We start from the raw sequence: 57671 nt of genomic DNA, 5'->3' as shown, positions 1-57671 counted from the left end.
TAAAAATGTTCACCATGACATAAAGCAAAAATAGCCAGTATGGGAAAATACTAGCTATTTTTTTTGGGTCTGCTAATATTGTCGCAAATCCACCTATCCAAACTGCTATGTCAACCACTTATCAACCTACTTGCACCCTACAAACCGCCCAAGCCCGTGCTGCGATGTACGCCACCATTCGCCAGTTTTTTGCCGAGCGACAGGTGCTAGAAGTGCAAACCCCAGTGATGTCACAGGCGGGCAATACCGATATATTTTTGCAATCCGTCTCTAGCAATGTCACTGTGGCCGACCATCCAACAACCTATTATCTGCACACCTCACCCGAATTTGCCATGAAGCGTCTATTGGCAGCTTGGCAAGTACCGATGTACCAAATTTGCCCCGTGTTTCGCGACAACGAAATTGGCAGCCGCCACAACATTGAATTTACCATGCTCGAATGGTACCGTCCCAATTTTAGTTTGGATGAACTGGCAAAAGAAACCAATGATTTGGTGTCCGCGGTACTCGGCTATCCGGTGATTTTTGACCATTATCGCTATGTGGATGCCTTTATGGATTTTGTCAAAATTCATCCCTTCAATGCCAGTTGCGATACCCTCAAAGCCATCGCCAAAGATAATGATCTTAACATTGATTTGGGGGAGGATCACCAAGGCTGGTTAGATTTATTATTTAGTCATTTGGTGGAACCTAATTTGGGAAAAGCGCTACCGACACTCATCTACGATTATCCTGTCGCCACTGCCGCCCTCGCCAAGACAGTCACAGACAAAGATGGCAATCGGGTGGCGAGACGCTTTGAGCTGTATATCAATGGTCTTGAAATCGCCAACGCGTATGATGAGCTGGCTGACGGACAGGCGCTGCGTCTGCGCTTTGATGAAGATAATGTGGCGCGTAAAAAACGCGGGCTACCTGTGATGCCAATTGATGAGAACCTGCTGGCAGCTTGTGATGCCCTGCCAGCTTGTAGTGGCATTGCGCTTGGCATCGATCGACTGCTGATGATTAAAACGGGCAAAACCCATATCCGCGATGTCATCGCTTTACCCACCCCTCACGCCTAACAGCAGTGAACTCAAAAAATAGGAATTGATATGAAACTTTGGCATTTATTTTTGGGGCTGGTGGCAGGCTTGGGCATCCCGATTCAAGCAGCGATTAATACTAGATTGGGCGCAATGTTTGGTGGTCAACCGCTAATGGCCGCATTCGTATCGTTTACGGTTGGCGCACTATTATTATTGGTGTCTTTGCTATTTGTCGATTGGCAAGCGGTGCAATCGGGTCTATCAGACATGCAAATCAGTGACTGGTGGAAATGGCTTGGCGGTGCGCTGGGCGCGTTTTTTGTCTTTGCGTCGATTTTTTTAGCGCCAAAAATCGGTGTTACCAATACGGTGTTTTTGTTTATTTTAGGTCAGCTGGTCATGGGCATGGTGGTGGATAGTTTGGGTTTATTTGGTATGCCTGTGAAAACCCTACATTGGAGTAAATTTTTGGGGATTGTATTGATGCTGGTGGGCGTATCGTTTTTTATGTTTGGACAAAAATGGTTTGTTAAGTCGTCATAAGGCTATTTTTAGGTCAATGTTCAAATCCAATCACTAATTGCTGGATGTAGTCATTGAATTTGTGTTCATCTTGCGAACCAATCATAAAGGCATTGGGAATAGACTCATCCATACCCAATAACATCACTACGCCAAAATCCTCAGCTTGAAAATAGCGCTCATGCGGCTGCCGCAGTTCGGTAATTTCATTGGCGATATGCTGTAATTTTTCATTCAAATCGGCTGGAATTGACCGTCCATCAAAATCATAAATTTGGGCATGGTGTTTTAATCCCCCATTGACGCCATTAATAATCGCTTGCGCCAGTAAGAACTCCGCTAACGGTAATTCATCAAACCAATGAATTTCGCTTTGTTCAATCGCATCAAAGTTGCGGCTCATTTGCACCATCGGGTTATGCTGCTTTTTTGGGCTTAGGGCATCTATATGAATGCCCCAAACGGCATCATCATCGCAGGTTTTGCCAATGACGAGATGGTCGCCCAAGCGTTCTAACGGCAATAAGCAAAGGTGATTAAAGCCACTATTGAGACTAGCAATATTGCCTAAAGCCAATAAATAATGATACAAACCTGCAGGTAATTGAACGCCCAAGGCCTGCTCATTTTGTTCAATCATCGCCTGACTGACACCCAGCGGTTCGGAGTGATTTTCCAGTTGATACAATAACTTAATAGCACTAATAGGGTTTAGCATAATCAACTAGCGAATCCAAGCGTTCAAAATATTGGCAAAGGCTTGTTTGTCTTTGTCGCTATAGGGGGCTTGTCCACCTTGCTGTGAAGGTTCTAACACGCCCGTACTGCGCATGGTATCCATAAAATCGCGCATATTAAGCTTTTGCTTGATGTTGTCTTTGTCATACACAAAACCGCGAGACGTGACTACTTTGGCGCCTTTTTCAATGCAGTCATTGGCGAGGGGGATATCGCTGGTGATGACCACATCACCCGCCACACACTGCGCTGCGATATAGTCATCCGCTTTGTCAAAACCGCCTTCGACCACTGTCATCTGCAAAACTGGCAACCGCGGCAAAGCAATGGCATGATTGGCGACAAAAATCGTGGTCGTCTGCGTGCGTTCCGCGGTTTTGATGATGATTTGCTTGGCAATATTGGGAATTGCGTCAGCGTCTATCCATAGGGTGATTTTTGATGTCATGGCTTTCACTAAAAAGGATTAGTCATCTAACAAATCAAGCTGTTTGGCAGACTGGAATAACACATTTGAGCGGTTGCCCGAACGGCAGAACATAAACACCGGTTTTTCTGCTTGATTAAAAATCTCGGCAAACTGCTCAACTTGCTCACGGGTTAATTGACCACCAACGACCGGTAGATAATGATAGGCGAGCCCTGCTTGCTGTGCTTCGGTAGCGATATCTGTTTGCAGTGGTTGGTTGGGCTCTTCGCCATCAGGGCGGTTGTTGATGATGGTTTTAAAGCCTTGCGCTTGAATTTGAGCAACTTGCTGTGGCTCAATTTGACCATAAAAAACAGTATTGTTTGGCATGTTGTGTTTCCTTATAAAGTTAGCGATAAAGTTAGCGTTGATTATTCATGTTTTTACTGACTGCGACAAGTATATTTATTGGGTTAATTGTTTAACCGCTTGTTGCGTACTTAAAAATACCTTGCCTGTTAATTTTTGAATCACATCGGTTTTTTCAATCACATCCATCACAGGCCCTTTGACTTCCGAAAAATGTAGGGCGATAGCTTGAGCCGCCAAATTTTGGTTTAAATTGATGAGCATATCTTGTGCCGTCAAATCGATATGATTGACTGCCGACAACATCAGTACCAGATTTTTTGTCTGTGAATGACTGGCAATCGCTTGCTCAATAAACTGTAGTACGGACTGGGCATTGCCATAAAACAGGCTTTCATCAATGCGAATGATTAACAAATCATCAAACTGGGTCACTGCATGGCGTGCAACATTACGAAAATGCCCGGTATCACCAATTTGACCCACAATCGCGATATGCGGGTGGCTGGTTTGCCAAATCAAGCCTGCAAAGGAGGCAAACAGCCCCAGCACCAAGCCAATATTTAGCCCAAACAATAACACACCGGTGAGTGCCACGCCAAATGCCAGCGCATCGAGTTTGTCATAGTGCAGCGCTTGCTTGAGTGTTTGCACATCAATCATACTGATAATCACTGACATGATAATAGCGCCCAATATGGCATAGGGGAGTGGCTCTAAAGTCTGGCTAAAAAACAGCAGCACCAATGCCATCACCAGTACCGATAACATACTGGCAAGGGGACTTTGCGCGCCTGCATCGACATTTACCGCGGTGCGTGAGAAGCCACCGACAATGGTAAACGACTGAAAAAACGCCCCTGCGATATTGGCAAAACCCAACCCTTTGAGTTCTAGATTAGCATCGTAAGCTTCATGGCGTTGTCGGGCAAATGAGCTGGCAACCGAGTTGCTAGAGACAAACGCAATCAGCGCCATCAATCCTGCTGCAGGTAATAAATTGATGAGTTCAACGGGCGAAATCTGATAAAACGGCAGCACAAAATGCGGCAAACCACTGGGTACATCCGCCACCGTGCGAATACCGATAGCGGCAAAGTTGCCAACTTGACTGGCGATAATACCGATTGCCAGCACCGCAAGGGGTAACATACGCGTGATGACCTCAATGACTTTGGCAGCCAATAAAGGCTTGAGCCAAGTTTTAAGATAATAGCGGTTGATAATTAGGACGGTGAATGCCGCAACACCGACCATCAAGGTGGGCACGTGCAACTCACGGCGATGAAACAAAAAGGTTTCAACATTCTCTAGCAGTGAATTGCCACTGATCGCGATACCTGTCACATATTTGATTTGCCCGACCAAAATCAAAATCGCCGCGCCACTAATAAACCCTGCCGTCACGCCACGGCTAATAAACTGGGTAATCCAGCCGAGCCGAAACACGCTTGCTAGCCACAATAGTGTCCCTGTTATCAGCGCCAAAAACGACGCCATAATGGCATAATGCATGGGCGGTAATTCGTTATAGGGCTGCAGCGCTTGTGCGGTCATAATCGCAGTAATCGCCACGGGACCGACGGCATTGACCGAGCTTGCGCCAATCCACGCATACACCAGTACCGGCACAATCGCTGAATATAACCCATATACAGGGGGCAACCCCGACAGCATGGCATAGCCCAAACTTTGCGGAATTACCAAAATACCCACGATAACACCCGCCAACAAATCTTGACTGAGATTTGCCTTGTTATAGTGCGTTACCCAGTGGGGTAATCGTCGCAAGTAGGCTAAATGTAATGGCAAGGTGGTTATTCCGATACAGTGGTTATTCCAATAAATTAGCGTCCGATAAATTGGCAGACTGGTTAGCTTTAGATTTAATTATTTTGTGTGACAAAAGCGATCATACAGTACATTGAGGATTGCTAAGGCATTGTCACTGGCGACTGAATAATAGATTTGTTTGCCTTCGCGGCGGGTGTTGACCAAACCATCTTTACGCAAAATTCCCAATTGCTGAGACAGACTTGGTTGACCCAGTCCCACTTTCTCTTCAAGCTGGCTCACACAATGCTCACCTTGCGTTAATTGACACAGCAGCATCAAGCGGTCAGGATGAGATAACGACTTTAACAACTGGCTGGCTTTTCCTGCAGCAGCGTGCATTTGATGGAGCATGGTTGCATCCATTGACACAGGCGCATCGGACTGCGGTTCGGCAATTTCAGACATGACTTTCCCCCAAAGTGTTTTGATGGCTGATACGCAATGGCTGATACTAAGTGCTGCTACCATCAAACTTATCACATAATTTTAAAATAAATAAACGTTTGCGCTAATACAATATATTGAAAAACATATTATAAAATAATATAATGAATTGAGCAACGCCTTGCAATGCGGCTATTATACAAAAGTATAAAGTGTTTTTTCAGTTGAAATTGCCATAAAGATATGCCAAAAGCGTTTTTAGATAACAGGAAAACTTATGAACATTCATTCTTTTTTAGACAACGACACTGAAACTTTTACCCACGTTCTAGTCGATACAGCTAGCAAACACTGTGCCATCATCGACCCCGTATTGGATTTTGACCCCGCAGCCGGCAAAATTAGCTATGACAATGCCAATAACGTCATTGGGTTTGTCAAATCACAAGGGTTGACCTTAGACTATATCATCGAAACCCACGCCCATGCCGATCATTTATCGTCCGCGCCTTATATCAAAGCGCAATTAGGCGGTAAAATAGTGATGGGTAAATATATTGATAAGGTGCAAAAAACCTTTAAAACCATTTTTAACTTTGACGACCTAGCCACCGATGCCAGTCAATTTGATATTTTGACTGAGGAAGGCACCGACCTAACACTGGGTAATTTGAGCATTACAGCCATGCATGTACCGGGTCATACCCCAGCCGATATGGCTTATAAAGTGACGGATAAAAGCGGTGACAAAGAAAAAATTGCGGTATTCGTCGGGGATACTATTTTTGCCCCTGATGTCGGCTCTGCACGCTGTGACTTTCCTCATGGTAGTGCCGAGGATTTGTATGACTCGATTCAGCGTTTATTAGCCTTGCCCGATGATACCCTGCTGTACCTTTGCCATGATTACCCACCCAAGGGCGGGCGTGAGCATATTGCAACGGTTTATGTAGGTGAGCAAAAATTACGCAATATTCATGTCAAACAAGGGACGCCTAAAGCAGAATTTGTACGAATGCGTAACCAACGTGACAAAACACTTGCAATGCCACGTTTGATTTTGCCATCAGTACAAGTTAACATCAATGCAGGTGAATTGCCAAAACCAGAAGACAATGGCGTTCGCTACCTTAAAATTCCCTTAAATCAATTATCATAAAATAAGGAAGAATCATAAATGAAAACTAATGTGGGCAACAAAGAGCGTATCGCGCGCGTGATTGCGGGTCTTGCAATCTTAAAATCGTCAAAATCAAAAAAAATGAAATTATTAGCCCTAGCGCCTTTAATATCAGGGGCGACAGGTCATTGTCCTTGTTACAGCAAGCTCGGCATCAATACCGCCAAATCAGCAGCAGATAGCAAAAAGCACGCTAAAGCGCAATCCAAAGACCATGCGAAAGATAGCGCTGATGACAAAAGCACCGTGATTGACAGTGTCATGCAAACAACTGAAACCTTAAAAGAAACAGTTCAAGAAAAAGCAGCCACGCTTAAAGAGACTGCTCAAGAAAAAATAGAAGAACTTGCAGAAGCCAAGAAAGCTGACGATGCAGACAAAGCGGAAAAGTCAGAACAATCAGAAAAAAAAGAGGCTTAATCTAGGCGGCTTTAGTTTAAGCGAATGTGACATTCGTTATAGCCTAATAAAAGACTGAGAAAAGGCATCCATTTGGGTGTCTTTTTTCGTTATACTAGCTTTTATCATTCTCAAGACAAACACAACTCAATGAAAAATACAGCGGTCAAATTTTGTGGCTTTACCCAACTTGAAGATATTACAAATGCGGTCAATCTTGGCGTCGATGCGGTGGGTTTTGTATTTTATGAGCCAAGTCCGCGCGCAGTGACCCCCGAACAAGCCTGTGAGCTTGCCAAAGCGGTGCCTGCGTTTACCACGGTGGTGGCATTGGTGGTCAATATGCCCGAGCAAGAATTGGTTTATCTATCGCATCACGTGCCGTTTGATATCGTGCAGTTTCACGGGGATGAATCGCCGCGAGAGTGCAAGCTGATGGCGGATAGAATCAATAAACGCTGGATAAAGGCATTACGCATCAGCCATGATGACACCACGGAGACGATTGTCACCCAAATCCAAGCGCTTAAAGACTTCGGCGCGTGTAGCGTGCTGCTTGATGCCTATCATCCCGATAAATTTGGCGGTACAGGTGATAGTTTTGATTGGGAAAAAATCCCCAACCACTCGCCGTTACCGATTATTCTGGCGGGGGGATTGACCGCAGACAATGTGGGTGACGCAATTACACAAACAGGCGTGTATGGCGTGGATGTCAGTGGCGGCATTGAGTCAGCAAAAGGGATTAAAAATTTGGCGAAAATGCAAAAATTTATTGAACAAACTCGCAAATAAATCGTGCAAGGATAAAGATTGCTTTTCAAATAAATTGGTATATACTAACGTACTAGTATAATAGAACGTAAGACTTTATGATGGACGAATTACTATGAATATCTTGGTCACAGGCGTAACCGCAGGGTTTGGCAAGGCGATTGCCGAATTACTCATCTCAAAAGGTCATACCGTCATCGGCACTGGTAGACGCCAAGAAAAACTGGACGAACTACAGACCCAATTAGGCGGTAACTTTATCCCGCTAAACTTTGACGTATCGGACTTGCCCGCCACCAAAACCGCGCTACAAACTTTGCCAAATGATTTGCTTACCAACATCGACGTACTGGTCAATAACGCAGGATTGGCACTCGGACTTGAACCCGCAGATAAAACAGACTTTGCTGATTGGCAACAAATGGTCAATACCAATATTCTTGGTTTGATTCATTTAACCCATGAAATTTTACCTCTCATGGTCGCCAACAACGACGGCTACATTATTAATTTAAGCTCAACCGCAGGCAGTTATCCGTATTTTGGTGGTAATGTGTATGGCGCGACCAAAGCCTTTGTGACCCAGTTTAGCCTAAACTTACGTGCCGATTTGGTCGGTAAAAATATCCGTGTCAGTAATATCGAGCCAGGACTATGTGGTGGCACAGAGTTTAGCAATATTCGTTTTCATGGCGATGACGCCAAAGCCGCCCAAGTTTATGACAGCGTGCAATATGTCACCCCACAAGATATCGCCAATATGGTGGCATGGCTGATTGAACAGCCCAAACACGTCAATATCAACCGTATCGAAGTCATGCCCACCGCACAGACCTTTGCAGGCTTAAAAGTCGTTAAAGATTTATAAAATTAGAGAGAAGATAATGAACATTCAAAACCCAACTGAAGTAAAAGACTTCAATCAATACCCAGATGCCAGCGGACATTTTGGCATTCATGGGGGACGCTTTGTCTCTGAAACCCTGATGGCAGCGCTGGAACAACTTGAGCATATCTATAACACTGCCAAAGCTGACCCCGAATTTTGGAAAGCCTTTCAAGACGACTTGGTCAATTATGTCGGCAGACCAACGCCACTTTATCATGCCAAGCGCCTAAGTGATGATATCGGTGGGGCGCAGATTTATCTTAAACGTGAAGACTTGAACCACACAGGCGCTCACAAAGTCAACAACACCATCGGTCAAGCCTTGCTTGCCAAAATGGTCGGCAAAAAACGCATCATTGCCGAGACAGGCGCAGGGCAACATGGCGTAGCAACTGCCACCATCGCGGCGCGTCTGGGCTTAGAGTGCGTGGTGTATATGGGCGCAGATGATGTCGAACGCCAAGCCATGAACGTGTATCGCATGCGTTTGCTTGGCGCAACCGTGGTACCTGTCACATCGGGTACTCGCACGCTCAAAGACGCCATGAACGAAGCCATGCGTGACTGGGTCACCAATGTCGATAGCACTTATTATGTGATTGGCACTGTCGCAGGTCCGCACCCATACCCCATGCTGGTGCGTGACTTTCAAGCCATTATCGGCAAAGAAGCCAAACTACAACACTACCAAAAAACAGGCAAACTCCCCGATGCGTTGGTCGCTTGTGTCGGTGGCGGTAGTAATGCCATCGGACTGTTTTATGACTTTTTAAATGATAAAGACGTCAAAATGTATGGTATCGAAGCCGGCGGCGATGGGGTCGAGACAGGCAACCATGCTGCACCGCTTACCGTCGGTCGAGTGGGGGTATTACATGGCAACCGCACGTATTTGATGGCAGATGATGATGGGCAGATTTTGGGGACCCATTCGATTTCGGCAGGGCTGGATTATCCTGGCGTGGGTCCTGAGCATAGTTTCTTAAAGGATATCGACCGTGTGCAGTATGTACCTTGTACTGATGAAGAAGCGATGGTGGGATTTCGTGAATGTACCCAAAAAGAAGGCATTATTCCTGCACTAGAAAGCTCGCATGCCATTGCGTATGCGTTGAAACTTGCCAAAACCATGAGCAAAGACCAGTCAATTATTGTCAATCTGTCGGGTCGTGGGGATAAAGATTTGCATACCGTCATGAAACGGGATGGGATTGAGATTTGATTTTATCAAAATAGCAAAAGGAGAAAGGATGCAAACGTTACAATTAGTAGCAACTGCTCAAGATGAAGTAATTGTAGAATTACAAGCGCTCATTAAAGCTTTTTTGCAAAATAAACCCAATGCCATTATCAAAAAAATGGAAACAGAAAGCGGTGTCGATAACGATAAACGTCAAGCAGGGATTTTAGCAGGTTACACGGCTGACCCCGCATTCTATGAGCCATTGGATGAAGCGGAATTGGCAAGATGGTAAACTGTTATTTGCTAGATACGCATGCGGCACTTTGGTGGTGGACAGAACCCGAAAATTTGAGCCGAACGGTGTTTGATATCTTAGCGGATAAAAATAATCAAATTTTTGTCAGTTCAACAAGTGTTTGGGAAATGGCAACGAAGCACCGCAAGGGCAAACTCGGTAAAGCCGAAAAAGTATTACAAGAATTTGCTCAAGTTATGCAAATTAGTGAATTTAATCATTTGCCTGTGACGTGGCAACACGCCAAACTGTCAGGGGAGTTTGAATTTACCCATGCTGACCCTTTTGATCGTATGATTGCGGCTCAAGCTTATTTGGAAGGTTTTGTGTTATTGACTAAAGATAGTGAGTTAGGCATTTTTCCTGCAAAAATTATTTGGTAAATCGGGGCATGGGCTTGGCAAAAGACGATGAAAAAATTGCCTATCCGCAAAATTGGAATGGCTTAAATTCACTCGGTTTTACATTTATAGTTATGAGAGATAAAGTTTAACGAATTAATGGGGATGATGACAAATAATACTGAAATGCAACTGCCAACTAATAGCTACAAAATAATTTATTATTTGTACATGGCTTTTGCTTTTTACTTTCTAATCGGTATTTATGCCAATTTTCACGAAGGTATTTGGGAGATTTTATACCAACTTAGTTTTAGTATGGTTTTTCTTTCAATAATGCCAGCTAGCTATTTTATATTTCAAAAAATGCGACAAGGGAATGATAGTGTTTTAGCCGATATTAGAAGTGGTATTCTGGTCATCATATTTTTGGCAATTATATTATTTCTTGGTTCATTTGAATTTAAACAGAGCTTTTATGCTGTTTTTGAGCCCACCAAAACAGCGATGGCTGATGAATACACAACCCAAATCAAAGACTATCGTGGGACGAAACAGTATTATTTGTTTTTTGATGATAAAGAAAATCCAAACTCTTGCGATAGTCATATACAAAAGTGCAAATATCAATATAAAGTGAGAATCAATAGTGGCACTTATCAAAAGATAAATAATAAACAGCAAATGGCAAAAGACAATCCTTTGAAAATATTCTATAAGCCGAAAGCTGAAATTTTAATGAAATGGGAAGCTATTTAAACTTCCCAATAAATTTACGCTAATATTAGGAAAACCTATGACCCGAATTGAAACCACCTTTAACACATTGCGAGAGCAAAACAAAAAAGCTTTAATTCCTTATGTGATGGCAGGCGACCCAAACCCAACTGTTACCGTCAGCTTACTGCATGAACTCGTTGACCACGGCGCAGACGTCATCGAAGTTGGCTTGCCATTTTCTGACCCCATGGCAGACGGTGAGACTATCGCCCTAGCAGGCGAGCGCGCATTGGCAGGTGGCACCAGTACCCGCCAAGCGATTGAGATGGTAAAAGCGTTTCGTAAAACCAACACCACCACGCCAGTGCTAGTTATGGGCTATCTGAATCCGATTGAAATCATCGGTTATGACAAGTTTATCAGCCTTTGTCAAGATGCTGGGATTGACGGTGTTTTGATGGTTGATTTACCACCACAAGAAGCGGGCGATTTTACCCAAAAACTCGCCAATTCAGCAATGAACGAAATCTTTTTACTTGCGCCAACCACCTTGCCAGAACGCCGTGAGCAAGTGCTAAAACATGGCGGTGGTTTTATCTATTATGTATCGGTCAAAGGTGTAACAGGCTCAAAAGCATTGGATGCCCAAGATGTGGGCGAGCACGTGCAAGCGATTAAAGCACAAACTGCTTTACCTGTGTGTGTTGGTTTTGGTATTCGTGATGGTGCATCGGCAAAAGCAGTCGGACAATATGCGGATGGCGTGATTGTCGGTAGTGAGCTGGTGAAAAACTTTGCGGATGTGGGCAACGATGAACAAAAAATCGCCCATGCCAAAAAAGCCATCTTGGATAAAATGGATGAGCTAAGAGAAGCGATTGACAGTCTTGAGTGATAGAATGGTTTGAGGTATTTGAGGTTAATCATTTCATTTATTGCTAAAATCAGTTAGCATACGCATTATAAAATGAGTTTGTACTTGTACACTCAAACAACTACTATTCAATAGCACTCTTAAATTGCACTGTTAATAGGGACTTATTATGAGCACTGATATGAAGCCTCAACCGATGGGACAGACATTGGAAGAAACTTGGTTAAAACGCCCATTACCCACCATCAAGCCGCGTGCCAAGCAAATACTGACGGCGGTTGAGACCGAACCATCGACTCAATGTCCCAACTGTAATTCAATCATCACCAATACAGTGCTGATTTTTAATAATTACGTATGCCCATCGTGTGACGAACATCTTAGCATGACCGCCCGCACGCGTCTGAACTGGTTTTTTGACCAAGTGGATGACGAGCTGGGTCAGCAGTACCAAGCAGGCAATCCCTTAGACTTTGTCGATAGCAAACCTTACCCAACACGGATGAGCGAAGCGCAAGCCAAGACGGGCGAAACCGAAGCACTTATCGTCATGAAAGGCAAACTCCAGCGGCTACCCGTAGTTGCCTGTGCGTTTGATTTTGCTTTTATGGGTGGCTCAATGGGCTCTGTGGTAGGCGATCGATTCGTGCTCGCTGCCGAGACGGCGCTCAAAGAACAAATCCCGCTGGTGTGTTTTGCCGCATCGGGTGGCGCCCGTATGCAAGAGGGCTTGTTATCACTCATGCAGATGGCGCGTACTGCCGCAGCGATTGAAAAACTCAAACACGCCAATATTCCTTATATTGTAGTACTGACCAATCCTGTGTATGGTGGTGTGACGGCATCGCTCGCGATGTTAGGCGATATCCATTTGGCGGAGCCCAAAGCCATGATTGGTTTTGCGGGCAAACGGGTGATTGAACAAACCGTTCGCGAAGTGCTGGGTGAGCCTTTCCAGCGCGCTGAGTTTTTGGTAGAGCATGGTGTGGTCGATCAAGTCGTCCATCGTCTGCAAATGAAAGAAACGATTCATCGCTTACTCAAAAAAATGACCTATTTTCGTCAGGCTCACTAATTCATTATTATCACGGTTTTATCCATGCAACAGTCAAGCTTACCACCCGCACTCTCATCATCCCCATTGCCGCCTAGCGTTTCAAGCTCGTTAACCGAGTGGCTAAACTACATGCAAGGCATCCATGTGTCTGCGATTGATATGGGGCTTGAGCGGGTGATACCCGTATTTCAAGCATTGGGTATAAAGCAAACCGATGCCTTTGTGTTTACCGTGGCAGGCACCAATGGCAAAGGTTCAACCACCGCCACTATTGCCGAGATTTGTCAACAAGCAGGCTATAAAACCGCTTTGTATCAATCGCCGCATTTACTGGTGTTTAACGAGCGTGTCAGAATCAATGGAAAAATGGTCGATGACCAAACTTTGATTGATGCGTTTACCAAAATCGAGCAGGCGAGGTTTGATTGTGGCTTGACGCTGTCATTTTTTGAAATGACGACGCTTGCCGCTTTTTTGATTTTTGCCCAAAACCACTGTGATGTCTGGGTATTGGAAGTGGGGTTAGGCGGTCGCCTCGATGTCGTCAATGTCATCGATCCAAACCTTGCGGTCATTACCAATGTGGGTATCGACCATGTCGAATGGCTCGGCGACACCCGTGAAAAAATAGCCGTAGAAAAAGCCGGTATTTTGCGTGATAACCTGACATTAGTGTACGGCGAAACTGATATGCCATCAACCATCGCGCCCTTGATTGCACAGCACCATGCCCATTTGCTACAGTATGGCAAAGATTACGGCTACCGCCATACTAAGGGTGGAGCGACATGGCAATATAGCAATAGCGCGGTGACTTTATCGTTGCCTATCCCCAATTTGTCTTTGCACAATACCGCAACGGCTATCACCGCCCTCCTAGCCAGCCCATTGACCATAACCCAAGACCACATTCAAGCTGCGTTACCGAAGGTAAAATTGGCAGGGCGTTTTGACAGCAGACGCATGTCAGCTCGCCAATGGGTATTTGATGTTGCCCACAATGACCATGGGATGCAGTTTTTGCTCAAGCAGTTCACGCCGTATGTACATGCTTACCAACGCCAGCATCCAACCGCCAAATTGCATTTGGTCATATCCATGCTCGCTGATAAAGACATCGAGCCTGTACTCGCCCGTCTACAGCAATTTTCCCAGACGGTTATGCCGATTGATAGTGTTCACAGCGGCGTTATATCTCACCCTAGAGCGAGTAGCCAAGAGCGCTTAACTGAGCTGTTACCGCGCTATTTTAATTCTGTATGTGTTTTTGAGGATTTGAGTTTAGCGACCCAATCGGTGATTGACCGAAGCCAAGATAATGACCTAATTTTGGTGTGTGGTTCTTTTTATACCATCAGCGGTGTACTGACCAGCCAATCACTGAGTGAATAACGAATTTGTGCGTCAAATGATTTTACTTTTCAAAATTTTCAGTTAATATCTCAACAATGGTAAAAACTGCTCACGCGAATTTTGCTATGATTAGTCAAAATTCATTGATTTTTATAGGTTGAAAAAATCATTTATCAAGACACATAAACTAGGGTAATTGGCATGAAATTTTCTAAGCAAGCATTATTGGGTACAACGGTATTGTTAGGCGGTAGCGTGTTGTTATATGCCACTATGCACCAAGTCTTAAACGCGCCTGCCAAACCTGCAGCCAATAGCCAACAAGTTATCGCTAAACCCACGACAGATAAACAATCGGCAATCAGCAACGAGCCACTCACTGCGGATGTCGCAACCGAAAAAAATTTGCTGGCACAAAAACAAAAAGAACGGGAGCAACGAGTCGCTGCGCAAGAACAACAAGCCCAGCAATACATGACCGAGCAACAGCGGATTGAAGCCAAAGCTTTAGCGCGTAGCCGTGCTGAAAATCAACTGTATGCCAACAAAAATGCCGCCAATACCAATTCGGTGGTTGCCAGCTCAGTGACCGCGATTACCCAACCTGTGGTAAAGCCCCGACCCGTTGACACGGTCGCCGCGCCACCACAAACGCAAGCTGCAGTACCCAATAGCGCACAAAATACTGCACAGAGCCAAAGCGCTGCGCAAACTAAAGTACAAGCAGCTACGCCAACGCCCACAGTGGCAGCACCCGTCGTCGCACAGCCACAGCCCGTGGCAAAAACCACCCCTAACAATACTGGTGCCTATCAAGTCAAGGCAGGCGAGGGGTTGATAGGGTTATCACGTCGCTACAATGTGCCAGTCGAGGTATTGGCAAGCGTCAATAATCTCAACACCACCAGCAACTTACGTGTCGGGCAAACTATCACCATCCCGACTGCGGCACAAGTTAACCGTATTACCCAACAAACTCAAGCGCGAGAGCAACAACGTCAAAATGAGATTGCTCGCAAAAAGCAAGAAGCTGAACAAAAAAAGCAACAGGCGCTACTGCAGCAGCAGCAAGAAGTCGCCCGTAAAAAACAAGAAGCCGCGCAAAAAGAGCAGCAAAAACAGCAAGAAATCGCTCGTAAAAAGCAAGAAGCCCAGTTAAGAGAGCAGTTAAAAGAGCAAAAACGTCAACAAGAAATCGCCCAAAAAAAATTAGAAGCTCAGCAACAAGCCCAGAAAAAACAAGCATTCCAAGCGGCACAAGACAATTTAAGGCAGGCGCGTCAGACGGTGAAACAAACGGATGTTAAAGGTACGTTTGGGGTACAAGTTGCATTGGCAACCGACCAAAAAAAAGCCAGTGAAATCACCCAAAAATTACAAGCGGCAGGCTACAAAGTCAAAACCACCCAAACGAGCAAAGGGGTACGTATTGTCGTAGGTCCAGAAAAAGGCAAAGTCGCTGCCTTGGCGCTCAAAGACAAGCTCAATAACGATAGCCGCGTGGATGTCAATAGTGGCTGGGTGCTTTACTGGTAAGCCTATTTAACCTTTTGAAGCCAAACTATGCAAACAAGGCCAAACAACCCAAACAATGCGACATTTTGTGTCGCATTGTTTGTCTATGTGCTTGTGAAAATCACCCAATAGAGGAATAATGCTCCCTTGTGGTAATTATCCTATAGATATGAGTGTGTGGTTAGTGTGACAATTTTTTTAGTGTTAGCGTTTGTGGTGTTTATCCTGTTAGTATTTGCATTTCGTAGTAGTGGTAGTAGCCGTGAAGAGGTTATTAAGCCAGTTCGGGGAGATGAATTAGCGGTATGGCCGTTTGAGCCGATGCCGATTATGACACCGACCGAAGTGATATTTTTTAATCGCTTGCAGCAAGCCGTGCCTGAGCTGATTATTTTTGGGCAAGTACAGCTATCACGTATTATCATGCCAAATGACGATGACGATACTGACCAAGGCTTTTGGTTTAATCGTATTTGCCGTATGAGTGTTGACTATGTGCTGGTCGATCAAGACAAGCAAACCGTACTATTGGCAATTGAATTAGACGACTGGACGCACAATACTCGCCGCCGTCAGCAGCAAGATGAAAAAAAAGACAAAGCGCTGTTGAGCGCAGGCATTTCGATATTACGAATCGATGGGGAAGCCATGCCGGATGCTGCACATTTACGCCGCAAAATCTTAGCGATACTAGGTTAAGATTAAAATCGCAAAAAACTGTAGAAAGTGTTGCATTCAAAAAAAAACTCGCTATAATACTCAAACTCAACATAGGCGATTAGTTCAATTGGTAGAGCGTCGGTCTCCAAAACCGAATGTTGGGGGTTCGAGTCCCTCATCGCCTGCCACATTTTAGTTAGGTTAGCGTGTACGCTGTATTCTAATAATAAAATACGTTTTAATGATAGACAGGGCAGCCTTATGAAACAAATGCTAGAGAACAAACTAGCAGAGCTCAATGGCAAAAGGATGTCTGGTGAAAAAGTGGTTGTCCACGAACCTGCTGCTATTGAGATTGCCAAACGACACTCCCCTAAAGATTTTGCCCTGTGGATTTTTGCTTTTGTCGCATTAATCAGCGCAACTTTAGTCAATCAATATTTACCCGCATATTGGCAACCCGCTAGCAGTTTATGGACGCGCGTGGCTGTTATTGCTGGACTAATCATTGCTGCATTATTGGCACTGGCATTGACCAACCAAGGCAGTGCTTTTAAGACACTTTTGCAAGATTCCCGCGTTGAATTACGCCGTGTGACTTGGCCGACCAAACAAGAAACCCTTGAATATACTTGGCAAGTTGCGGTAGTGGCTGGGATATTAGCCTTTATCGTGTGGTTATTAGATACCGTATTTAGCCAGTTGATTCAATACGTCATTGGTCAATAGCAAAAATTTAGCCAAACCCTTTTATTTGACCCACATCTGTGGGTTTTTATCTATCTAGCAATATCAATATTTTACCTGCATTGCTCATATTTGGTATAGTAGGCGATGTGTTTAGCAATGAATTAGAGGAAGATTATCCATGCGTTGGTATATCGTACAAGCATTTTCAGGCTTTGAAAAACAAGTGCAGCGTTCATTGATTGAACGTATCAATCGCAGCGAATACAAAGAATCGTTTGGTCAAGTACTCGTCCCAACCGAAGAAGTTATCGAAATGCGGGATGGCAAAAAACGCAAATCTGAGCGTAAATTCTTCCCAGGTTACGTATTGATTGAAATGGATATGAACGACAACACATGGCACTTAGTTAAAGACTGTCCACGTGTGATGGGTTTTATTGGCGGTACGCCAGAAAATCCTGCGCCGATTACCCCAAAAGAAGCCGATACCATTTTGAATCGTTTAAATACCAACGAAAATAAACCGCGTCCAAAAACCTTATTTGAGCCAGGTGAAGAAGTATTGGTTATCGATGGTCCGTTTACCGAGTTTAGAGGCTTGGTGGAAAAAGTGGATTACGAAAAATCACGCTTACAGTTGACTGTCAATGTCTTTAACCGTCCAACACCGGTTGAGTTAGAATTTAAGCAAGTAGAAAAAATTAACTAATTTTTAATTTGAATCTACTAATAAAATTGTAACTAAGTGCCAAATTTAGCAATTTTTGCTTTACCTAAGTAAAAATTCGCTTATAATATGGCACTTTATTTTTTCTGTTGTCTGCAAGATTGACAATATCACCCGGGGAGCCAGATAGCCATTCGATGAGTGGGAGTCTAGCGCTATTACCCATAACAGGAGTCTATCATGGCTAAAAAGATTGATGGTTACATCAAACTACAAGTGCCAGCTGGTAAAGCTAATCCATCACCACCTATCGGTCCAGCATTGGGTCAAAAAGGTGTGAACATCATGGCATTCTGTAAAGAGTTCAACGCAGCTACTTCTAGCATGGAACCAGGTCTACCTGTTCCCGTTGAAATCACGGTTTACAACGACAAATCGTTCACCTTCATCATGAAGTCACCACCAGCGGCGTTCTTAATTCGCAAAGCTGCAGGTGCTGCTAAAGGTTCAGGCGTACCGAACAAAACTAAAGTAGGTAAAGTTGACCGTGCACAGTTAGAAGAAATTGCTAACACTAAAAATGCTGACTTAACTGCTGCTGACTTAGAAGCTGCGGTTCGCACATTGGCGGGTACTGCTCGCTCAATGGGTATTGACGTGGAGGGCGTGTAAATGGCTAAATTAACTAAACGTCAAAAAGCAATCGCTGAAAGCTATGATGCGAACAAACAATACACATTGGCTGAAGCGGTGGAAATCCTAAATAAATTACCACCTGCAAAATTCAAAGAGTCAATCGATATTGCTATCAATCTAGGCGTTGACCCACGTAAATCTGACCAAGTGGTTCGTGGTGCTACTAACCTACCTGCAGGTACCGGTAAAACCAAACGTGTTGCCGTGTTTGCACAAGGTGCAGCAGCTGATGCAGCAAAAGAAGCGGGTGCTGATATCGTAGGTTTTGAAGACCTAGCAGAAAGCATCAAAGCAGGTAACATGGACTTTGATGTTGTGATTGCGTCGCCTGATGCAATGCGCGTTGTTGGTCAATTAGGTACAATTTTAGGTCCACGTGGTTTAATGCCAAACCCTAAAGTAGGTACAGTTACCCCTAACGTTGCTGAAGCGGTTAAAAACACCAAAGCGGGTCAGGCAACTTACCGTGTTGATAAAGCGGGTATTATCCATACTACAATTGGTCAAGTAGGCTTTAGCGCTGAACAAATCGAGCAAAATGCGTCTGCATTAATCGCTGATTTGAAAAAAGCAAAACCTGCGACCTCAAAAGGTATTTATATCAAAAAAATCACCCTATCAAGCACGATGGGTCCTGGCATCAACTTAGATGCAGTTCCTTATCGTAATGCCTAAGCTTTAAAGCTTAATGGTGAATTTTTAACATATTATAAATTTAGTTCAGCACAAACGGGTTGTGCTGTCTAAGACCGTAGGTTCTATTGGTTTAATCATAATTCTATTGGTTTAATCGTAAATAGTTTAATTGTGAAAGTTTTTCACAGCCTACGCAGACGGGATGGCAGTTTAATTTATCATTGACTGCCACCGTATCGGAGTGATAATAAGTTGTAATTTAACTTATTATATTAACTAAGTTTATTGGTGCCCTAAGTTAATCATAACTAGGAAACTGATAATATGGAGACAACCCATGGCATTAAATCTTCAAGACAAACAAGCGATTGTTGCTGAAGTAAGTGAATCTGCCAAAGGTGCCCTTTCTGCTGTTGTTGCCGATGCTCGTGGCGTGACAGTAGGTAAAATGACCCAGCTACGTAAAGAAGCTCGTGCAGCGGGTGTTGATATGCGTATCGTGCGTAATACTTTATTACGTCGTGCCTTAGAAGACACTAACTACACTGTGTTAAATGACGTATTTGTAGGTCCAACACTTATCGCATTCTCAACTGAACATCCAGGTGCTGCGGCACGTTTGTTCAAAGAATTTGCTAAAACAAACGATAAGTTTGAAATTAAAGGCGCAGCTTTTGAAGGCGAGTTTATCGCTGCTAAAGATATCGATCGTTTAGCAAGCTTACCAACTTACGACGAAGCGATTGCGCGCTTAATGGGTACGATGAAAGAAGCCGCTGCAGGCAAATTTGTTCGTACTTTGGCAGCATTACGCGACAAAATGCAAGGTGAAGGCGAAGCAGCTTAATTTATTTAAGCAAACTCACCTACGCTTAGCATTTTTTAAACCAAATTCACTTATTTAGGAATACACATCATGGCATTAACTAACCAAGAAATTCTTGATGCAATCGCTGAAAAATCAGTAATGGAAATTGTAGATCTTATCTCTGCAATGGAAGAAAAATTTGGCGTATCAGCCGCTGCACTAGCAGCAGCACCTGCAGCAGCCGGTGACGCACCTGCAGCAGAAGAAAAAGACGACTTCAACGTCGTATTAACTGGCGCTGGCGACAAGAAAGTAGCTGTTATTAAAGCAGTTCGCGAAATCACTGGCTTGGGCTTAAAAGAAGCTAAAGACCTAGTTGAAGGCGCACCACAAACTGTTAAAGAAGGCGTAGCGAAAGCTGAAGCTGAAGAATTGAAGAAAAAATTAGAAGAAGCAGGCGCATCAGTAGAATTGAAATAATTCTCGCACCTAAGTTTTCTAAACTTCAAAAAGCCATTATTGCACTTGCAATAATGGCTTTTTTTTATTATAATCATTCTCTTGACCTTTCGTGTCTGATTGAATATAAGATGGCACACGCACCAAGGACAGAATTGTTCCATGCAAGTTAGAAAGTCTGGTAATGCGTAAAAAAACTTGAGCTAAATACCCCAAAGGTGTTTGGCTTTTTGTCGTCTCTACAGTTTTTGTTTGTATCGATTTTATATTATATCGCTGATTGGGTTATGCATCCTGTGATGATTAACTTATCCGCTGATTGAGCAAGGTTTTAAGATTTCCGTTAGGAAATTGGATTTAAGTTGGTGACCTAAGACTGTAGGGATTGGGTCATCAAATCTTTTAAAAATAGATTCCATCGTTAATAAATGCGCAAAAAACTTAATTTCCTAACAGGAAATGTGGTGATTTGTGGCTTTATCAGTGCACAGCAGTATCAGTGCACTGAAGTATTGATAGATGGGTAGGCATTAACGCTTTGAATGTTTAAGGACTTTTAATGGCATACTCGTATACTGAAAAAAAACGCATTCGTAAAAGTTTTGCAAAGTTGCCCACCGTCATGGACGTGCCATACTTATTGGCCATCCAAGTTGACTCGTATGAGCAATTTTTGCAAGAAAATAAAAAGCCAAAAGGTCGGGAAAACATTGGTTTACAAGCCGCTTTTAATTCTATTTTCCCTATTGAAAGCCATACTGGCAATGCCGAGCTACAATTTGTTGAATACTATCTAGGTGCACCAGAGTTTGATGTGCGCGAATGTATTTTACGTGGTTCAACCTATGCAGCGCCATTACGTGTCAAAATCCGTTTGGTCATCAAAGACAAAGATGTCAAAGACAAAGATGCCAAAGCGGCAATTAAAGATATCCGTGAACAAAGCGTCTATATGGGTGAAATCCCATTGATGACCGAAAACGGTACTTTTGTGATTAATGGTACTGAGCGTGTCATCGTATCGCAGTTACACCGTTCACCAGGGGTATTCTTTGACCATGACAAAGGCAAATCACATTCAAGTGGTAAAGTGTTGTATAACGCCCGTATTATTCCTTACCGTGGTTCATGGTTAGACTTTGAATTTGATGCCAAAGACTTGGTGTTTGCTCGTATTGACCGTCGTCGTAAATTATTGGCAACAGTGATTTTGCATGCCATTGGGATGAATACACAGCAAATTTTAGATGCGTTTTATGAAAAAACCCACGTCTATAAAGGTGATGAGCAATTTGAAATCGATCTTGTCACTGACCGTTTACGCGGTGAAATGGCGCAGTTTGAAATCGTTTCACCTGATGGCGAAGTGATTGTCGAACAGGGCAAACGTATCAACGCGCGCGCGATTCGTAAAATCGAACAAGCCGGTATGACTAAATTGCCTGTGCCTGATGAATACCTGTATGAACGTATTTTGGCACAAGATATCGTTGTGGATGATGAAGTCATTGCACGCGCTAACCAATTGCTTGACCACGAGACTTTGGTCAAAATCAGCAATAACGGTATTAAAGAATTTGATATCTTATTCACTAACGATATCGATCATGGTTCATACATCGCCGATACACTGCGCGCGGATACTGCGATGAGCCGTGAAGAAGCGTTGATTGAAATATACAAAGTGATGCGTCCAGGTGAACCACCAACACTCGATACGGCTGAAAAACTGTTTGAATCGATGTTTTTTAACGCAGACCGCTATGATTTATCAAATGTCGGTCGCATGAAGTTCAACCGTCGTTTGGGCCGTGCCTATGAGCCAACCAATGACCCTGATGTGCAGCGTGAACGCAGTGTGTTGACCAACGAAGATATTATTGACGTATTAAAAATGTTGATTGAAATTCGTGATGGTCGTGGGGTAGTGGACGATATTGACCATTTAGGTAACCGCCGTGTCCGTTCAGTCGGTGAGATGACAGAAAATCAATTTCGCGTGGGTCTAGTCCGTGTTGAGCGTGCTGTTAAAGAGCGTTTAAGCTCAGCTGAAACAGATAACTTATCACCACAAGATTTGATCAACTCAAAACCTGTGGCAGCCGCCATTAAAGAGTTCTTTGGTTCATCACAATTGTCACAATTCATGGACCAAAACAACCCGTTGTCAGAAATCACCCATAAGCGTCGTGTTTCTGCATTAGGTCCAGGTGGTTTAACACGTGAACGTGCAGGCTTTGAAGTCCGTGACGTACACCAAACCCATTATGGTCGTGTGTGTCCGATTGAAACCCCTGAGGGTCCAAACATCGGTCTAATCAACTCACTAGCTGTTTATGCTAAAACCAATGAATTTGGTTTCTTAGAAACTCCGTATCGTAAAGTAGTCGACGGTAAAGTAACGGATGAAATCGAGTATTTATCAGCGATTGAAGAAGTGGGTACTGTGATTGCACAAGCGGATTCGCCGATTGATGAAAGCGGTCAATTGACAGAAGATTATGTCTCTGTGCGTAACTATGGTGAATTTGTACGTATGGCACCAGAGAAAGTGACCCATATGGACGTATCACCGCGTCAGGTTGTGTCTGTGGCAGCAAGTTTGATTCCATTCTTGGAACATGATGATGCCAACCGTGCCTTGATGGGTTCAAACATGCAGCGCCAAGCGGTACCCACTTTACGGTCGGATAAACCACTGGTTGGAACGGGTATGGAACGTCACGTTGCCCGTGACTCCGGTGTGTGTGTGACTGCCAAACGTGGCGGCGTCATTATGGACGTGGATGCGAGCCGTGTCGTTGTAAAAGTGAATGAAGATGAAATGCAAGCGGGCGAAGCGGGTATTGATATCTACAACTTAATCAAATACACCCGTTCAAACCAAAATACCTGTATTAACCAACGCATTATCGTCAACCAAGGTGATGTCATTGCGCGCGGGGATATCTTGGCAGATGGTCCATCAACCGATTTGGGTGAGTTGGCATTGGGTCAAAACATGCGTGTGGCGTTTATGCCTTGGAACGGTTATAACTTCGAAGACTCGATTTTGTTATCGGAGCGTGTGGTTAAAGAAGATCGTTTTACCACCATCCATATCCAAGAATTAACCTGTGTGGCGCGTGATACCAAATTGGGTACGGAAGAAATCACTGGCGATATTCCAAACGTGGGTGAAGCAGCCCTAGCTAATTTGGATGAAGCAGGTATCGTCTATATTGGTGCGGAAGTACAAGGTGGCGATATCTTGGTGGGTAAAGTGACACCAAAAGGTGAAACGCAGCTCACCCCTGAAGAAAAACTACTTCGTGCAATTTTTGGTGAAAAAGCCGCGGACGTTAAAGATACGTCGTTGCGAGTGCCTTCTTCTACCAAAGGTACGGTGATTGACGTCCAAGTCTTTACCCGTGATGGTGTAGAAAAAGACAGCCGTGCGCAAGCTATCGAAAAAGCCCAGCTTGATAGCTATCGTAAAGACTTAAAAGAAGAATTGCGTATCTTTGAAAACGCCGCACGCGGTCGCATTATTTCATTGCTTGACGGTCAGACTGTCAGTGGTGGCGCGGGCTTAAAATCAGGTACGGTATTGAGTGAAGACTCAATGCAAGACATGTCACTTGAAACATTGCTGGATATTCAGCCAACCCAAGAAGATACCGCAGAGCGTTTATCACAAATTGGTGACTTTTTAACCGATAAACAAAAAGAAATCGATGAAAAATTCACTGAGAAAAAACGCAAATTAACGGCAGGTGATGACTTAACGCATGGTGTGCAAAAAATCGTCAAAGTGTATTTGGCAGTAAAACGTCGTATTCAGCCAGGTGACAAAATGGCGGGTCGTCATGGTAACAAAGGGGTGGTATCACGTATCATGCCGATTGAAGACATGCCATATGATGAAAACGGCAACCCAGTGGATGTGGTACTAAACCCACTCGGTGTACCATCGCGGATGAACGTCGGTCAGATTCTAGAAACTCACTTAGGCGGTGCAGCACGTGGTTTGGGCATCAAGATTGATGAGATGATCAAACAACAAGCGGCAGTTGCTGAGTTACGTGATTTCTTAGACAAAATCTACAACCAAATTGGCGGCGAGCAAGTGGACTTAGGCAGCATCAGTGATGAAGAAATCATTGCGATGTCAAAAAATCTACGTGCGGGCGTACCAATGGGTACCGCAGTATTTGATGGCGCTAAAGAACAGCAAATCAAAGGCTTGCTAGAATTAGCGGGTATGCCAACCTCAGGTCAACAAGTATTGTTTGATGGTCGTACCGGTCAACAATTTGATCGTCCGGTGACCGTAGGTTACATGTACATGCTCAAACTCAACCACTTGGTTGACGACAAAATGCACGCACGTTCAACGGGTTCTTACTCACTGGTTACCCAGCAGCCATTGGGTGGTAAAGCCCAGTTTGGTGGTCAGCGCTTCGGTGAGATGGAAGTTTGGGCACTTGAAGCTTACGGTGCTGCTTATACATTGCAAGAGATGTTGACGGTGAAATCCGATGACGTGGAAGGTCGTACCCGCATGTACAAAAACATCGTCGATGGTGAACAGAACATGTCAGCTGGTATGCCAGAATCGTTCAACGTATTGACCAAAGAGATTAAGTCATTGGGTATCAATATTGAGTTAAAAGATCATAGCAAAAGTAAAAACTAAGTCATGATTGTGAGTATGGCGGCTTTAAACGTCACCATACTCAAACTCAATAGTTTACCTTTTTAATGACAAACGAATAAAAATTAACCTTAAATTGAAAGTCAATCTGTAGCGACCTTCAATTTAATCGATGGAGAAGCAGTTTGAAAGACTTATTAGACATCATGAAAAGCCCTGCCGACTCTGGTAACCAAGAGTTCGACAGCATTCAAATTTCTCTTGCCTCACCTGACACCATCAAATCTTGGTCGCATGGGGAAGTTAAAAAGCCTGAAACCATCAACTATCGTACTTTCAAACCAGAACGTGATGGTCTTTTTTGTGCCAAAATTTTTGGACCTGTTAAAGACTACGAATGCTTGTGTGGTAAATACAAACGCCGTAAATTCCAAGGCGTGATCTGTGAAAAATGTGGCGTTGAAGTGACCGCTGCCAAAGTACGCCGCGAGCGTATGGGTCACATTGAGCTAGCAAGTCCAGTCGCCCATATTTGGTTCTTAAAATCATTACCAAGCCGTATTGGTCTACTACTTGATATGACTTTGCGTGATATCGAGCGCGTATTGTATTTTGAAAGCTATGTAGTGACTGACGCAGGTTTAACTACCCTTGAAAAATACCAGTTGCTCGATGATGAAGATTACTTCAAAGCGCTTGAAGAGTTTGGTGATGAATTCACCGCAAAAATGGGTGCTGAAGCGGTGCAAGACTTGCTGCGTGATATTGACGTGGATTTGGAAATCGACCAGTTACGTGAAGAAATTCCTAATACAGGTTCAGAAACCAAACTTAAAAAAATGTCAAAACGCCTGAAATTGCTTGAGTCATTCCGTGATTCAAACAATAAGCCAGAATGGATGGTAATGACCGTATTACCTGTATTGCCACCCGATTTGCGTCCATTGGTACCGCTTGAAGGGGGGCGTTTTGCCACTTCAGACTTAAATGATTTATATCGCCGCGTCATTAACCGTAACAACCGTTTAAAACGCTTGTTGGAACTCAATGCGCCTGACATCATCGTGCGTAACGAAAAACGTATGCTGCAAGAGTCAGTGGATGCGCTGCTTGACAACGGTCGCCGCGGTCGTGCGATTACAGGTAGCAACAAACGTCCTTTGAAATCTTTAGCCGATATGATTAAAGGTAAACAAGGCCGTTTCCGTCAAAACTTACTCGGTAAACGTGTTGACTATTCAGGTCGTTCGGTCATTACCGTGGGTCCATACCTGCGTCTACACCAATGTGGCTTGCCTAAAAAAATGGCACTTGAACTGTTCAAACCCTTTACTTATGCCAAACTTTTACAAAATGGCATCGCGACCACTATCAAAGCTGCTAAGAAAATGGTTGAGCGTGAAGAACCGGCAGTGTGGGATATGCTTGCCAGCGTGATTCGTGAGCACCCAGTGCTACTAAACCGTGCACCGACCCTCCATCGTTTGGGTTTGCAAGCATTTGAGCCTGTACTGATTGAAGGTAAAGCGATTCAGCTACATCCGCTAGTTTGTAGCGCGTTCAACGCCGACTTTGATGGTGACCAAATGGCGGTACACGTACCGTTAACCCTAGAAGCCCAGCTTGAAGCCCGTGCCTTGATGATGTCAACCAACAACATCTTGTCACCTGCCAATGGTGAGCCAATCATCACGCCATCACAAGACGTTGTATTGGGTTTGTATTACATCAGCCGTTCGCACATCAATGCCAAAGGCGAAAACATGACTTTCTCAAACGTGAAAGAAGTGTATCGCGCGCTAGGTACCGGTGATTTAAGCGTCAATGCCAAAATTAAAGTACGTATTGAAGAAACCACGTATGACGAAGAAGGCAATGCCAATACCCTTACCAAAATGGTTGATACCGTTGCGGGTCGCTGTTTGATTTGGAATATTACCCCAAAAGGTATGAGCTTTGAAGAAGTCAACAAAGAGATGACTAAGAAAAACATCGCTCGCCTTATCAATTCTTGCTACCGCAAAATGGGCGTGAAAGACAGCGTCATGTTTGCTGACCAATTGATGTATTTGGGTTTTGCCCAAGCGACGTTGTCAGGTGTATCCATTGGTATGGAAGATATGCTCATTCCACCTACCAAAAATAAAATCATCGAAGCGGCTGATGCAGAAGTTCGTGAGATTGAAAGCCAGTTTGAACAAGGCTTCGTGACCGCGGGTGAACGTTATAACAAAGTCATTGATATTTGGTCACGTACCAATGACCAAATCGCCAAAGCGATGATGGATAACCTATCACAAGATACCGTTGTCAACAGCCAAGGTGAAACGGAAAAAGAAAAATCGTTTAACTCGATTTATATCATGTCGGATTCAGGGGCGCGTGGTAGTGCCGCACAGATTCGTCAGTTGGCAGGTATGCGTGGTCTAATGGCAAAACCAGACGGCTCGATTATTGAAACCCCCATTAAAGCCAACTTCCGTGAAGGCTTAAGCGTTTTACAGTACTTTATCTCGACGCACGGTGCCCGTAAAGGTCTAGCCGATACCGCACTAAAAACCGCAAACTCAGGTTACTTAACCCGTCGCTTGGTTGACGTTGCGCAAGATTTGGTTATCACCCAGCCTGATTGTGGTACCGATAAAGGTATCTTGATGAAGCCACACATTGAAGGTGGTGAAATCATTGAGCAATTGGCTGACCGAGTGCTGGGCCGAGTCACTGCTAAAGATGTGATGTCAAATAAAACAGGCGAATTAGCCATCCCATCGGGTACCTTGCTCGATGAGCATTGGGTAAAAGTGCTTGATGAACATGGTATTGACGAAGTTTGGGTGCGTTCAGTGATTACTTGTGAAGTGCCACATGGCGTCTGTTCACAATGTTATGGTCGTGACTTAGCACGTGGTCACCGCGTCAATATTGGTGAGTCTGTGGGTGTTATGGCAGCGCAATCAATCGGTGAGCCAGGTACTCAGCTAACCATGCGTACCTTCCACGTGGGTGGTGCCGCGAGTGCCGCAGCCGTGGAAAATAGCATTCAGGTTAATAAAGGCGGTACTGTTCGCTTCCAAAACTTGAAATCTGTAAGCCATGCCGACGGTCATTTGGTGGTAGTTTCTCGCTCTGCAGAAATTAGTATTACTGATGAATTAGGCCGTGAGCGTGAGCGCTATAAAGCACCGTATGGTTCGTCAATTCTAGTGGCTGATGGCACCGAAGTTACCCCAGGTCAAACCATTGGTAAATGGGATCCGCATACCCATCCAATCATTACCGAGGTATCAGGTACCGCACGCTTTAGCGAAATCACCGATGGCTTAACCGCTACCATGAAAATCGATGAAGCAACAGGTATGAGCTCATACGAAATCTTGGCAACTAAAGACCGCCCAAGCTCGGGTAAAGATTTACGTCCTGCGATTATCCTTGATACCAAAGAGGGTAAAGAAGTGGTGTACTTCTTACCACAGCAAACCATCATTCGTGTGCGTGAAGGCGATGAAGTAACAACAGGTTCGATTTTAGGTCGTGTACCACAAGAATCATCAGGTACCAAAGATATTACCGGTGGTCTACCACGTGTTGCTGACTTATTTGAAGCGCGTCGTCCAAAAGACCATGCGATTATGGCGGAAATGAGTGGTACAGTAAGCTTTGGTAAAGACACCAAAGGTAAAAACCGCTTTATCATTACCAATGATGATGGCGAAGTGCATGAAGAGTTGATTCCGAAATGGCGTCAAATCAACGTATTTGAGGGTGAACGTGTTGAGCGTGGTGAGGTGATTGCCGATGGTCCACAAAACCCACACGATATCTTACGCTTAAAAGGTGAAACTGAGCTTGCCAACTACATCGTCAATGAAGTACAAGACGTTTACCGTTTACAAGGGGTAAAAATTAACGACAAGCATATTGAAGTGATTATTCGTCAGATGCTACGTAAAGTTGAAATTACCGATGGCGGTGACTCAAATCACTTTAAAGGCGACCAAGCTGAATACGCTGATATCGTAGCCACGAACAAAAAACTCGACGAAGAAAACAAATTCCCAGTCAAGTTTGACCGTTTATTGCTCGGTATCACCAAAGCCTCATTGGCAACTGAAAGCTTTATTTCAGCGGCGTCATTCCAAGAGACAACGCGTGTATTGACGGCGGCAGCGGTTACTGGCAAGATTGACGACTTACGTGGTCTAAAAGAAAACGTGGTAGTCGGTCGTTTGGTACCATCAGGTACTGGTTTAGCTTACCATGCACAGCGTCTAGAGAGTGGTAAAACAACCGCGACAGAGGCTGGTGAAAACCAGTTAGAAGCGTTAGACACCTTGTTTGCCGAAACCATGGAACCTGCGTCAATGTCATTTGAAGACCAATTTGCCGAAGAGTTTAATAGCCAAGATGCAAAATAATCATTAATCAGTCATAAAAAGGTCAGTGCTTGCAACTGGCCTTTTTTTTCATCAAAATATCCGTATCAAATCTCTAAGGAAAAAATATGGCAGGTCGTGTTGCACGTTATCAAGCAGATAGAACCAATCAAAAAATGTATTTTTGCCGAATTTATTGTCAGCAAGCTGAACAGACGCCAAAAGGGCAATTACAGGAAGCACATATTGAAAGCGCGCTCATGCATTTGTACGGCGGCTATTTGGCATTTTTACAAGAAGTAGCGCGCTATTATAATTTAACTATGCCAAACCCGAGTCTGCAATCAATTAGTGATGCCTTGGAGGCTAAAACCCAAGTATCACCTGAAGTCATGCGGTTAAAGCAACTATTAGCTAATGATTATTTGGGCGATATCGAAAAAGCATGGCAGCAAATTATCTATAAACCTGTGCCACCAAACCTGGGAAATGAGAGCGATGAAAGCAACAAAAATGCTAAACTGCCAGTGATTGATGTTATGGCAAGTCCATCAAGTACCAATATTTCAGTCGATATGATTCGACAATGGCGTGGCGATTTGGTGGATACCATTGATAGTTTGCGAGAAGGGATGATTGAGTTTTAATCGTTTAATCAAAATTATTATTTATCAACTAGGTGCTTATCCCCTTAATACTTATCAAAGATCATAAAAAAAGCTCGATTACTAATCGAGCTTTTTTATTAGGCTTTATTAACTAAAGTTTATTAACGACTCATTCGTTCATTGGTTTATTGTTATTTAACTGAGCGTAGTTGATATTGTTACCCGTTGTTGGCATCGGCACCGATGCTTGTTCCTCAGGGCGTTTTTGGGTAACCGCTTGCGGGGGTTTACTGTCATCACTGTTGATTTCATTGCCCTTGCTATCGATGCGTCTAGTACCATTGTCAGTAAGCTCAATGGTTTCCTGCTCTTGTTTTTTAGATTTGGCGCGATTATTCACTGACACCCATTCTACAGGTTGACCTTTGAGCATTTTAGAGGTGAAATCCATCCAAATGGGTAGCGCCGCCACGCCACCAAATTCTTTTTTACCCATACCGATCGGTTGGTCAAAACCGACCCAAACTGTCGTCACCATTCTAGGGTGGATACCAGCAAACCACGCATCTTTGGCATCATTGGTAGTACCTGTCTTGCCACCTACATCTGAGCGACCTAGCGCCCGCGCCTTAATCGCAGTACCGCGCTGGATGACATCACGTAAGATATTGGCCATTTGGAATGCCACGTTAGAAGAAATAATACGCGGCGCTTGCTGTGCTGGAATATACTGGATAGGCATGGGTTTTAGCTTATCAGTGTCGGGACCTGCATCATATAATTGCGCTTCAAGCGACGCTTGGCGTGCTAGCATTTGCTGAGTGCTAGCTTCTAATGCCGCTTCTTCTTTGCTGAGTTTTTTCTTATCTTGTTTGTCTAAATTTTCTGGTTCTTTGGTTTTAGCAAGTGGGTTTGCGTTGAATAAATCCGATTTTTCAGTCGCTTTATCGCCTGCTTCAGCGTCATCATTCTGACCACTTAACAAAGCCGCTCGTTGTTCTTGGAAGGCGGTTAGGTTGTCTTCATTGGTTTGCTGTAAATCATTGTTAAAGCATACCGCACAGGCTTGTTTTGGATTGGCTTGGTATTGCAGCTTACCGTTGTAGTCAAAAATTTGCTGAATAAAATAAGGTTGAATACGGTGACCGCCGTTGGCAAAGGTCGCATAGCCCGTAGCCATCTGTAATGGGGTCGCTTCACCAGACCCGAGCGCCAATGATAACGTGTTTGGCATGCGTTCTTTTTCCAACCCAAACTCATTGAGTAGCTCACGCGTATCAGAGATACCCGCTGAACGTAGTACCCGAATCGATACTAAGTTACGTGATAGGTATAAACCTTTACGCAGTGGAATCATCCCCAAATTGCGACCATCTGAGTTCTTGGGTTTCCATGAGCCGACGGTCAATGGATCATCAGATATCATGGTATCTGGGCTAAAGCCTTTTTCTAGGGCAGTGGTATAGACTAATGGCTTGATGGTTGAGCCTGGTTGGCGATAACCTTGAATCGCGCGGTTAAATTTACTTTTATTAAAATCAAAGCCACCAACGACCGCAAGTAACGCGCCAGTTTCTGGATTGACCGATACTAGGCTACCTTCAACGGCTGGAATTTGCACCAAGCTCCAGCTGGTGTTGTCAGCATTTGATGTGACATACACAATATCATGCAGGTTGACGATATTGTTGGAGATAAATGCTGAGTTTGGATTACGGTAGTGCAGTGTCGCCCAGCGCATGTTTGACCAAGGCACTTTAATTTGAGTACCGTCTTTCATGACCGCATCAAAGCCATTGCCAGGATAGACTTTGGTGACTTCAACCGGATAAAAAGAATGGATAACCGGGAAATTGGCAAGCTTGCCAGGTTTTTCTTTATCTTTTGTATTAGCAGGGGCGCCACGCCAACCGTGGCGGCGATCATACGCAAATAAACCGCGTTTAATGGCGTTTTCTGCAATTTCTTGTGCTTCGCTATTAATGGTAAGCTTCACGCGCCAGCCCGAATTGATGACAGCTTCGCCATATTGTTCCACCAATGAGGCACGGGTCATTTCCGCCAAATACGGTAAGTTTTTATCAAGTTTAGCTTGGTATAGGCGCAGTCCAATGGGTGCGGCAACCGCTTCGTCGTGTTGCACTTGGCTAATTGCGCCATTTTTAAGCATCTGACCCAAAATCCAGTTGCGCCGCTCTAACGCGCGCTCAGGATTAGCAACAGGATTGTATTTTGATGGTGCTTTTGGCAGACCGGCAATCATTGCCATTTCTGCAATGGTTAGGTTATTCAATGATTTACTATAATATTGTTTAGCGGCAGCTTTAATCCCATAGGCACCTTGACCCAAATAAATTTTATTAACATATAAGGTCATGATGTCTTGTTTAGACAGCTTTTCTTCAATTTTGCGGGCTAAAAATAACTCCGTTAATTTACGATTAAGGGTACGTTCGGAGGATAAAAAATAATTTTTGGCAACCTGTTGGGTAATCGTCGACCCACCTGTTTGGCTATCGTCGTCGCTAACCGCTTCGGTCAGTGCGCGCCCAATACCCTTAATACTGATACCACTGTGCTGAAAAAATGACGAATCTTCGGCCGCTAAAAAAGCATTAACCATATTTTTGGGAATTTGCTCATAACTCACTGGCAAAGACATATCATTACCGTATTGACCAATTAATTGGTTATCCTCGGTATAGATTTGTAGTGGCATTGACAGCTTGGCTTTTTTAAGGTCATCTAAGCTTGGTAGGCTAGGTGATATATACATCGCCATACCGTAAAAACCGATGGGGAAAGCTAATACCAAAATAAAAAGAAACGCTAAAATTGCAACCAAAAGATTGAGTAAAAATTTCATCCAAGTAAAGGTAGCAGCAGTCGACTGGGTCATAAAGTCATTAGCTCAAAGCAAAATAAAGCTTTATTATACCTAAAAAAATTTGAGTTCTGTGAAAAATCTATTTTGCTTTTCGCTTGTTTTTAAACCACCCAATAAATTAGTGACAACTAATGGTTGAATCAAATAAATTTCTAAAGTATTGTAGCGTAGTAAAAATCACGTTACTGAACTTAGTATACAAGGAACAAACTTGTGAGGTTATTTACAAAAAACAACAAGCTAGTCGTTGGGGTAGATATCACTACCACTGCGATCAAAATGGTTGAAATAACACGGCAGCAAGGTCTATTTCATTTAAGAAATTACGGCATTGAACCGTTACCTCGCGGTGCTGTTGTTGATAAAAATATTGTAGATATTGAAGCGGTCAGTGACGCCCTCGCAAGATTATCTCGTAGCAGAGGTTTTTCCAGTAAACATATCGCGACAGCCGTAGCAAGCTCTTCGGTTATTAGCAAAATCATTGAGATGGAAGCGGATCTCACAGAGCTTGAACGAGAATCCCTTATACGTCTAGATGCTGACCAATATATTCCCTATCCTTTATCAGAAGTTAATTTAGATTTTGAAGTGATTGGCCCTTCAGCTACGCCTGATATGTGTAAGGTATTGTTAGTTGCCTCTCGCACTGAAAACGTTGACCAACGTGTCGACGCGGGTGCTTTGGCGGGGCTGGATACTAAAATTGTGGATGTGGAGTCTTACGCAGTTGAACGCGCCTTTCAATTGATGGTCGATAGCTTGCCAGGTCAACCTCAGCATATAGCCCTTATTGATATCGGGCACAGCCAAACCACGCTTTATATTGCAAAGGACGGGGAGTTTGTATACAGCCGTGAACAACTTTTTGGCGGCGCCCAGTTAACTGAAAGTATTCAAAATCGTTATGGTTTGACGTTCGAGGAGGCGATGATTAATAAGCGCACCCTGTCATTGCCGGATGATTACTATACTGATGTATTAATGCCATTTTTAGATGACATTGTGCAGCAAATCACCCGCTCGCTGCAGTTTTATTTTTCATCAAGCCAAAATAGCCAAGTAGACTATATTTTGTTGGGCGGTGGTAGTGCCAGCATTGCGGGTCTAGCGAGCATGGTTGAACAAAAACTTGGTACCCGCACAGGTATTGCCAATGCATTTTCAAATATGACGATTAATAACCATATCAACACTGAATTACTGATTATGGACGCGCCAAGCTTAATAGCAGCTTGTGGCTTGGCGTTACGGAGTTTTGATTAATGGCAAAGATTAACTTACTTCCTTGGCGTCAAGAACTTCGTGAACAAAGAAACCGTGAGTTTATGACTTTAGTGGTTGCGGTATTATTATTATCACTACTTGGTGCCTTTGCGGCATGGAGTTACTATAAAAACACCCTAGAAAACCAGCAGCTTGCTAATGAACGCATCAAACAAGAAAACGCTAATTTAGACAAGGCGTTAAAAGAAATCGCAACCCTTGAGCAGCAGCGTGATGATATCATCGCGCGTATGAAAGTGATTCAAGACTTGCAAGGCCGTCGCCCTGTCCCTGTCCGTATTTGGGAAGATATTGCCAGAATTATCCCCGCACAAATGTATTTAACCAGTATGAAGCGTGAAGCTGATACCATCACCTTTACCGGTCAAGCCGACAACCCGAATGTGATTTCGACATTTATGCGCAGTCTTGATGGGACGCAGTGGTTAGAAAAATCGGCTGTGGTCAGTATACAGCAGCCCAATGCGGTGGCTTATCAAGCCCCCACACCCGCACCTGCTGCTGGTAACATCAGTGCTAGCAGTACCAGCGCAACATTACCAGAAGCCAATTACGTGACTTTTGTGGTAACAACCATGGTTAAGCAAACCGACATCGCCAGTGCTACCGCTGCAAGTGGCGTTGCGGCAAGTGCGAGTAAGGAGAAATAACGGTGAAATTAACCAATCCGCTAAAAAGACCGAAACTCGTCAAAAAACCTGTTCAAATTACCGCAAAAAAATCGTTTGATGTTAAAGCCTTTACCGAAAGCTTTAAATCCCTGGACCAAAATAATTATGGTAGCTGGCCTGTGCCTGTTAAGGTTACCGTATTGCTATTTATGGTTGCTGTTATCGCCTTTTTAACTTGGTTTTTGCCGATTAGTACCAAACGTGATGAGATTGCCGCTGCCGAAGCCGAGCAGCAAACCTTGTTAGATGAATATCGCCAAAAAGAATCCAAAGCACGTCATCTAAAAGAATATCAGGCGCAAGTATCAAAAATGCAGTCTGATTTTAAAGAACTGCTCAATCAATTACCCAAAGACACCCGTATTTCTGACTTGGTGGATGGAATTAATATGGTTGGTGTGGGCAGTAATGTCAAATTTCAGGATATTAAAGTTGAACCCGAAGTCTCCCAAGAATTCTTTATTGAGCAGCCAATTCGTATTGCCGCTTTAGGAGATTATCACCAATTTGGCTCATTCATTAGTGGGCTTGCTAAATTACCTCGGATTATTACCCTCCATGACTTTGAAGTTGCCAACCCTAGTCCTAGCCTAGACAAGCTACCAGAAACCAATCTTGTTTTGAACGTTAAAACTTATCGTTCAAAAGAGTTAACTGAAGAAGAATTGAAAAAGGCACAAAAAGATAATCAAAAAAATCCAGCTGGGTCTGACAATAAGGAAGCGAATAATGGCAATTAATAAAAAACCGCTCACTATTTGCTTAGCCCTATTAGCCCTCTTATCTGGCTGTACCGACCGTGTCGGTTTGGCAGAGCAACAAATGCAGGACATCCGTAACCAGCCTGCGCAACCGGTAAAGCCACCGCCGACACCCGAAGTGGTACAAGAGTTTAATTACAGCGCTTCACCGCTGCGTAGTCCATTTATGCCGCCTAGTTTAATGCTGCAAGCCAATCAAGTACAGCAAATGAAAGGGGTGAGACCGGATGTGTCCCGACTCAAAGAGCCACTTGAACAATTTGAGTTGAATGAGCTTACCTACAAAGGTACGATGGTGTCATCATCTGGCGAGGTGTATGGTCTTGTGCAACGCCCAGATGGGGGGATTGCCAGTGTCAAAGTGGGTAATTATATGGGTAAAAATGAGGGGCGTATTGCAGAGATTACCCCAACCCAAATTAACTTAATTGAAATCATACCAGACAGTCGTGTCGGCTATGTCGAAAAAGCAAACTCAATTGTTGCCGCAGTTAGTCAATAAAACAAAGGGATAATTCAATGAATTTTAATGCCTATCCATTTCGAACTTCAACGTCTAAGCTTGCGGTAGCGATGAGTGCGATGTTAGTATCTAGCAGTGTGTTTGCAGCTGATACCATTAGAAATATCTCGGTTACCACGCCGAGCGCTGTGCTAACAGAACTCAATATCGACTTTGCTAATAGTGCTGTGACCCCGACGGCTTATGAACTTGCCTCACCCACACGACTGGTGTTGGATTTCCCCAATGTGAATAATCAAATTTCATCACGGATGCAAACTTATAACCAAGGCTATGTCAACAATGTCACAACGCTGACCAATGACAGTATGACACGTATGATTATTGAGTTGTCAAATCAAGCGACCTTTAGTACACGTGTGATTAATAATCGCCTGGTAGTATCAATGCAGCCGAAAACCACAGCAGCTACCAATCCAGCTATCGTTAAACCTGTGGTGACTACAGCGGCCGTTGTGAGTCAGCCCGCGGTGGTAACGCCTGCTGCCGTAGTGACTGAAGCTGCGCCTGTGATTGCTACACCGCCACCTGTGGTCGTGCAAACGCCGCCACCTGTTGCCGTCGTGACCCAAACACCAAAAGTCGCCCCACCCGCCAATACCATGGTAGTCAAAGTCAATCCTTTATTAAATCCTGCTGCCGCCGTTGTTCAACAATACAACTATGATGGCCTAGCGGCGATTAATTTTAATGGCACCTCGAACGGCGGCGGTAATGTTAGCATTAATTTGGTGAATGACAGCATCCCTGTGGATGTACAGCGCATGGGTGATGAGTTAGTCATTCGTCTGACAGGCGCTACCATTCCAAGTCGCCTGCAAAAACAAATGACCGTAGGTAATGGCTTGGTGCGTGATATTATCGCAACCAACCAAGGACGCAATGGCGTGATTCGTATTACCATGACAGGCGATTATGACTATAAAGCCTTTCAAACAGGTAATCAGCTAAATATCAATATCGATCCCCCCAAACGTCTGCGCGAGCCGACCATTGAAGAGCGTACCTACAGCGGGGCACCTTTATCACTAGAGTTTCAAGATGTCAGCGTGCGGACGATTTTAGAAGTGTTGGCACAACATACCAATACCAATATCGTTGCCAGTGACAGCGTCAGTGGTAACATTACCTTGCGTCTGATTAACGTGCCTTGGGATCAAGCCTTAGATATTATCCTAAAAAGTAAAAATTTGGATAAACGGGTTAATGGTAATGTAATTTGGGTGGCACCCGCGGCAGAACTTGCCAAACAAGAAGCCGATGAGTTAAAAGCGCAACAAGAGAAAAAAGTATTAGACCCCCTGCGTACCGAATATATTCGACTCAACTATGCCAAAGCAGAAAATGTACGAACATTGATTGAAGCAGGCAGAGCAACATCCGATCGTTCGAGCGGTAGTACCTCACTGTTAACAGACAGAGGTACAGTCACAATCGATACCAGAACCAATACTTTGATTGTTAAAGACACCGCTGAAACCATCAGCAACATCCGTGATTTGATTAGTAAAATCGATATCGCTGTCAAACAAGTGATGATTGAAGCCCGCATTGTGAGTGCTAGTGATGCTTTCACCAAGGAGCTTGGAGTTAAATGGGGCATTTTATCGCAAGGCGTGCACAGTAATCGTAATTTATTAGTGGGTGGTTCTGAGCAGACCATATGGGATCTTAAGAAATATAGTATGCAATCAATGACCGTAAATGGGCAAACTGTTGATTATCCTTCATACACTATTACACGACCTGACAATCTTAGTGTCAATCTAGGCGCAGCTAACCCTGCAGGACAAATTGCCTTTGGCTTGTTGAGCATTTCAGATTTACTATTAGATTTAGAATTGTCAGCCATGCAAGCGGATAACAAAGGCGAAGTCATCTCCAGTCCAAAAGTGCTAACTTCTGATAAGCAAACCGCCAAAATCATGTCAGGCACACAAATCCCTTATCAAGAAGCCTCTGCCAGTGGCGCGACATCTACATCCTTTAAAGATGCCGCACTTAGCTTAGAAGTTACTCCAAATATAACACCTGAAGGAAAGATAGGATTAGAGCTATTAATTGAGAATGGTACACCTAATTATTCTACTAATCCAGTTTCTATAGATAAGGATTCGATTAATACGAGTGTAGTTGTCGATGATGGTCAGACTGTAGTTTTGGGTGGAATATTTAAAAATATTTTAGGAAATAATGTTACAAAAGTGCCTTTCTTAGGAGATTTACCTTATGTTGATCGCTTCTTTAAGCGCACCTCAAAAACCAATAACAAGCAAGAATTATTGATTTTTGTGACCCCAAAATTGGTGAATGACACGGGCCGTGTTAATTAATTTACTCCCTAATAGAGCTGTTGTATAACAAAATAGTCTTATAGCACATTGCCACAAATCACAGTATAATGTTTTCAATATATTATAGAGTGATTTGTGGTTTTTTTATGGAGTGTAATCAACCTAAGCCGTTAATTATTTTGATTGGCCCGATGGGTGCGGGTAAGACCACAATTGGTAAACTGTTGGCGCAGCAACTTGGGTTTACGTTTTATGACAGTGATCAGGAAATAGAACGCGTCTCGGGCGCAAGTATTAGCTGGATTTTTGAAAAAGAGGGTGAAGTAGGGTTTCGTCAACGCGAAACACGTGTACTTGATAAACTAACCCAGCTCGATCATGTCGTACTAGCCACAGGCGGCGGGGCAGTTACTATCGCCGAAAATCACCATTTTTTAAAACGGGGTATAATCATCTATTTGCGGGCAGAAGTTGACATTCAGTATGAACGCACTTGTCGTGACCGCAACCGTCCGTTATTACAAATAGACAATCCTAAGCAAAAGCTAACCGAGCTTTTTTGTAAACGTGACCCAATTTATCAGCAGCTTGCCGACATCACCATTGTGACGGGTCACAATTCCCCAAAAAAAATGGTGCATGACATTCTGCTGCAATTGCAAGACGCCAATATAACCGTCTAAATGTCGCAATCTGATATGACAAGCTAATTGATGACAACCTACTAGATGACAAAAAGATAATATTGATATGAGTACTGCCATGCGCCGTGAGTTAATTGTCCATACACGTTCACACGACTATCCCATTTTTATTGGGGAAAATCTCATCGAAACCTTTGATTTTGCTGACTATATTGGCGGCAAACAAATATTGGTTGTCACCAATGAGACAGTTGCACCCTTATATCTTGACAAGCTCGTCGCACGTCTGCCTGCCGATAAACTCGTTAAAACTTGTATTTTACCGGATGGTGAGCAATATAAAACCCAGCAAAGCATTGATAGTATTTATGATCAGTTGATGGAAAATCACTTTAACCGTGACTGTACGCTGATAGCCCTTGGCGGTGGCGTCATTGGTGATATGGTGGGTTTTGCGGCAGCAAGTTTTATGCGTGGTGTGAATTTTATCCAAATTCCCACAACGTTGTTGTCGCAAGTGGATTCTAGCGTGGGCGGCAAAACAGGCATCAATCATCGCTTGGGCAAAAATATGATTGGCGCGTTTTGGCAGCCGCGTCTTGTTTTGGCAGATATGACCACCTTAAAAACCTTGCCACCGCGTGAGTTGTCAGCAGGGTTAGCGGAAGTTATCAAATACGCGTTAATCGGCGATGTGGCTTTTTTGGCTTGGCTTGAAACCCATATGACGTCGTTACGCACGCTCGATTTGAATTTGTTAGCCCAAGCTGTACTGATTTCTTGCCAGCATAAAGCGGATATTGTGGCGCAAGATGAGTTTGAAGCCAATAAGCGTGCGCTGCTTAATTTTGGTCATACCTTTGGTCATGTGATTGAAACACATGAAGGTTATGGCAATTGGCTACACGGTGAAGCAGTCGCGGTAGGCATGATTCAAGCGATGCAATTGTCACAAAAACAAGGTTGGCTTAGCGCGGATGATGTTGACAGAGCCAGCTCTTTAATCGCTCGTGCTGATTTACCCACCCATCCGCCAGCCATTAAGGTGGACACAGCACTGGATTTGATGGGTCATGATAAAAAAGTCAAATCCGGCAAAATTCGTCTCGTATTACTAGAAAAATTGGGACAAGCGGTATTGACGTCAGCGTATGATCCAGCGTTACTGACAGACGTACTGGCTTTGACTGACAAACCTAATTGATATAAATTTTATAGATGGGTTAAAGCGTCATATCGGGCGTTAACCTTACCTCAGACAGAAGGTTGTTTTATGGTGCATTCTTTATCTACGCTGTATCGTTCATGGGCATTTAAAGTGACCACTTGGCTGATTTTAGCGGCGATTGCAGGCGGCTTGACGGTCATGGTGTGGATTGCTTCTGCAGTAAAGCCTGCCAAAAGTGCGGTGAAAGCGGCGAGTAATGCCAATCAAAATCAAGATCCCACCGCGCTACTATTGGCAAAAACACCTGAAGAGCTTAATACTGAAGTTAGACCCATCAAATTTGATGCGGTGATTCGTGATATGCGCAACTATCCCAAAGAATTTAAGGACAGTCGCTTTATCAAGGCCAATAACGGTAAATGGACAGTTCAAGTCATGAACGTGGTGGAGCACGAAGTGGTCACCGATTACCTAAATAGCCGTGACGATCGTGATAAATTTAATTATTTTCGTATCGTCGATGCCCATAACCAAAAACGCTTTGTGGTCACTTATGGCGTATTTGGCTCAGTACAAGAAGCGGTTGGCGCAGCTAAAGTAGTGAATTTTAATTTACCAAAAGAAGTTAAGGCATTTCCTGAAGAATTTAAAATGTATGCCCCACAAATGGATGAGTATGAAGTCGCGCCGCCCCTTCGTGATGTCGGTAAGACAGCCGCGCGAGAAGTCAAACTAACCTCTACACCAAAATTATTGCCCGCGCCAAAAGCCAAAGTTGAACCGCAACCACAAACTGCGACTTCCACAGCAGCAGAACCAAAACGCGTAGCGCCAAAAACTAGCATTGAAAAGTCAGTCAATCCGCAAGAGACCCTTTCTATCCAAGAAGGTAAAGTGATTGCTGAAAGCAACAGTAACGACTCAAATACCACCCGTTCAGAACCAAAAGTTATCAATAGCAAGAATGATAATGCTGACGTTAAACCCAAACAAACCCCTAGCAAGCCGGCTGAAGAAAAGCCAAAATCCAAAGAAGCCTCAAAAGATAGCATGGGCGAGTTAATCAAGCAGAAGTCCCAAGCTAACTAGTGAGGTTAGACGGGTTGGTTTTGGGGTTCAAATAACAGTGGATTTTTTTACCCTTTTTCGTTAATATAACAAAGGGTGCCATTTTTATTTCTTATGGTGTATATAGATAACAAACATGACGGTTATATATTCCAATCTTTTATGATTCAATAGCAAACATTGCACATATTTATAGTATGCCCATTTCTTTGCTACCAGCTTGTTAAGGGAACACGCTTATGTCTTCAAATCAGTATTCAGATCAGCATAATCTTTACCAACCCGATGTGTTCAAAGACAACTGTGGGTTTGGTTTGATTGCGCATACCCATGGTGAAGCTAGTCATGACTTAGTGCAAACAGCGATTCATAGTTTAAGCTGTATGACCCACCGCGGTGGCGTGGCAGCTGATGGTAAGACAGGCGATGGTTGTGGTCTATTGATTGCGACGCCCAAAGTATTTTTTAAAAAAATCGCTTCAGACAATGGCTTTACCCTAAACGAAATTTTTGCCGTCGGCACGGTATTTGTTAACCTTGATAAAGCATTAGCACAGCATAGCCAAGATACATTAAGCCAAGCGATTGAAGCACAAGGTTTGCTAGTCGCTGGCTGGCGTGATGTGCCGGTTGATTTAAGTATCGTGGGTGACATTGCCCGTGAATCACTCCCAGGCTTTAAACAAATTTTAGTCAATTGCCCAATCAATATGGACGAGGCAACGTTCAACCGCAAATTATTCGTTGCACGCCGCAAAGCAGAAATCGCGCTGAAAGATGATCCGTTATTTTATGTGACGTCATTGACCTCACAAGTGGTTATCTATAAAGGCTTAGTCATGCCTGCTGATTTGCCCGCGTTCTTCTTGGATTTGCAAGACGAACGTTTGGCGTCACACATTGTGGTATTCCACCAACGTTTCTCAACCAATACCCTACCAAGATGGCCACTCGCACAGCCTTTTCGCTATCTTGCCCACAATGGTGAATTAAACACGATTGACGGTAACCGTGACTGGGCGGTCGCTCGTACGCCAAAATTTGTCACCGATTTGATTCCAGAGCTGCAAGAATTACAGCCACTAGTCAACCGTGTGGGCTCTGACTCATCAAGCTTAGACAATATGCTTGAAGTACTGGTGTCAGGGGGCATGGATTTATTCCGTGCGCTTTCTATCCTTGTGCCGCCAGCATGGCAAAATGTTGACACGATGGACATGGATTTACGCGCGTTTTATGAGTTTTACTCACAGCACATGGAAGCGTGGGATGGTCCAGCCGGTCTAGTCATCCAAGATGGTCGCTATGCGGTTTGTATGCTTGACCGCAATGGTTTGCGTCCATCACGTTGGGTGACTACCAAAAATGGCTATATCACCGTGGCTTCAGAAATCGGCACTTGGGATTATCAACCTGAAGACGTGATTGCTAAAGGTCGCGTCGGACCGGGGCAAATGCTAGTAATTGACACTGAAACTGGTAACATCATGGATACCAAAGCAGTGGGTCGTCAGCTGAAAAAAGCCCACCCATATCGCCTATGGTTACGGGAAAATGCGGTACGTCTACGGGATGATGAACAGCTAGAAGAAAAAGCTTACGAGCAACGTGAAACAGGCGAGCATCTGTTAGCGCTGCAAAAAATGTTCCATATCACCAATGAAGAACGCACAGAAATCATTCGTCCTTCAGCCGAAAACGGTCAAGAAGCCGTTGGTTCGATGGGGGATGACACCCCGATGGCGGTACTGTCAAAACAAGTTCGTCACGTGGCTGATTTCTTCCGTCAACAATTTGCTCAGGTTACCAACCCACCAATCGATCCTCTGCGCGAAGCGATTGTGATGTCATTGGAAACTTGTTTGGGTAGCGAAAAGAATATTTTTGAACCCACGCCAGACCATGCCAACCGTATCGTGTTGTCATCGCCTGTGTTGTCATCGAGCAAAATGATGCAACTGCGCAGCGTCACAAAACCAGGTTTTGAAATTGAAACCATTGATTTAAATTATGATGAATCAATGCCATTAGAAGATGCCATCAAACACATCTGTGAGCAAGCTGCCCAAGCGGTACGCGCAGGTAAAGTATTGATTGTATTATCTGACCGCAATATTGAAAAAAGTAAAGTACCTGCCAATGCCATTATGGTGACGGGTGCGGTGCATCATCACCTGATTAATGTAGGTTTACGCGCAGATGCCAACTTAATCATCGAAACAGGTTTGGTACGTGATTCTCACCAATTAGCGGTCTTGTTAGGGTTTGGTGCTACCGCGGTTTATCCATACTTGGCTTACAATGTGATTGCAGACTTGGTCGATAAAGGCGACTTGCTTGGTGATCCGCTTTACGCCAAAAATAACTTCCGCAAAAGCTTGGATAAAGGCTTATTAAAAATCCTATCAAAAATGGGTATTTCCACCGTCTCTTCTTACCGCGGCGCGCAATTGTTTGAAGCCGTGGGTTTGTCAGAAGAAGTGGTTGAGCTTTGCTTTACTGGGGTTGAAAGCCGTATCTCAGGTGCCACGTTTGACGATTTGGCGATTGACCAACAAATCTTGGCAAAAAATGCCTTTACCAAACGTGTACCGCTTGACCAAGGCGGCTTGTTAAAATTCGTCTTTAACAAAGAATACCACGCCTTTAACCCAGATGTGATTCAAGCGCTACATAAAGCAGTACGCACGGGCGATTACGACAACTACAAAGAATATGCGTCGATTGTCAACAGCCGACCCGTAGCGACGTTACGTGATTTGCTGCAGTTAGATACTAGTAAATCCATCAGTGTTGATGACGTTGAGCCCATTGAACAAATCCTAAAACGCTTTGACTCAGCAGGTATGTCATTAGGCGCCTTGTCACCAGAAGCACACGAGGCGATTGCAACCGCGATGAACACAATTGGCGGACGTTCAAACTCGGGTGAGGGCGGTGAAGATCCCACACGTTATGGCACGATTCGTAACTCAAAAATCAAACAAGTCGCCTCAGGTCGTTTTGGGGTTACGCCGGCTTACTTGCGTTCTGCCGAAGTCATGCAGATTAAAATCGCGCAGGGGGCAAAACCCGGTGAAGGCGGTCAGTTGCCGGGTGGTAAAGTAAATAGCTTAATTGCGCGTTTGCGTTACTCAGTGCCAGGTGTGACCTTGATTTCACCGCCACCGCATCATGATATCTATTCGATTGAAGACTTGGCGCAGCTAATTTTTGACTTAAAACAAGTCAATCCAAACGCGCTTGTATCAGTCAAATTGGTGTCGCGTCCAGGTGTAGGTACTATTGCAACGGGCGTGGCAAAAGCGTATGCCGATTTGATTACCATTTCAGGGTATGATGGTGGTACCGCAGCGTCTCCTTTATCATCAATTCACTATGCCGGCTCGCCTTGGGAATTGGGTTTATCTGAAGCGCACCAATCGCTTCGTGTCAACGGGTTACGTCATAAAGTGCGCGTGCAAACAGATGGTGGTCTAAAAACTGGTTTAGACGTAGTTAAAGCGGCAATATTGGGGGCGGAAAGCTTTGGTTTTGGTACCACGCCAATGATTGCCGTGGGCTGTAAATACCTTCGTATCTGTCACCTAAACAACTGCCCAACGGGCGTGGCAACGCAAAAATCAGAACTGCGCGATGAGCATTTCATCGGTGAAGCCGAAATGCTGATTAATTTCTTTAGATTTGTGGCACAAGAAACCCGTGAATGGTTGGCCGCATTGGGCGTGCGTTCAATGGAAGAGCTTGTGGGTCGCACCGACTTACTATCAGTCATGTCAGGCAGCACCAACAAGCAACAACACTTGAACCTAGCGCCGCTATTATTTACCCATAGCAAAGGCGATGGCAAACCACAAACCTGCCAAGTTGAGCGCAATGAGCCATTTGACAAAGGCTTGCTCGCTGAACAAATGGTTATCGATATGATGGATACCATCAAATCAGCCAAAGGCGGTGACTTTAGCTATCGTATCGGCAACTGTGACCGTTCTATCGGTGCGCGTATCTCAGGGGAGATTGCTGCGCTGCATGGCAACAATGGTATGGCAAGCGCGCCAATCAACTTGCACTTAACCGGCACCGCGGGTCAAAGTTTAGGTGTGTGGAATGCAGGCGGTTTAAACATTAAGCTTGAGGGGGATGCCAACGACTACGTAGGTAAAGGCATGGCAGGGGGTGAAATCGTGATTTACCCACCAAAAGGCTCGACGTTTGCTAGCCAGCAAACCGCTATCATCGGTAACACCTGTTTGTATGGTGCCACAAGTGGTCATCTATATGCAGCAGGTACTGCAGGTGAACGTTTTGCGGTGCGTAATTCAGGTTGTTTTGCGGTGGTTGAAGGTACCGGTGACCACTGCTGTGAATACATGACGGGCGGTGTGGTGACGGTGTTGGGTAAAACCGGTCTCAACTTCGGTGCTGGTATGACAGGGGGTTTTGCTTACGTACTTGATTTAGATGGCGATTTCTTTGACCGTTGTAACCATGAGCTTATCGATATGCATCGTATTTCAAGTGAGCAAACAGAAAATCACCGTATCAACTTGATGTCGATTATCAAAACTCACGTAGCAAAAACAGGTAGCCAATGGGGTCAAACCATCCTTGACGACTTTGAGCATTATGTTCGTAAGTTCTATTTGGTCAAACCAAAAGCCGCGAACATTACTTCGCTACTAAAAACGACCATGGCAGACCCACAATAAGCGATTGTGTAGCATAATTTGATGATATTGGATTGCTAAAGGTAGCGCGTGACCAGCGCTCTACCTTTAACTTAAATTTTAAAAGTTCGCTGTCAAGCAGGTCGGTATACAGTGAATCGCTGGATACCACTCACTTAGGAGCATTGCTTTAGGAGCATTGGGGCATGGCAAAACGATTACACAACGATTTTCAGTTTTTAGACGTCGCACGTGTCGACCCTTCAAAAAAAGACATCAATACCCGTACTCACGAGTTTGTTGAGATTTACTATCCATTTGAGCAAGACAACGTAACTGACCAAGCGCACCGTTGTCTTGAATGTGGTAACCCTTACTGTGAATGGAAATGTCCCGTTCACAACTACATTCCAAACTGGCTAAAACTGGCTACCGAAGGTCATATTTTCCAAGCGGCAGATTTATGTCACCAAACTAACACGTTGCCGGAAGTCTGTGGGCGAGTATGTCCTCAAGACCGTCTGTGTGAAGGGGCTTGTACCCTCAATGACGGCTTTGGGGCGGTCACCATTGGGAACGTGGAAAAATACATCACCGATACTGCGTTTGCGCTAGGCTGGCGTCCAGATATGAGCGGTGTGACTTGGACGGATAAAAAAGTTGCGGTGATTGGCGCAGGTCCTGCGGGTCTTGGCTGTGCTGACATATTGGTCCGTAATGGCGTCAAACCTGTGGTGTTTGACAAACGCCCTGAAATTGGCGGACTACTGACCTTTGGTATTCCAGAATTTAAAATGGAAAAAAATGTCATGCGTCGTCGTCGCGAAGTGTTCGAAAGCATGGGCATTGAATTTCGTTTAAATACCGAGATTGGTAAAGATGTCACCATTGATGAGTTACTCAGTGAGTATGACGCGGTGTTTATGGGTATGGGTACCTATACCTATATGCGTGGCGGTTATGCCGGTGAAGAGCTATCTGGCGTGTATGATGCGTTAGATTTTTTAATCGCAAACGTCAACCGCTGCCAAGGTTGGGAAACGAACCCACAAGAGTACATCGACCTACAAGGTAAAAAAGTGGTCGTCCTTGGCGGTGGTGATACCGCGATGGACTGTAACCGTACCAGTATCCGCCAAGGTGCAACTTCTGTGACTTGTGCCTACCGCCGTGATGAAGAGAATATGCCAGGCTCACGCCGTGAAGTGCGTAATGCGCGTGAAGAAGGCGTACAGTTTTTATTTAACCGTCAGCCGATTGAAATTATCGGTTTAAATGGTAAAGTAACCGGTGTTAAAGTAGTGACTACTAAACTTGGCGAACCCGACAACCGTGGTCGCCGTAGCCCAGAGCCTATTCCCAATTCAGAAGAAATCTTGCCAGCCGATGCGGTGATTATGGCATTTGGTTTCCGTACTAGCCCAGCTGAGTGGTTTACCACCCAAGGCATCGAGATGGATAATAGTGGACGGGTGATTGCACCTGAGTTACAAACTTATAAGTACCAAACTAAGAATCCAAAAATCTTCGCAGGTGGCGATATGGTGCGGGGTTCAGACTTGGTGGTAACCGCGATTTGGGAAGGTCGTGAGGCCGCTAAAGGTATCCTAGATTACTTGGATGTTTAAGCGTGAAACTTCTTTAGCTAACAATTGCTGTTAATTACGTCAAAAAACCCAATATCGATTGGGTTTTTTTACAGGTAAATTTCGGTGCGTTTTTGTCCACTTTAAGCTATTATGTCGCATAAATTCATCATACCACTAGGTCAATGACATGCCATTTACGCAGCATTTTCGTCCCGCTACTTGGGCAAAATTACGGTGTCAACATGCCAATCTTTATCAAATCGATGAGCAGCTGTTTCGTAGTGAGCAGCTAACGCCCGATGATATCGGTATTATCCAGCAATACGGCATCAATACGCTTATCAATTTACGATTTTTTGATCGCGATGATAACGAAGAAAATTTAGCCAACTTACCGCTGACCTTTATCAATCACCCATTGATGACTTGGGCGATTAAGCCGCAGCAACTTGCTGAAATTTTGTATGATATTTTGTGGCACCAAGCGCGTGGCGACAAGGTGCTCGTGCATTGTTATCACGGCTCAGATCGCACGGGTATTACCGTTGCTATGTATCGCATTTTGGTACAAAACTGGACGATTGAGCATGCCAAAATTGAAATGCAGGACGGCGGGTATGGCTTTCACTGGATTTGGATTAATATCAGCAATTTATTGACCGAAAAAAAAGTGCAAGAAGTGCAACACGCTTTGTTAGCGCTACAACGCCAAAAGCCTTATTATTAGCCAACCTTAAAACCCATCAAGCGACATTAACTTTGGATAGCCTGTGAATATCAAACGACTGTTAGGTGAAACCATTATCTATGGTATCGGTGCGATTTTACCCCGTGTCATTACCTTTTTACTCAATCCGTTGTATATCAATTACATTGATAAAGAAGCCTTTGCTATCTTTACCAGCCTATATGCTTGGATTGCTTTTATCAATATTGTGCTCACTTTTGGTTTTGAAACATCTTATTTTCGCTTTTCAGGAGAAGATAAAACAGGCGCCGCCGAAAAAAATGTGTTTAGCACGGCGTTTTGGTTTATTGCCATGTTGGCAGGCAGTTTTTTGGTCATGGTGTTGCTCTTTAGCAATCCGCTATCAATCCTGATGGATTATGGCAATCATCCTGAATTTTTGCGTTGGTTTGCTTGGATTGCGTTTTTTGATGCAATTTGTACCATTCCGTTTGCTTGGCTACGTTATCACAACCAGCCTGTGAAGTATTCGGTGGTGCGGGTAGTGTCGATTTTGATACAGACTGTGGTGGTTATTGCGCTGTTTCGCTTTGTGCCTATTGATGCTGCCAAAAGTTTCGGCTTGACCGAGCAAGTGGCGTATCCGTTCTTTGCCAATTTAGTTGCCAGTCTCGCCACTTTTATGATGCTGTTCCCGATTATTAAAAAAGTACGCTTACATTTTGATAAAGCCTTGTTCAAACGTATGATTCGTTATTCTTATCCGGTCATGCTGGCAGGGTTGGCGTTTATGGTGAATGAAAACTTCGATAAAATCATCCAATATTATATGATTGATAAAGGCGATGCGGGGGCATACGGCGGCTGCTATAAATTGGCGGTGTTAATGACTTTGTTTGTGACCGCCTATCGGATGGGGATTGAGCCGTTTTTATTTAAACAAATGCACCACGCCAATGCCAAACATACGTATGCCATGATGACGGAGTATTTTGCTTTATTTGCATCGGTGGTGGCGCTTGGGATTATTGCCAATATTTCATGGCTTAAACGGTTATTTATCACCGACCCCAGTTATTGGACAGCGATTAATATCGTACCGATTATCGTCATTGCAAACCTATGTTTTGGGATTTATTACAACCTATCAACTTGGTATAAGGTAACTGACCGTACTGGGATTGGCTCAGCCATCTCGTGGCTTGGGGCAGGATTGACTATTTTGCTCCATATGCTGTTTTTAAAACAATACGGCTTTATGGTGTCGGCGTGGGTGACGCTTTTTGTTTATTTCCTCATGATGATAGTATCGTACGCGCTTGGACAGCATTTTTATCCAATACCTTACCAAACCAAAAAAATCGTTTTCTTTTTGGGTACGCTAATGCTGTTTAGTGTGATAATCGTCAGTGCTTTTCAAATGAATTTTTGGTTATCCAATACCTTATTACTGGTCTATATTGGCTTAATCGGCTATAGCGAGCGCGCGCTGTTAAAAGGTTTGGTAAAGGCAAAAGCGTCATGATTGAGGCTCAATAATATTTTAATGGGTCCCAGTATTTAATTTAGCCAAATTACCCTTATATCAGTTACTAGTCGCAATTGATTCACCTTGCGCAAAAAAGTTTGCTATAGTAACAGCAGGAGAATCAATGAATTGCTACTTACCTGTGATAGACATGGGTAAGTCATCTCATGAGAAGGAGTTTTTCATGCAACAATCAAGTACACCGCAAGCAACTACCCAGCCATCCAATCCTCTATTAGCGAATAATGAGCAACTGATAGCAGTGTCTGCCAAAGATATTGTTAAACAACATCTCGATAAGCTCGGTATACCCCAAGATATTGAGATTGATGATGCCGAATTTGCAGAAAAAAAACAGCGCATTGCCGATTTGTTAGAACAGCATAATGCCACGTTAATTGCTCACTATTACACCGACCCAAAAATCCAAGCAATTGCCGAAGCCACAGGCGGTATCGTATCGGATAGTTTAGAGATGGCGCGGTTTGGGCGTGATAGTGATGCCGATGTGCTGATTGTTGCAGGCGTCAAATTCATGGGTGAGACCGCTAAAATCCTAAGTCCTGCAAAAACGGTATTAATGCCAACGCTAGAAGCCACTTGCTCACTAGATTTGGGTTGTCCGATTGAAGATTTTAGCGCGTTTTGTGACCAGCATCCTGACCGTACTGTGGTCGTGTATGCCAACACCTCAGCGGCTGTTAAAGCGCGGGCAGATTGGGTGGTGACATCGAGTATCGCGGTTGAGCTCATTGACCATCTAGACACCCAAGGTGAAAAAATCATTTGGGCACCTGACCAGCATTTGGGGCGTTATATCCAGCAAAAAGTGGGCGCAGATATGCTACTGTGGGATGGCGCTTGTATCGTGCATGAAGAGTTCCGTAGCCGCAGCCTAAAAACCATGAAAGAGATGTACCCCGATGCCGCCGTGTTGGTACACCCAGAATCACCGATTGAGATGACCCAGATGGCAGATGCTGTGGGTAGCACCAGTCAGCTGATTAAAGCGGCGCAAACCCTACCGCACAAGATGTTCATCGTCGCCACGGATCGCGGTATTTTTTATAAAATGCAGCAAGCGGCACCAGATAAGGTGTTTATCGAAGCGCCGACGCGTGGCGAAGGTGCAACCTGTCGTTCATGTGCGCACTGCCCGTGGATGGCGATGAATGATTTAGACCAAATCATCCATGCACTGGAGAAAGTAGGCACGCCTGACGCCGTACCGCACGAGATTTTTGTTGATGCGCAGCTAATCGAACAAGCTAAAAAACCCCTAGATCGCATGTTGGCGTTTGGCGCCACGCTCAAAAAATAGACATTAAAAACCATTGTCTGTTTTTAAAATATTGAAAAAAGTCGTTGACAGCCTAACTAACTTGCTTTAATATACGCACCACTTAGCGATGATAGCCTTTAAGCTTACCATTGCTAAGGTTTTGAAGTAACAATTAAAGCCTAGTTAGGCAATCGGAGTGTAGCACAGCTTGGTAGTGCACCTGGTTTGGGACCAGGGGGTCGAAGGTTCGAATCCTTTCACTCCGACCATTCATTCTTTAAACTTACCCAAGTTGAAAAGATGAATCAAGAGCCGAGCAGGCTTTTTTTATGCGCCTGTAGCTCAGTTGGATAGAGCACCCGCCTTCTAAGTGGGTGGTCACAGGTTCGAATCCTGTCAGGCGCGCATTTTGCTAGTCTGTAAAACCTACCTTATGGCGGATGTAGCTCAGTTGGTAGAGCCCCGGGTTGTGATCTCGGTTGTCGTGGGTTCGAGTCCCATCATTCGCCCCATATTTTAAAAAAGCCCCTAATTCATTGAATTAGGGGCTTTTTTTATGCCTTGTCTTTTCCCTTATCTATTTATCACGTTTGCAAATTTGTTATAAAAAACAATGGTTGTGCTACACTTTTTTAGGATGAATTATTATCTATTTTATATACTAGGGTCATATAGTGTACTAGAAGATAAGCTCGTAAAGGTAAATTGCCAATAGCGTAACTTTACCTGATGGAAAACCTCAAATAAAATGGCGTGAGACCCTGAATATGATACGAAGTACAACGATGTTTTATCAACTTGCTATGACCAGTGTTGCGATAAGTGGCTGCATAGTTGTCAATACTGCCCAAGCGGCTACTAGGCTGCCAAAATCCCCTTGGCAATCGCATGCATCACTCAAAAGTAATCAAGTTAGCCCAATTTACCACCAGCAATGGCGACAATCTGATTATAAATATTGCCCAATTTTAGCCATTGCTAATCATTCCTCAGTCAATGTTAAAACTGCACAATCACGCGCTGCCAATTTTTCAGGTGGCTTTGCGGTGGCGTATGATTTGAAAAACTATAAAGGCAGGCCTTTACGCAGTGCTTATGGCGTAGCCAATGCAGGTACCACATCTAAGCGTGACTTGTACCAGGGCTGGGCATACCGTAAAAACTATGCCGATGGCAGTTATGTGACGCTTGGGCGAGAAGGCAATAACCCGCAGGGTAAAATGCTGGCTTACCTAGTGCTGGACAATGGCTGTTTTTATAACATCTGGAGTCAATTAAGTAGTGAGCATTTGCAAAAAATGATAGGTCAATTACGCTATGTCAATTGAGGAAACAAAAAGTAGCTATAAAAATTAGCGACAAGAAAGTAGCCATAAAAAAAGCAACGATGCCGCGTTGCTTTTTTGAATTTGTTTTTTTTGAAAGTTGCTCGTTTTAAATTTTCTTGTTTTAAGCAAATTCATGCAAAGAAATTTTCTAGCACCTTACGCTGACTGCTTTGCCAGTGTGACCAGTCTTTGGCTGAGTCGGCCAGCGAGCCCCGCCAGCCTTTGATATTGCCTTTCATGGTAGATAACCGATGTTGGCTGGTGGTATTAAGCAGTGTCGGCTGTTTTTGCAAACGCTCAAGTGCAACTAAGGCAGCAGGGCGGTCATTACACAATAATCCCATATCGCAGCCTGCCGTTAAGGCAGCCGCAATACGGTCACCTGCATCACCTGCAACATGTGCCGCTTTCATCGACAGGTCATCGGAGAACAATACCCCATTAAAACCTAGCTTGCCACGGATAATTTGCTGCAGCCAAATCGATGAAAACCCTGCAGGTTTGTTATCAACTGTGCTAAATACCACATGAGCGGGCATGAGCGCATCAAGTAGCGGCTTGTTGCGAATAAATGGCTGCATATCGTATTGGCGAATCTCATCATAACTGCGCTCATCGGTGGCATCATCCACATGAGAATCCGGTGCAACTGAGCCGTGACCGGGAAAATGCTTGCCCGTGGTTGCCATTCCTGCAAGCTTCATGCCGCGCATAAATTCAGCAGATAAGGCGGTGATTGCAATCGGATGGGCGTGAAACGCGCGATCACCAATCACGCGGCTAACCCCATTGATATCAAGTACAGGCGCAAAACTAAAATCAATCCCAACTGCTAGGACTTCGCTTGCCATCAAATAGCCCGCACAATAAGCAAGATCAAGCGCAGTGATAGGGTCATGCTCAAACCTTTCACCGAGTTTACCCATCGCAGGTAGCGGCGAAAAACCCGCGCGCAAGCGAGCGACACGTCCACCTTCTTGGTCAACGGCAATTAGAATATTGGGCTTGATGGCACGCATACTATCGGTCAGTTCGCGTACTTGCTCAGGGCTTTCTACATTGCGTCCAAACAAAATCACGCCGCCAACTTCCGGTTGGCGTAGCAGTGCTTCATCTGCTAGGCTAAGCGCTGTGCCTTCAATATCGAGCATGAGTTGACCGACTGCTTGCATGCGGTAATCCTTCTGGGTATTGCTTGCCGCCAACTACTAGGTAAACTTAGTTTTAGGCAGGAAAATTTTGAAAAACATAGCATACGCTTTTTTTGATAAAAATGCGACTAGCTTACTGGCGATTATTATTAGCGAATATTACTGACGGTTGAGCCGTGATGGTGGTGGCAACAAACTGATATCACTCACCCGACAAGGATTGATATCAATCCCGCCACGGCGTGTGTACCATGCGCGTACCATGAGCGTTTTTGGCGCAAAGGCTTGGGTTAAATCACTAAAAATCTGCTCCACGCATTGTTCATGAAAGCCATTATGCTGACGAAAGCTCAAAATATACTCAAGCAGCCCTGCTCGGTCAATCGCTTGGCTATCTATCTGAATCTCCAGTGTTCCCCAATCTGGCTGATTGGTGACAGGGCAGTTTGAGCGCAGCAGATGCGAATGCAAAATTTGTAACTGGCTATCCGAAGCGACTTGATTGGCAACGGTCAAGCTTGAGGGATTGACATCACTGACGATGGCGATTTTTTTACCGATAATATCTAACGCGTTATCAATGCAGTCACCCTGCGGCGCGCTGATGGGTAAGCTATTTGCGATGTTCACCTCAAAAATCTCAAGCGTCACATCGGTTTTTAGACAAGCGGATAAATCTTTTTCCACCGTTGCTTTAACAGCTTGTTGGTTATCAAATTCAGTGAAATTTAGGCTATTAAAATAAAGTTTGAGCGATTTTGATTCGACAATATAGTCAGATGTGGCAGGGATGGCAAGGCGCGCCATTGCCACCTGTGATATGCCTTGCGAGTTAAGCCAAGACATTTCAAAAACCTGCCACCAGTCCATGCCAATACTTAAGGCGTCAGCAGGCAGTGCCAGCTTTGCCCGTCCCAATGCACGGGCAATGGGGTAGAGCATATCGGGGGCGTAGGTTTTTGGATAGCTGGTGGATTGACCCAAAATACCGTGAGTTTCAAGTGGTTTCATATTTTTTTAATTTAACTAAGTTATAAACGAACGCGTGAGCCATCTGCTAAAAGATAATACGCAATGCCATAAAATATCGCGGTAAAAATCCCAATCGCCACCAAAGATGACCATACATTGACATCTGAATGACCCAAAATACCATAACGAAAAGCATTGACCATATAAACAATGGGATTTAGTAGCGATATGTTTTGCCAAAATCCTGATAAATCTTTAAGTGAATAAAACACACCGCCCAAATATGTCAAGGGGGTCAACACAAAACTGGGTACGATGGAAATATCATCAAACGAGCGCGCAAATACCGCATTAATCATACCGCCCAGCGAAAACAATGCTGAGGTCATCACCACAGTAAAAATCGTGACAAATGTATGCACCAGTGATAACTGAGTAAAAAACAACGCGAGTACCGTCACAATCGCGCCAATGGTCAACCCCCGAAACAAACCGCCCGCGATAAAGCCTAGTAAAATGGTATGTTTAGAAATCGGACTGACCAGCATCTCTTCGATATTACCATGGAACTTAGTGGCAAAAAAACTCGATACCACATTGGAGTAGCTATTGGTAATCACCGACATCATAATCAAGCCAGGCACGATAAACTGCATGTAGGAGACACCGCCCATATCGCCAACCCGAGCACCAATCATTTTACCAAAGATGATAAAATACAAACTCATGGTGATGGCAGGGGGCAACAGCGTTTGCGGCCAAATGCGAAGAATTCGGCGGATTTCTTTGACTAACAAGGTGTTAAATGCAACCAACTGGCGCTGAAAATCCATGTTAATTCTCCAATTTTTCAGTCAAATTATTTTCAACAATCCCCAAAAACAACTCTTCAAGGCGATTGGCTTTGTTACGCATACTCGCTACCTGAATATTTTGAGCATTTAACTGGGCAAAGACGTCATTTAAACTCTCGCCTTTTTTGAGTGTGACTTCAAGGGTCAACGGATCTGGCTGCTTGGTTTTTACCACATTGGTTAACGCAATGGGTGCGGGATAAGGTTGCGCCAAGTCAAACACAAAGCTTTCCACATCAAGGCTGGTAAGCAAACTTTTCATATCGGTATTGATACGAATTTCACCCTGGTCAAGGATAGCAATGTTTTTACACAGCTGCTCAGCTTCTTCTAAATAATGGGTGGTTAAAATAATCGTCGTGCCTTCTTCTGTGTTAATTTGCTGCATAAAATCCCACATCGAGCGGCGCAGTTCAATATCCACCCCTGCAGTCGGCTCATCCAAAATCAGCAGTTTGGGATGGTGCATTAAAGCACGCGCAATCATCAAACGGCGTTTCATACCGCCAGACAGCATACGCGCTTTGTCGTCGCGTTTTTCCCAAAGCCCCAATGCTTTAAGCAGTTTTTCGGCACGCGGGCGAGATTCCTTGGTAGGTATGCCAAAATAGCCCGCTTGGGCTATCAAAATATCTTCGATTTTCTCAAACTGCATAAAGTTAAATTCTTGCGGCACCACACCTAAGAACTGCTTGGCTTTGGCAGGCTGTTTAAGCAAATCTACCCCAAAAATTTCTACCGAGCCTGAGCTGGGTTTAAATAGCGAGCTGATAATACCAATGGTGGTGGATTTACCCGCACCATTGGGACCAAGTAGGGCAAAAAATCCACCTTGGGGTACGGTCAAATCAATGCCTTTGAGTGCGGCAAAACCATTTGGGTAGGTTTTGGTAAGCTGGGTGATTTTTAGAGCAGGGATGGTAGTGTCAAAGTTTGCCATAGCAATGCAGGTTCTGGTTAAAGGTGAGACCTTAATGGGGATGGGTTGGATAGTTTAAAGATTTGACTGAACTAAGTTAAGTTAAATTATACCAATGATACAATTAAAAAAGCCTATCAGTTGATAGGCTTCATCTGGGCTAAAAATGATTATTTGGCTTGAGACACCATATAATCAACCGCGTTGGTCACTTCCACATCTAATAAATCAGCGTTACCACCTTTGGCTGGCATGGCGTTAAAGCCTTGTAGCGCGTGTTGGTGAAGGGTAGCGGTACCTTTAGCGATACGCGGACCCCAAGCGCCTTTGTCACCAAATTTTGGTGCACCTAACAGACCTGCTGCGTGACAAGTATGGCAAACACCTTCATAAATTACTTTGCCTTCACGTGGTTTATTTGGATCAGCGGCACCTAATGCGGCGGCAATAGTGATATCACACTCTTTACCTTCAAAACAAACTTTACCTTGGGGGGCAATACGTGCGATAAGATTTGGGTATAATGCAACCAATTTTGCAACTTGAGGTGGATCTTCAGGTGCTTTTTCTGCTTCCTTTTTTGCGGGAGCGGCAGAGGATGCAGGGGCTGAAGCAGTTGCAGTACTTGAGGCTGTCGCGGTACTTGAAGCGCTAGCGGTAGCTGATGCCGCTGCAGGGGCACTGGCTTTATCCTCAGCTTGGCTGACAGCGATACCCGCAAGACTTAGCATAGTAACCGCTGATAACATCACTACTTTTTTCATTCGTCACGTTCTCTCAAACAGGTGAATTAAATTATCGTAATACTTTTAAAACGGATAATATGAGCCATTAGATTGCTCGATTGTATCCGTTGATGCAATATTGATGCGATAAATGTTACACAGATTTATTTTCCATACTATTATAAGGGAAAATTATCTGAAAAAGCTATGCTTATTTGATATGTGCTATCAACTTTGCCGAGCAGTTTCTGGCAGTAATTTTGATGATTTGCTTATTGCACGAAAAGTTTGCTAAAATAGCCCACTGCTTTTTTTTAATACCAATCAAAGCGTTCGTAGCTCAACTGGATAGAGTACAGGTCTCCGAAGCCTGTGGCGTGGGTTCGAGTCCCGCCGAGCGCACCATTTTCACTATATAAGTATTTGATTTAATAGTATTTATATTCAATTGATTTTATTTAATGTACATATCAGTGTACAATATCTGCAATTTATTAAATTAACCCCACTCTCAACACTTTTAAGCGGGGTTGAAACAAAGAAGGCATGAACTTAAA

Annotated in this window: 49 protein-coding genes and 5 tRNA genes; 43 read left to right on the top strand and 11 right to left on the bottom strand. The window is 44.1% G+C overall.

The annotated features are described in order from the left end of the window. The first annotated feature begins 107 nt into the window (after positions 1 to 107). Both epmA and RTS10_RS09925 read left to right on the top strand, forming a co-directional pair. Positions 108 to 1073 carry an EF-P lysine aminoacylase EpmA gene (gene epmA, locus RTS10_RS09930; RefSeq protein WP_203171530.1) on the top strand — a complete coding sequence of 322 codons (966 nt, stop codon included), beginning with the start codon at positions 108 to 110 and terminating at the stop codon, positions 1071 to 1073. Between the two features lie 30 nt (positions 1074 to 1103). Continuing rightward, positions 1104 to 1580, top strand: a complete 477-nt coding sequence (locus tag RTS10_RS09925; RefSeq protein ID WP_203171531.1) for a DMT family transporter — start codon at positions 1104 to 1106, stop codon at positions 1578 to 1580. A gap of 13 nt (positions 1581 to 1593) precedes the next feature. On the opposite strand, the gene RTS10_RS09920 is transcribed toward RTS10_RS09925, so the two are convergent. The 5 genes from RTS10_RS09920 to RTS10_RS09900 all read right to left on the bottom strand — a co-directional run bounded on the left by RTS10_RS09920 (position 1594) and on the right by RTS10_RS09900 (position 5274). Further along, positions 1594 to 2277, bottom strand: coding sequence for a hypothetical protein (locus RTS10_RS09920; RefSeq protein WP_284034312.1), 684 nt, complete (start codon positions 2275 to 2277; stop codon positions 1594 to 1596). A gap of 6 nt (positions 2278 to 2283) precedes the next feature. Continuing rightward, positions 2284 to 2733 carry a YaiI/YqxD family protein gene (locus RTS10_RS09915; RefSeq protein ID WP_312540178.1) on the bottom strand — a complete coding sequence of 150 codons (450 nt, stop codon included), beginning with the start codon at positions 2731 to 2733 and terminating at the stop codon, positions 2284 to 2286. A 30-nt stretch (positions 2734 to 2763) separates the two neighbouring features. Continuing rightward, positions 2764 to 3096: a protein tyrosine phosphatase family protein gene (locus RTS10_RS09910; protein WP_050323982.1), complete on the bottom strand. Its 333-nt coding sequence runs from the start codon at positions 3094 to 3096 to the stop codon at positions 2764 to 2766. Between the two features lie 75 nt (positions 3097 to 3171). Further along, positions 3172 to 4887 (bottom strand): SulP family inorganic anion transporter, encoded by a 1716-nt coding sequence (locus tag RTS10_RS09905; RefSeq protein ID WP_312540158.1) that lies wholly within the window; start codon positions 4885 to 4887, stop codon positions 3172 to 3174. A gap of 78 nt (positions 4888 to 4965) precedes the next feature. Continuing rightward, complete coding sequence (locus tag RTS10_RS09900) at positions 4966 to 5274, bottom strand: metalloregulator ArsR/SmtB family transcription factor (RefSeq protein ID WP_312540177.1); 309 nt, start codon at positions 5272 to 5274, stop codon at positions 4966 to 4968. A 298-nt stretch (positions 5275 to 5572) separates the two neighbouring features. On the opposite strand from RTS10_RS09900, the gene RTS10_RS09895 reads away from it, so the two are divergent. From RTS10_RS09895 to RTS10_RS09785, 23 genes are all read left to right on the top strand, one after another. Beyond that, positions 5573 to 6454, top strand: coding sequence for an MBL fold metallo-hydrolase (locus RTS10_RS09895; protein WP_309593031.1), 882 nt, complete (start codon positions 5573 to 5575; stop codon positions 6452 to 6454). An 18-nt stretch (positions 6455 to 6472) separates the two neighbouring features. Next, positions 6473 to 6895 (top strand): YgaP family membrane protein, encoded by a 423-nt coding sequence (locus RTS10_RS09890; RefSeq protein ID WP_203171535.1) that lies wholly within the window; start codon positions 6473 to 6475, stop codon positions 6893 to 6895. Between the two features lie 129 nt (positions 6896 to 7024). After that, positions 7025 to 7669: a phosphoribosylanthranilate isomerase gene (locus RTS10_RS09885; RefSeq protein WP_178086220.1), complete on the top strand. Its 645-nt coding sequence runs from the start codon at positions 7025 to 7027 to the stop codon at positions 7667 to 7669. A 94-nt stretch (positions 7670 to 7763) separates the two neighbouring features. Continuing rightward, a complete protein-coding gene (locus RTS10_RS09880) occupies positions 7764 to 8516 on the top strand; it encodes an SDR family NAD(P)-dependent oxidoreductase (protein WP_312523511.1) in 753 nt (250 codons plus the stop codon). A gap of 16 nt (positions 8517 to 8532) precedes the next feature. Continuing rightward, entirely contained in the window at positions 8533 to 9759 is a 1227-nt protein-coding gene (gene trpB / locus RTS10_RS09875; protein ID WP_036601146.1) for a tryptophan synthase subunit beta, read from the top strand. A gap of 28 nt (positions 9760 to 9787) precedes the next feature. Further along, entirely contained in the window at positions 9788 to 10012 is a 225-nt protein-coding gene (locus RTS10_RS09870; protein WP_312535800.1) for a hypothetical protein, read from the top strand. Continuing rightward, positions 10006 to 10398, top strand: coding sequence for a type II toxin-antitoxin system VapC family toxin (locus tag RTS10_RS09865; RefSeq protein WP_312535803.1), 393 nt, complete (start codon positions 10006 to 10008; stop codon positions 10396 to 10398). The genes RTS10_RS09870 and RTS10_RS09865 overlap by 7 nt, the downstream gene beginning before the upstream one ends. Before the next feature lie 123 nt (positions 10399 to 10521). Next, positions 10522 to 11115: a hypothetical protein gene (locus RTS10_RS09860; RefSeq protein WP_312535806.1), complete on the top strand. Its 594-nt coding sequence runs from the start codon at positions 10522 to 10524 to the stop codon at positions 11113 to 11115. A gap of 37 nt (positions 11116 to 11152) precedes the next feature. Continuing rightward, positions 11153 to 11971, top strand: coding sequence for a tryptophan synthase subunit alpha (gene trpA, locus RTS10_RS09855; protein WP_312535808.1), 819 nt, complete (start codon positions 11153 to 11155; stop codon positions 11969 to 11971). 148 nt (positions 11972 to 12119) lie between these two features. Continuing rightward, complete coding sequence (gene accD, locus RTS10_RS09850) at positions 12120 to 13025, top strand: acetyl-CoA carboxylase, carboxyltransferase subunit beta (protein ID WP_007116404.1); 906 nt, start codon at positions 12120 to 12122, stop codon at positions 13023 to 13025. Positions 13026 to 13049: 24 nt separating this feature from the next. Next, on the top strand, positions 13050 to 14399 hold the full coding sequence (gene folC, locus RTS10_RS09845) for a bifunctional tetrahydrofolate synthase/dihydrofolate synthase (RefSeq protein ID WP_312540157.1): 1350 nt from the start codon (positions 13050 to 13052) through the stop codon (positions 14397 to 14399). A gap of 162 nt (positions 14400 to 14561) precedes the next feature. Continuing rightward, positions 14562 to 15896 carry an SPOR and LysM peptidoglycan-binding domain-containing protein gene (locus RTS10_RS09840; RefSeq protein ID WP_312540156.1) on the top strand — a complete coding sequence of 445 codons (1335 nt, stop codon included), beginning with the start codon at positions 14562 to 14564 and terminating at the stop codon, positions 15894 to 15896. 165 nt (positions 15897 to 16061) lie between these two features. Then, the gene (locus tag RTS10_RS09835; RefSeq protein WP_312540154.1) at positions 16062 to 16574 is read left to right on the top strand and encodes a DUF2726 domain-containing protein; all 513 of its coding nucleotides are present in this window, start codon (positions 16062 to 16064) and stop codon (positions 16572 to 16574) included. 73 nt (positions 16575 to 16647) lie between these two features. Beyond that, positions 16648 to 16723, top strand: a tRNA-Trp gene (locus RTS10_RS09830). Between the two features lie 73 nt (positions 16724 to 16796). Further along, positions 16797 to 17264, top strand: coding sequence for a preprotein translocase subunit SecE (secE, locus tag RTS10_RS09825; protein ID WP_138018876.1), 468 nt, complete (start codon positions 16797 to 16799; stop codon positions 17262 to 17264). 139 nt (positions 17265 to 17403) lie between these two features. After that, complete coding sequence (nusG, locus tag RTS10_RS09820) at positions 17404 to 17934, top strand: transcription termination/antitermination protein NusG (protein WP_007116399.1); 531 nt, start codon at positions 17404 to 17406, stop codon at positions 17932 to 17934. Between the two features lie 198 nt (positions 17935 to 18132). After that, on the top strand, positions 18133 to 18564 hold the full coding sequence (gene rplK, locus RTS10_RS09815; protein ID WP_036597691.1) for a 50S ribosomal protein L11: 432 nt from the start codon (positions 18133 to 18135) through the stop codon (positions 18562 to 18564). Continuing rightward, complete coding sequence (gene rplA, locus RTS10_RS09810) at positions 18565 to 19263, top strand: 50S ribosomal protein L1 (RefSeq protein WP_036597694.1); 699 nt, start codon at positions 18565 to 18567, stop codon at positions 19261 to 19263. It abuts the gene before it with no gap. A gap of 298 nt (positions 19264 to 19561) precedes the next feature. Next, entirely contained in the window at positions 19562 to 20071 is a 510-nt protein-coding gene (rplJ, locus tag RTS10_RS09805; protein ID WP_007116396.1) for a 50S ribosomal protein L10, read from the top strand. Between the two features lie 69 nt (positions 20072 to 20140). Continuing rightward, a complete protein-coding gene (rplL, locus tag RTS10_RS09800) occupies positions 20141 to 20512 on the top strand; it encodes a 50S ribosomal protein L7/L12 (RefSeq protein WP_036597696.1) in 372 nt (123 codons plus the stop codon). A gap of 538 nt (positions 20513 to 21050) precedes the next feature. Next, a complete protein-coding gene (rpoB, locus tag RTS10_RS09795) occupies positions 21051 to 25169 on the top strand; it encodes a DNA-directed RNA polymerase subunit beta (protein ID WP_312522117.1) in 4119 nt (1372 codons plus the stop codon). Between the two features lie 143 nt (positions 25170 to 25312). Continuing rightward, positions 25313 to 29542, top strand: coding sequence for a DNA-directed RNA polymerase subunit beta' (rpoC, locus tag RTS10_RS09790; protein ID WP_312540152.1), 4230 nt, complete (start codon positions 25313 to 25315; stop codon positions 29540 to 29542). An 86-nt stretch (positions 29543 to 29628) separates the two neighbouring features. Further along, positions 29629 to 30147, top strand: a complete 519-nt coding sequence (locus tag RTS10_RS09785; RefSeq protein ID WP_284034326.1) for a DUF6586 family protein — start codon at positions 29629 to 29631, stop codon at positions 30145 to 30147. A gap of 130 nt (positions 30148 to 30277) precedes the next feature. Here RTS10_RS09785 and RTS10_RS09780 read toward each other — a convergent pair whose 3' ends face one another. Next, positions 30278 to 33007, bottom strand: coding sequence for a penicillin-binding protein 1A (locus tag RTS10_RS09780; RefSeq protein ID WP_312540151.1), 2730 nt, complete (start codon positions 33005 to 33007; stop codon positions 30278 to 30280). A gap of 201 nt (positions 33008 to 33208) precedes the next feature. Between RTS10_RS09780 and RTS10_RS09775 the strand changes: the two genes are divergently transcribed. From RTS10_RS09775 to RTS10_RS09695, 17 genes are all read left to right on the top strand, one after another. Next, positions 33209 to 34261 (top strand): pilus assembly protein PilM, encoded by a 1053-nt coding sequence (locus RTS10_RS09775; RefSeq protein ID WP_312540149.1) that lies wholly within the window; start codon positions 33209 to 33211, stop codon positions 34259 to 34261. Then, on the top strand, positions 34261 to 34932 hold the full coding sequence (locus RTS10_RS09770) for a PilN domain-containing protein (RefSeq protein WP_050324001.1): 672 nt from the start codon (positions 34261 to 34263) through the stop codon (positions 34930 to 34932). Before RTS10_RS09775 ends, RTS10_RS09770 begins: the two co-directional genes overlap by 1 nt. Positions 34933 to 34934: 2 nt before the next feature. After that, positions 34935 to 35693 carry a type IV pilus inner membrane component PilO gene (locus RTS10_RS09765; RefSeq protein WP_409455602.1) on the top strand — a complete coding sequence of 253 codons (759 nt, stop codon included), beginning with the start codon at positions 34935 to 34937 and terminating at the stop codon, positions 35691 to 35693. Then, complete coding sequence (locus tag RTS10_RS09760; RefSeq protein ID WP_203171548.1) at positions 35683 to 36216, top strand: pilus assembly protein PilP; 534 nt, start codon at positions 35683 to 35685, stop codon at positions 36214 to 36216. Before RTS10_RS09765 ends, RTS10_RS09760 begins: the two co-directional genes overlap by 11 nt. Before the next feature lie 17 nt (positions 36217 to 36233). Then, complete coding sequence (gene pilQ / locus RTS10_RS09755; protein ID WP_312540146.1) at positions 36234 to 38570, top strand: type IV pilus secretin PilQ; 2337 nt, start codon at positions 36234 to 36236, stop codon at positions 38568 to 38570. Positions 38571 to 38677: 107 nt separating this feature from the next. Beyond that, positions 38678 to 39214 (top strand): shikimate kinase, encoded by a 537-nt coding sequence (locus RTS10_RS09750; protein WP_101964669.1) that lies wholly within the window; start codon positions 38678 to 38680, stop codon positions 39212 to 39214. Positions 39215 to 39281: 67 nt separating this feature from the next. Beyond that, entirely contained in the window at positions 39282 to 40379 is a 1098-nt protein-coding gene (gene aroB / locus RTS10_RS09745; RefSeq protein WP_312540144.1) for a 3-dehydroquinate synthase, read from the top strand. A gap of 69 nt (positions 40380 to 40448) precedes the next feature. Beyond that, the gene (locus RTS10_RS09740; protein ID WP_312540143.1) at positions 40449 to 41432 is read left to right on the top strand and encodes a hypothetical protein; all 984 of its coding nucleotides are present in this window, start codon (positions 40449 to 40451) and stop codon (positions 41430 to 41432) included. Positions 41433 to 41650: 218 nt separating this feature from the next. Beyond that, a complete protein-coding gene (gene gltB / locus RTS10_RS09735) occupies positions 41651 to 46120 on the top strand; it encodes a glutamate synthase large subunit (protein WP_312540141.1) in 4470 nt (1489 codons plus the stop codon). A 164-nt stretch (positions 46121 to 46284) separates the two neighbouring features. After that, the gene (locus RTS10_RS09730; protein ID WP_036597723.1) at positions 46285 to 47706 is read left to right on the top strand and encodes an FAD-dependent oxidoreductase; all 1422 of its coding nucleotides are present in this window, start codon (positions 46285 to 46287) and stop codon (positions 47704 to 47706) included. 148 nt (positions 47707 to 47854) lie between these two features. Further along, entirely contained in the window at positions 47855 to 48394 is a 540-nt protein-coding gene (locus tag RTS10_RS09725; RefSeq protein ID WP_065253758.1) for a tyrosine-protein phosphatase, read from the top strand. A gap of 43 nt (positions 48395 to 48437) precedes the next feature. Continuing rightward, positions 48438 to 49880: a lipopolysaccharide biosynthesis protein gene (locus RTS10_RS09720; RefSeq protein WP_312385763.1), complete on the top strand. Its 1443-nt coding sequence runs from the start codon at positions 48438 to 48440 to the stop codon at positions 49878 to 49880. 187 nt (positions 49881 to 50067) lie between these two features. Next, positions 50068 to 51204: a quinolinate synthase NadA gene (gene nadA, locus RTS10_RS09715; RefSeq protein ID WP_312540139.1), complete on the top strand. Its 1137-nt coding sequence runs from the start codon at positions 50068 to 50070 to the stop codon at positions 51202 to 51204. A gap of 153 nt (positions 51205 to 51357) precedes the next feature. After that, positions 51358 to 51434: transfer RNA gene (locus RTS10_RS09710), tRNA-Pro, on the top strand. 62 nt (positions 51435 to 51496) lie between these two features. Continuing rightward, positions 51497 to 51570, top strand: a tRNA-Arg gene (locus tag RTS10_RS09705). Positions 51571 to 51601: 31 nt separating this feature from the next. Continuing rightward, positions 51602 to 51677, top strand: a tRNA-His gene (locus RTS10_RS09700). Positions 51678 to 51932: 255 nt separating this feature from the next. Further along, positions 51933 to 52493 carry a hypothetical protein gene (locus RTS10_RS09695; RefSeq protein ID WP_312540137.1) on the top strand — a complete coding sequence of 187 codons (561 nt, stop codon included), beginning with the start codon at positions 51933 to 51935 and terminating at the stop codon, positions 52491 to 52493. 131 nt (positions 52494 to 52624) lie between these two features. Here RTS10_RS09695 and nagZ read toward each other — a convergent pair whose 3' ends face one another. The 5 genes from nagZ to RTS10_RS09670 form a co-directional block, all read right to left on the bottom strand. Continuing rightward, positions 52625 to 53665, bottom strand: coding sequence for a beta-N-acetylhexosaminidase (gene nagZ / locus RTS10_RS09690; RefSeq protein WP_060996333.1), 1041 nt, complete (start codon positions 53663 to 53665; stop codon positions 52625 to 52627). Positions 53666 to 53803: 138 nt separating this feature from the next. Continuing rightward, positions 53804 to 54655, bottom strand: a complete 852-nt coding sequence (gene queF, locus RTS10_RS09685; protein ID WP_219330907.1) for an NADPH-dependent 7-cyano-7-deazaguanine reductase QueF — start codon at positions 54653 to 54655, stop codon at positions 53804 to 53806. Between the two features lie 20 nt (positions 54656 to 54675). Beyond that, positions 54676 to 55449, bottom strand: a complete 774-nt coding sequence (locus RTS10_RS09680; protein WP_065253753.1) for an ABC transporter permease — start codon at positions 55447 to 55449, stop codon at positions 54676 to 54678. Between the two features lies 1 nt (position 55450). Continuing rightward, entirely contained in the window at positions 55451 to 56410 is a 960-nt protein-coding gene (locus tag RTS10_RS09675; RefSeq protein WP_312540133.1) for an ABC transporter ATP-binding protein, read from the bottom strand. Positions 56411 to 56559: 149 nt separating this feature from the next. Further along, complete coding sequence (locus tag RTS10_RS09670; protein WP_099833614.1) at positions 56560 to 57153, bottom strand: c-type cytochrome; 594 nt, start codon at positions 57151 to 57153, stop codon at positions 56560 to 56562. 290 nt (positions 57154 to 57443) lie between these two features. On the opposite strand from RTS10_RS09670, the gene RTS10_RS09665 reads away from it, so the two are divergent. Continuing rightward, positions 57444 to 57519, top strand: a tRNA-Arg gene (locus RTS10_RS09665). The last annotated feature ends 152 nt before the right edge of the window (positions 57520 to 57671 follow it).

The organism is Moraxella sp. CTOTU47616, from assembly GCF_032017465.1.
GTDB classification, from domain to species: Bacteria; Pseudomonadota; Gammaproteobacteria; order Pseudomonadales; family Moraxellaceae; genus Faucicola; species Faucicola tetraodonis.
This window is presented reverse-complemented; position numbering and strand designations above follow the sequence as displayed.

Bases quoted from the DNA above. Each gene is read 5' to 3' on its own strand.
- nagZ (WP_060996333.1), bottom strand. From the start codon at position 53,665: ATGCAAGCAGTCGGTCAACTCATGCTCGATATTGAAGGCACAGCGCTT.
- RTS10_RS09695 (WP_312540137.1), top strand. From the start codon at position 51,933: ATGATACGAAGTACAACGATGTTTTATCAACTTGCTATGACCAGTGTT.
- folC (WP_312540157.1), top strand. From the start codon at position 13,050: ATGCAACAGTCAAGCTTACCACCCGCACTCTCATCATCCCCATTGCCG.
- RTS10_RS09885 (WP_178086220.1), top strand. From the start codon at position 7,025: ATGAAAAATACAGCGGTCAAATTTTGTGGCTTTACCCAACTTGAAGAT.
- epmA (WP_203171530.1), top strand. From the start codon at position 108: ATGTCAACCACTTATCAACCTACTTGCACCCTACAAACCGCCCAAGCC.
- RTS10_RS09910 (WP_050323982.1), bottom strand. From the start codon at position 3,096: ATGCCAAACAATACTGTTTTTTATGGTCAAATTGAGCCACAGCAAGTT.
- RTS10_RS09760 (WP_203171548.1), top strand. From the start codon at position 35,683: ATGGCAATTAATAAAAAACCGCTCACTATTTGCTTAGCCCTATTAGCC.
- RTS10_RS09780 (WP_312540151.1), bottom strand. From the start codon at position 33,007: ATGACCCAGTCGACTGCTGCTACCTTTACTTGGATGAAATTTTTACTC.
- RTS10_RS09865 (WP_312535803.1), top strand. From the start codon at position 10,006: ATGGTAAACTGTTATTTGCTAGATACGCATGCGGCACTTTGGTGGTGG.
- RTS10_RS09860 (WP_312535806.1), top strand. From the start codon at position 10,522: ATGATGACAAATAATACTGAAATGCAACTGCCAACTAATAGCTACAAA.
- RTS10_RS09895 (WP_309593031.1), top strand. From the start codon at position 5,573: ATGAACATTCATTCTTTTTTAGACAACGACACTGAAACTTTTACCCAC.
- rplJ (WP_007116396.1), top strand. From the start codon at position 19,562: ATGGCATTAAATCTTCAAGACAAACAAGCGATTGTTGCTGAAGTAAGT.
- aroB (WP_312540144.1), top strand. From the start codon at position 39,282: ATGAGTACTGCCATGCGCCGTGAGTTAATTGTCCATACACGTTCACAC.
- nadA (WP_312540139.1), top strand. From the start codon at position 50,068: ATGCAACAATCAAGTACACCGCAAGCAACTACCCAGCCATCCAATCCT.
- RTS10_RS09840 (WP_312540156.1), top strand. From the start codon at position 14,562: ATGAAATTTTCTAAGCAAGCATTATTGGGTACAACGGTATTGTTAGGC.
- RTS10_RS09740 (WP_312540143.1), top strand. From the start codon at position 40,449: ATGGTGCATTCTTTATCTACGCTGTATCGTTCATGGGCATTTAAAGTG.
- RTS10_RS09730 (WP_036597723.1), top strand. From the start codon at position 46,285: ATGGCAAAACGATTACACAACGATTTTCAGTTTTTAGACGTCGCACGT.
- rplA (WP_036597694.1), top strand. From the start codon at position 18,565: ATGGCTAAATTAACTAAACGTCAAAAAGCAATCGCTGAAAGCTATGAT.
- trpB (WP_036601146.1), top strand. From the start codon at position 8,533: ATGAACATTCAAAACCCAACTGAAGTAAAAGACTTCAATCAATACCCA.
- RTS10_RS09725 (WP_065253758.1), top strand. From the start codon at position 47,855: ATGCCATTTACGCAGCATTTTCGTCCCGCTACTTGGGCAAAATTACGG.
- RTS10_RS09870 (WP_312535800.1), top strand. From the start codon at position 9,788: ATGCAAACGTTACAATTAGTAGCAACTGCTCAAGATGAAGTAATTGTA.
- RTS10_RS09925 (WP_203171531.1), top strand. From the start codon at position 1,104: ATGAAACTTTGGCATTTATTTTTGGGGCTGGTGGCAGGCTTGGGCATC.
- RTS10_RS09680 (WP_065253753.1), bottom strand. From the start codon at position 55,449: ATGGATTTTCAGCGCCAGTTGGTTGCATTTAACACCTTGTTAGTCAAA.
- RTS10_RS09770 (WP_050324001.1), top strand. From the start codon at position 34,261: ATGGCAAAGATTAACTTACTTCCTTGGCGTCAAGAACTTCGTGAACAA.
- RTS10_RS09900 (WP_312540177.1), bottom strand. From the start codon at position 5,274: ATGGATGCAACCATGCTCCATCAAATGCACGCTGCTGCAGGAAAAGCC.
- RTS10_RS09890 (WP_203171535.1), top strand. From the start codon at position 6,473: ATGAAAACTAATGTGGGCAACAAAGAGCGTATCGCGCGCGTGATTGCG.
- RTS10_RS09675 (WP_312540133.1), bottom strand. From the start codon at position 56,410: ATGGCAAACTTTGACACTACCATCCCTGCTCTAAAAATCACCCAGCTT.
- rplK (WP_036597691.1), top strand. From the start codon at position 18,133: ATGGCTAAAAAGATTGATGGTTACATCAAACTACAAGTGCCAGCTGGT.
- RTS10_RS09670 (WP_099833614.1), bottom strand. From the start codon at position 57,153: ATGAAAAAAGTAGTGATGTTATCAGCGGTTACTATGCTAAGTCTTGCG.
- nusG (WP_007116399.1), top strand. From the start codon at position 17,404: ATGCGTTGGTATATCGTACAAGCATTTTCAGGCTTTGAAAAACAAGTG.
- trpA (WP_312535808.1), top strand. From the start codon at position 11,153: ATGACCCGAATTGAAACCACCTTTAACACATTGCGAGAGCAAAACAAA.
- gltB (WP_312540141.1), top strand. From the start codon at position 41,651: ATGTCTTCAAATCAGTATTCAGATCAGCATAATCTTTACCAACCCGAT.
- queF (WP_219330907.1), bottom strand. From the start codon at position 54,655: ATGAAACCACTTGAAACTCACGGTATTTTGGGTCAATCCACCAGCTAT.
- pilQ (WP_312540146.1), top strand. From the start codon at position 36,234: ATGAATTTTAATGCCTATCCATTTCGAACTTCAACGTCTAAGCTTGCG.
- rpoB (WP_312522117.1), top strand. From the start codon at position 21,051: ATGGCATACTCGTATACTGAAAAAAAACGCATTCGTAAAAGTTTTGCA.
- secE (WP_138018876.1), top strand. From the start codon at position 16,797: ATGAAACAAATGCTAGAGAACAAACTAGCAGAGCTCAATGGCAAAAGG.
- RTS10_RS09920 (WP_284034312.1), bottom strand. From the start codon at position 2,277: ATGCTAAACCCTATTAGTGCTATTAAGTTATTGTATCAACTGGAAAAT.
- rplL (WP_036597696.1), top strand. From the start codon at position 20,141: ATGGCATTAACTAACCAAGAAATTCTTGATGCAATCGCTGAAAAATCA.
- RTS10_RS09785 (WP_284034326.1), top strand. From the start codon at position 29,629: ATGGCAGGTCGTGTTGCACGTTATCAAGCAGATAGAACCAATCAAAAA.
- accD (WP_007116404.1), top strand. From the start codon at position 12,120: ATGAGCACTGATATGAAGCCTCAACCGATGGGACAGACATTGGAAGAA.
- RTS10_RS09750 (WP_101964669.1), top strand. From the start codon at position 38,678: ATGGAGTGTAATCAACCTAAGCCGTTAATTATTTTGATTGGCCCGATG.
- RTS10_RS09880 (WP_312523511.1), top strand. From the start codon at position 7,764: ATGAATATCTTGGTCACAGGCGTAACCGCAGGGTTTGGCAAGGCGATT.